We start from the raw sequence: 57,671 nt of genomic DNA, 5'->3' as shown, positions 1-57,671 counted from the left end.
CGAAGAGGATGGCCGCGCTGGGGCTGGCCGCCTGAGCCTTCGCCCCCCGGGCCGGTTGTCGGATGTCTGCGGGTCCGTGGGGGCTGTTCGCGCAGTTCCCCGCGCCCCTGAAACGCCCTTCGGGCCTGTCGTGTTCGGCTGCGGGTTCGGTGGGGGCCGGTCGCGCCGTTCCCCGCGCCCCTCGGAGGCGGGGCTGCGCCCGCGCCTCCTCAGCTGTCGTGCGGGCTGTTGCTCAGACCGTCGCCCCGTGGTGGTGGCGGAGTCTTCCCGCGGGGCGCAGGAGCAGGGAGAGGGAGGCTGCGGCCACTGCCGCCGCGCCCAGCATCACCGGCAGGAAGCCGGCGGATCCCAGCGCGGTGTGGGTCAGGAAGGCTCCGAAGAGGCCGCCCGCGACGCCCGTCGGGAGGACGATCCTGCGGACCGGCAGGCGGTGCGGCAGGCGGTATGCCGCCGCCAGGGCCAGTGCCAGACCGAGGATGGCCGAGCCGAGCGCTTCCAAGAACATGAGGGGGGTCCCTTCCGCACGGCTGTGTGCACTTCGGTCGTAGCCCGTCATACCCGTGACCTGCGGAATGCAACCCTCCCGTGTGGATGAGTTGTGCTCCATCTGTGAAGCGCGGACAGCCGGCCCGGACAGGGAGAACGGCATGAAAAAAGGGGCCCGGCGGCCATCGGCCTCCGAGCCCCTCTTCCGCGTTCTGCGGCGTCCTGCGACCTACAGCGCGCTGAAGCCCACCTTGCGGGTCGTCGGCTCGCCGAGCTCCACGTAGGCGAGGCGGTCCGCCGGTACCAGGACCTTGCGGCCGTGGTCGTCCACGAGGCTGAGCAGCTGCGACTTGCCTGCCAGCGCCTCGGACACCGCGCGCTCGACCTCTTCCGGGGTCTGACCGCTCTCCAGAACGATCTCGCGGGGCGCGTGCTGCACGCCGATCTTGACCTCCACGGCTATGTCCCTCCGACGGTCACTGATGTGCGCGTGTCTCCGCGCCGTACGCAGCACACATTAGCCCGGTGAGGGGACGTACATGCTCCGCCCGAGAACGCCAGGAGCGAACACCTTGTGGGAACAAAGTGGCGGTCGGCGCCGACGCGCCGGGGCCCGTAGGCCCCGGTCAGTGGTGTTCGGTGCCGTGCAGGGGGAAACCCGCGATGCCCCGCCACGCCAGCGAGGTCAGCAGCTGCACCGCCTGCTCGCGCGGCACGCTGCGGTCGCTGTGCAGCCAGGAGCGGGCCACCACCTGGGCGAGTCCGCCCAGACCCGAGGCGAGCAGCATGGACTCGGCCTTCGACAGACCGGTGTCCTCCGCGATCACCTCGCAGATCGCCTCCGCGCACTCGAACGTGACCTTGTCGACCCGCTCGCGCACCGCGGGCTCGTTCGTCAGGTCCGACTCGAAGACCAGCCGGAAGGCGCCGCCCTCGTCCTCCACGTACGCGAAGTAGGCGTCCATGGTGGCCCGTACGCGCAGGCTGTTGTCCGAGGTGGACGCCAGCGCGGTCCGTACGGAGACCAGCAGTGACTCGCAGTGCTGGTCGAGCAGCGCGAGGTACAGATCGAGCTTGCCGGGGAAGTGCTGGTAGAGAACCGGCTTGCTGACGCCCGCGCGTTCGGCGATGTCGTCCATCGCGGCCGAGTGATATCCCTGCGCAACGAACACTTCCTGGGCGGCGCCGAGGAGCTGGTTGCGTCGGGCACGGCGCGGCAGGCGTGTGCCCCGCGGGCGTGCCGCCTCTGTCTGCTCGATGGCTGTCACGCCGCCTCCCAAAATCGTCCACATGCGGTGAGCGCCGCGCGGCCATCGTACTTTTCGGTAACCGTGGTGTGCGCGGTGCGAGCGGAGAATTTCACGGACCGGACGTCGGTGAAACCGTGCAGATCGCGCCATAGGGGGTCATGGCGGGCTCATGGGGTTCCCGGTGCCGGGCTCGCGACCGGGTGCTCGTGGGTCCTGGCGCGCCGGTCAGGATGCCGTGGTCCGAGGTCCGAGGTCCGAGGTACGGGGTCCGGGTCCGAGGTCCGGGCGGTCGCCGGGAGCGCCCGGGGCCGGTTCACCGATAGTCGTCCTCGTCGAGTTCGACGACTCTCGCCTGCTCGGCGAGGTCTCCCTCGCTGGCGCTGCCCGGGTCCGCGCCGGTCAGCGGATCGTCCCGCCGGGGTGCCAGATCCGTGTGCTGCTCGGCGGCGTCGGCCTCGGGGGCCTCCACGCCGATCTCGGCGGCGCCGGTGTCGTCGTCCGTGTCCTCGAATGCCTCGGGGTCGGTGGGGTCGACAGTCATGAGTCCTCTTCCCGAGCGGTGCGAGTGCGCTCTTGCGCTGGTACGAGTGCCCTCGTTCACGAAGCCTAAGAGACCTGGGTGGGGGGCGCTACGCGATCCGGCCGGGCCGGGGCCTGTTCCTGTGACGGCGAACACACGATCCAGCGCGTGATCGTCTCGTAACATTGCTGCATGTCTTCGACCGAACTGCCGTCAGTGCTGGCCACCTCCGTCGCGCCGAAGGTCAGTTCCGTCCGGGTGGCGGCGGGGGAGCGGCTGCGCACGGTCGGGCTCCCCGGGGTCACGCTGACGGTCCGTTCGAGGCCGCCGGCCAGGGAGGGCCTGCCCCCCGCGCTGTACGTGCACGGGCTGGGCGGCTCCTCGCAGAACTGGTCGGCGCTGATGCCGCTCCTGGACGGCCTCGTGGACAGCGAGGCCCTCGACCTGCCGGGCTTCGGCGACTCGCCGCCGCCGGACGACGGCGACTACTCGGTGACGGGACACGCCCGCGCGGTCATCCGATATCTCGACGCGGCCGAGCGCGGGCCCGTGCACCTCTTCGGGAACTCGCTGGGCGGCGCCGTCTCGACGCGCGTGGCCGCCGTACGCCCCGATCTCGTGCGCACGCTCACGCTCGTCTCGCCCGCGCTTCCCGAACTGCGGGTGCAGCGCAGCGCGGTGCCCACCGCGCTGCTCGCCCTGCCGGGTGTGGCGGCCCTGTTCACCAGTTTCACCAAGGGCTGGACCGCCGAGCAGCGGGTGCGGGGGGTCACCGCGCTCTGTTACGGGGACCCCGGCATGGTGACGCCGGAAGGATTCCGCAACGCGGTCGAGGAGATGGAGCGGCGGCTCGCCCTTCCCTACTTCTGGGACGTCATGGCACGCTCGGCGCGCGGCATCGTGAACGCGTACACGCTGGGCGGCCAGCACGGACTGTGGCGCCAGGCCGAGCGGGTGCTCGCCCCTACACTGCTCGTCTACGGAGGCCGCGATCAGCTCGTCTCGTACCGTATGGCCCAGCGCGCGGCGCGTGCGTTCAGGGACTCGCGGTTGCTGACATTGCCTGACGCGGGCCATGTGGCGATGATGGAGTACCCGGAGACCGTGGCCACGGCCTTCCGCGAACTCCTCGCGGACACAGGTGAGTTGACCGACACCGGCGCTACCGGCGCGAGGAGCTGAAGCGGGACGTGGGACGTCACAGCCGGCGCGGGCCCGCCCCCAAGGGCGAGACCGCCGACCCTCCCGCCGCTCCGGCTGCCCGGCCGCAGACGGGGACCACCGCGGAGACGGCGGGGCGCCGACGGCCCCCCGGCGGGCCGCAGTCCGCGGCGCCGCAAACTTCGTCGGCCTACGGGACACCCGCTCGGGGGGTGCCCCGTCTGCCCGACGGCTGGGTTCCGCAAGGGCCCGGCGGCTCGCCCGGACAGGGTGGTCTGCCCGGACAGGGCGGCCCGTCAGGGCCGGGAAGCATGCCCGGACAGGGAGGCCCGTCCGCGCAGGGGGGTCTGCCCGGGCAGGGCGGCCCGTCCGGACCGGGTGTTCCGCGATCCGCCGGCCGGCCGGCCGCGGGCGGAGACCCCCGGTACGCCGGTGGGGCTCCCGGGTACGCGGACCAGCACCGGGGCGGGACACGGCCGGGCGGAGGGCCACGCCTTCCCGACGGCACCCCCGCGCACGGATTCCCGCGGTTGCAGGACGGCACTCCGGCCCATGGATTTCCGCGTCTCCCCGACGGGACGCCGGCCCACGGATTCCCCCGGCTGCCGGACGGCACCCCCGCGCACGGGTTCCCGCGCCTTCAGGACGGGACCCCGGCCCATGGGTTTCCGCGGCTGCCCGGCAGCGGCGGTGGCGGTGGCGGTCCGGCGCAGGGTGCGCCGCGCAGCGCCGACGGCACTTTGGCCCACGGCATGCCCCCGGTCCGCGGCGGTCACCCCGAGCAGCGTGAGGCGGGCGGCGGCTGGGGCACGGCGAGGACGGCCACCGGGTACGGAGCCGGCGTCGGCGTGACGCAGGTGTCTCCGCAAGGGCCCGCGCGGGGGCCGGGCCAAGGCGCGCCGCGTGAGCGGCCCGGAGTGCCGATCCCCGGGCAGCGGTACGCACCGGGCGCGGCGGGAGCCCCTGGCCCGCGCCAGGCCTACGTCGACGCGTTCGCTACGGACGGGGGGAGTGGCCAGGGCGGCGACGACCAGTTCGCACCGCGTGCCGCCACGCCCGCGGCGGCGGCGCTGCGCGCGGACCCCTTCGCCCCGCTCACCGACCGGGACGAGGAGGTCGAGCACAAGACCCCGCCGCCCCGGGGGCCGAAGACACCGGGCACCGCGCCGGACAAGGCCAAGGGCGGCAAGGGCCGGGCCTTCACCGGCATCGCGGCCGCGGCCGTCACCACCGTGCTCGCCGTCGTCGTGGCGGGCCAGGTCGCCGACGGCGGCAAGGACGACTCCGCGGGCACGCAGGCGGCCGGCGGCGCCGACCGGGAGGCCAAGGACTCCGCGTCGCGCACCGACAAGCGGCCCGCGCCCTCCACGACACCGCGCGCGGTGACCCTGTCGTACGCCCAGCAGATGGCGGCGAAATACCCCCTGGACGCCGAACTCAAGGGCGGCGGCACATTCGACGCGGTCACCGGATTCGACAAGGCGCCGGGAACCGGCCAGAAATTCACCTACCGCGTCGACGTGGAGAAATCCCTCGGACTCGACGGAAAGCTCTTCGCGCAGGCCGTACAGAAAACCCTGAACGACAAGCGGAGTTGGGCGCACGGCGGCGGTCGTACCTTCGAGCGGATTTCTTCCGGAAAGCCCGACTTCGTCATCACGCTCGCCAGTCCCGGCACCACCGCTTTCTGGTGCGCCAAGTCGGGTCTCGACACCACCGAGGACAACGTCTCCTGCGACTCGGCCGCCACCGACCGCGTGATGATCAACGCATACCGCTGGGCGCAGGGCTCGGAGACATACGGGGACAAGATGTACTCGTACCGGCAGATGCTGATCAATCACGAGGTGGGGCACCGGCTCGGGTACGGGCATGTGAGCTGCAGTGTCGACGGCGGGCTCGCCCCCGTCATGCAGCAGCAGACCAAGTTCCTGAACCACGACGGGATCAAGTGTCTGCCCAACCCCTGGCCCTTCCCGTCGAGTTGAGCGAACGCGTCGCGGGGGCGGCCGGGGGCCGGACGGCTCACATTGACAGGCGGGGAAAGTTCGTTCATATTTTCTCGCATGTCGCCTCGTCACATCTCCGCACGCGCAGCCCTTGAGCTGGCGCTGTTCGGCGTGACCGCGCTCTGCGTGGCCGACATTCACTGTCGCTGACCCTCGCCCCTGGCGCGCGTCGGCTTTCTCTCGTTTTCCACCGCCACCGTCTTCTCGGTGCCGGGTGTTTTCCGGAGTGCCCTCGTGCTCTCCTGCCAGCGTGCCCTCGGGGCGATTTCCGCGATTACTTCCTCACGCCGTGCCCTGTTCGCGCGCGGTGTTCGCCGAATTCTCCGAGGGGTTTCCTCCCATGCGTCAATCGTCCGTCACAGCGCGCCGTCTGGCCGCCGTATCCGTCAGCCTCGCCGTGGCAGCGGGTGCAGTCGCCTGCGGGCCGGAGGACAACGATGCCAAGGCCACGTCCGGCGGCGCGGACGCCAAGCCGGCCAAGGGCGGCACCCTCACGGTCCTGAACTCCAACCCGCAGCAGGACTTCGACCCCGCCCGGCTCTACACCTCCGGCGGCGGCAACGTCCCCTCGCTCGTCTTCCGTACGCTCACCACGCGCAACCGCGAGGACGGGGCCGAGGGCGCCAAGGTCGTCCCCGACCTCGCCACGGACACCGGCAGACCCAGTAAGAACGCGACCGTGTGGACGTACACGCTGAAGAAGGGCCTCACGTACGAGGACGGCAGCGCGATCACCTCGGCCGACATCAAGTACGGCATCGAGCGGTCCTTCGCGGCCGAACTCTCCGGCGGCGCGCCCTATCTGCGGGACTGGCTGATCGGCGGGGCCGACTACCAGGGGCCCTACAAGGACAAGAAGGGCCTCGACTCCATCGAGACGCCCGACGAGCAGACCATCGTGTTCCATCTCAACAAGCCCGAGGGCGAGTTCCCCTACCTCGCCACGCAGACGCAGTTCGCGCCCGTCCCGAAGGCCAAGGACACCGGCACGAAGTACGAGGAGCACCCGGTCTCGTCCGGCCCGTACAAGGTCGTCAAGAACGAGAACGACGGCGAGCGGCTGACCCTGGAGCGCAATACGCACTGGTCCGCGTCGACGGACGCCGAGCGCAAGGCCTACCCCGACAAGATCGACGTACGCTCCGGGCTCGACTCGTCCGTCATCAACCAGCGGCTGTCCTCCTCGCAGGGCGCGGACGCCGCCGCCGTGACCACCGACACGAATCTCGGGCCCGCCGAACTCGCCAAGGTCAGCGGTGACAAGGAGCTGGCCGCACGGGTCGGCACCGGGCACTTCGGCTACACGAACTACATCGCCTTCAACCCGAAGGTGAAGCCGTTCGACGACCCGAAGGTGCGCCAGGCGATCTCGTACGCCATCGACCGCAGCTCCGTGATCAACGCGGCGGGCGGGTCCTCGCTGGCCGAGGCCGCGACGACGTACCTGCCGAACCAGAAGTCCTTCGGCTACACCGCGTACGACCACTTCCCGGCCGGAAAGTCCGGCAACGCGGCCAAGGCCAAGGAGCTGCTGAAGGAGGCCGGGCACGCGAAGGGCCTGACCGTCACGCTCACCCATTCCAACGCCAAGGACTTCGAGACCAGCCCCGAGATAGCGACCGCGATCCAGGACGCCCTGAAGAAGGCCGGGATCACCGTCAAGCTCCAGGGCCTGGAGGACAACGACTACAGCGACAAGATCCACAGCGCGAAGACCGAGCCCGGCTTCTTCCTCGCGCACTGGGGTGCCGACTGGCCCTCGGGCGGTCCCTTCCTCGCCCCGATCTTCGACGGCCGCCAGATCGTCAAGGACGGCGCCAACTTCAACACCGGCTTCCTCGACGACAAGTCCGTCAACGCCGAGATCGACGCGATCAACAAGCTGACCGACCTCGACGAGGCCGCCACCCGCTGGGGCGCCCTCGACAAGAAGATCGGCGAGCAGGCACTGACCGTGCCGCTGTTCCACCCCGTCTACAAGCGCCTGTACGGCAAGGACATCAAGAACATCGTGATCAGCGACTGGACCGGGGTGCTGGACATCTCGCAGGTCTCGGTGAAGTAGCGCCGTGAGCGACGTACTCGTCGCCTCCCAGGCCCCCGGCGCAGCGGACCTCTCCGTTGCGCCGGGGGCCTCGGGGGCTCGTCAGTTCTGGCGGCGGCTGCGCGCACAGCGCGCCGCCCTCGTCGCGGCGGCCGTCGTCGCCCTGCTCGTCCTGGTCGCGCTCGCCGCACCGCTGCTCACCGCGATCGAGGGTCAGGATCCGACCACGTACCACCCGGATCTGATCGATTCCGCACGCGGCGGTGTGCCGGTCGGATCGTTCGGTGGCATGAGCGGTGACCACTGGCTCGGCGTCGAGCCGCAGACCGGCCGCGACCTGTTCGCACGCCTCGTGTACGGGGCCCGGGTCTCGCTGGGTGTCGCGCTGGCCGCGACCGTCGTACAGATCGTCATCGGAGTGGTGGTCGGGGTCGCGGCCGCGCTCGGCACCCGCTGGGTCGACCAGCTGCTGAGCCGGTTCACCGACATCATCGTCGCCCTGCCGCTGATGATCATGTCCCTCGCGCTGCTCGCGATCGTGCCGTCGGGATTCCCGCGGCCCGTCCTGGTCGCGGGCGTCATCGGCCTGATCGCCTGGGGCAACATCGCGAAGATCGTCCGCGCCCAGACGCTCACCCTCAAGGGGCTGGACTACGTCTCCGCCGCCCGGCTCAGCGGCTGGGGCACCTGGCGGATCGCCCGGCGCGAGCTGCTGCCCGGGCTCGCGGCGCCCGTCATCACGTACGCCGCGATCCTCATCCCGCAGAACATCACCGTCGAGGCGGCCCTGTCCTTCCTCGGAGTCGGCGTGAAGCCGCCGACCCCGTCGTGGGGGCAGATGCTCACCGCCGCCGACGTCTGGTACCAGGCCGCGCCGCAGTACCTGCTGCTGCCGGCCGGCGCGCTCTTCGTGACCGTCCTCGCGCTGACCGTCCTCGGCGACGGGGTCCGCACGGCCCTCGACCCGCGCGCGGCCTCGCGGCTGCGGGTCGGGACGGGACGGAAGCGGGAGGGCAAGGCGGCGCAGCCGCTTGCGGGCGCTGGAACTGCCGAAGGGGCCGCGGCCGGTGGGGTGGCGAAGGCGGCCGGTGGATCCGGTGGCCCGAGGGGTCCGAGGGGTCCGAGGGGTCCGAGTGGCCCCGGTGAGTCCGGTGGCCCCAGTGGCCCCAGTGGGTCCAGTGGGTCCGGTGGGTCGGGGCCGGGAGGTGTCTCATGAGTGGGTTCACGGGATTCGTCCTGCGCCGGGTCGTCGGCGTCCTGATCACCCTCTTCGCCCTCTCCGTGATCATCTACGTCGTCTTCTACGTCACCCCCGGCAACGTCGCCCAGATCACCTGCGGGCCGCGCTGCTCGCCCGCCCAGGTCCAGCAGGTCGCCGAACAACTGCGCCTCGACGACCCGCTGTACGTGCGCTACTGGCACTTCCTCGAAGGGCTCGTCGCCGGCCAGGACTACTCGACCGGCACCGCGGTGCAGCACTGCCCGGCGCCCTGCCTCGGGCTGTCGTACCAGAGCGACCAGCAGGTCACCGAACTGATCCTCACGAAGCTGCCGGTCAGCCTGTCGCTCGTGTTCGGGGCGATGGTGATCTGGCTGATCCTCGGCGTCGGCAGCGGCGTGCTCTCGGCGTGGCGGCGCGGACGGCTCACCGAGCGGGTGCTGACCGGCATCACGCTCGTGGGCGTGGCCACCCCCGTCTTCGTCATCGGCCTGGTCCTGATGATCGTCGTCTGCGGCGAACTGGAACTGCTGCCCTTCCCGCAGTACGTGAAGCTCACCGAGGACCCCGAACAGTGGGCGTGGAACCTGCTGCTGCCCTGGCTCTCCCTCGCGCTCATCGAGGCCGCCGCGTTCGCCCGGCTGACCAGGTCGTCGATGCTGGAGACACTGGCCGAGGACCACATCCGGACCTTCCGCGCGTACGGCGTCGGCGAGCGCTCGGTCATCTGGCGGCACGCGTTGCGCGGAGCGTTCGCCCCGGTCATCGCGCTGAACGCCAACAACGTCGGATCGGCCGTCGGCGGCGCGGTCCTCACCGAGACGCTCTTCGGACTGCCCGGCATCGGAAGGGAACTGGTCCACGCCGTCGATGTCGTCGACCTCCCCGTCGTGGTCGGGATGGTCCTGGTCGTCGGCTTCTTCGTCGTCATCGCCAACGCCCTCGCGGACGTGCTCTACGCGGTGGCGGACCGACGGGTGGTATTGGCATGAGTGCCGGTGGTGGTGCACGTGGTGCGGTTTGTGCGAGTGATGCAGACAGTGCAGGTGGCACTGGTGGTACGGGTGGTACGGGTGGTACGGGCATGAGTCTGGTCGAAGTAGCCGATCTCACCGTCGGGTTCGGCGAACTGCGGGCCGTGGACGGGCTCTCGTTCCGGCTTGAGCGGGGCGCCGCGCTCGCGCTGGTCGGCGAGTCCGGTTCCGGCAAGTCCACGGTCGCCTCGGCCCTGCTGGGCCTGCACCGGGGCACCGGCGCGTACGTCGGCGGCTCGGTCCAGGTCGCCGGGATCGACGTACAGGAGGCGTCGGACGACGAACTGCGGCGGCTGCGCGGCGCGCGGGCCGCGATGGTCTTCCAGGACCCGTTGTCGTCCCTCGACCCGTACTACGCGATCGGGGACCAGATCGCCGAGGTGTACCGCGTGCACACGCGTGCCTCGCGGCGGGCGGCACGCGCGCGTGCCGTGGAGGTGCTGGACCGGGTCGGGATCCCGGACGCGGCCCGGCGCTCCCGTTCGCGCCCGCACGAGTTCAGCGGCGGGATGCGTCAGCGTGCCCTCATCGCGATGGCGCTGGCCTGCGAGCCCGGCCTGCTGATCGCCGACGAGCCGACCACCGCGCTCGACGTGACCGTCCAGGCGCAGATCCTCGATCTGCTCCACACGCTGCGGGAGGAGACCGGCATGGGTCTCCTGCTCGTCACGCACGACGTGGGCGTCGCCGCGGGAAGCGTCGACGAGATCCTCGTCATGCGGCACGGGCGCGTGGTCGAGCACGGCCCCGTCGCCACGGTCCTCGGAGCGCCCGCGCATCCCTATACGCGCGAACTGCTGGGCGCGGTGCCGAGGGTGGACGCGCCGCGGGCGGACGTGCCGGGCGCGGCGGCTGCCGCGAGTGCGTCATCGGTCAGTGTGTCCGGCGCCCTGCCGCTCATGACCAAGGACACACCGCCGGTCGCCGCGACCGGCGAGGTCGTGCTGGAAGCGGTCGGGCTGCGGCGCGAGTTCGGGCGCGGGAAGCGGGCGTTCGCGGCCGTCGACGACGTGTCGCTCACGGTCCGCCGGGGCGAGACGCTCGGCATCGTGGGCGAGAGCGGCAGCGGCAAGACGACGCTCGGCCGCATGCTGGTCGGCCTGCTCGAACCGACGGCGGGGCGCATCAGCCCGGGCGGCGGGGTACGCCCCGACGTGCAGATGGTCTTCCAGGACCCCGTCTCCTCCCTCAACCCCCGCCGCAGCGTGGGCGAGTCGATCGCCGACCCTCTCCGGGCGCGGGGCGAGCGGGACGAAGGGAGCGTGCGGGGGCGTGTACGGGAGCTGTTGGAGCGCGTGGGGCTCGAAGGGGCGCACTACGACCGCTACCCGCACGAGTTCAGCGGAGGCCAGCACCAACGCGTCGGCATCGCGCGGGCCCTGGCGGCCGACCCGCGGGTCATCGTGTGCGACGAACCGGTCTCCGCGCTGGACGTCACCACCCAGGCCCAGGTGGTCGCCCTGCTCGGCGAACTGCGGCGCGAACTCGGCCTCGCCCTGGTCTTCGTGGCCCACGACCTCGCCGTCGTACGCCAGGTCAGCGACCGGGTGGCGGTGATGCGCGGCGGCCGGATCGTCGAGTACGGACCCGTCGACGAGGTCTACGAGTCGCCGCGGAACCCGTACACGCGGCAGCTCCTCGCCGCCGTTCCCGCGCTCGATCCGGCGGTCGCCGCCGCCCGTCGCGCGACCCGTCGAGCCGCCCGCCAACAACTGGCCGCCGTATGACGAAACGTGTTCGGTTGATCTCTTAGCGCGACGGAACGCGACCCGCACGGGAAAGTTACGACCGTTCACCCCTTTTGGTGGTGCGATGGACAACCGTCCATCGCGCCACCGCCATGTCCGCATACGTTCGTCCCGCTGCGAGCCGCCGGGTCAACGGCGGCTCCCCACATGGGAGATCGGGAGTGCGGTCGTGCGCATAGGACTGCTTACGGAGGGTGGCTATCCGTATGTGAGCGGTGAGGCCAGGCTCTGGTGCGACCGGCTCGTGCGCGGGCTCGGACAGCACGAGTTCGACATCTACGCGCTGAGCCGCAGTGAGCAGCAGGAGGACGAGGGCTGGATCCAGCTCCCCTCCCAGGTGAGCCGGGTGCGCACCGCCCCGCTCTGGACGGCGAACGAGGACGGCGTCATCTACGGGCGACGGGCCCGGCGCCGATTCGCCGAGTGCTACGGGGAGTTGGCGGCGGCCGTGTGCGCGCCCGACGCGCTCGGCGCCGCCGCGCCCGATGCGGTGTCCGGGGCGGCGTCGGACGCGATGTCCGGGGTGGCGTCCGGTGCGGCGTCCGGAGCTCTCGGCGGAGTCGGCGGGCACGCCGAGGGCCGGGATGGCGGTCGGGGCGAGGGTCGGGGTGACGGTCGGGGCGAGGGTGCCGCGGCCGGTGCGGCGGACCGTTTCGGCAGCGCGCTGTACGGGCTCGCCGAACTGGCCCGCGACGAGGGCGGCCTCGTCGGCGCCCTGCGTTCCGAAGCGGCCGTGCGCGCCCTCGAACGCGCCTGCCGCGCGCCCGGCGCACTGCGCGCCGCGCGCACCGCCCGCGTGCCGGATCTGCTCACCGTCGCCGCCCAGGTGGAGCGCGCGCTGCGCCCCCTCTCCCTCGACTGGTACGGCGACGACGGACTCGGCTCGGTCGACCTGTGCCACGCCACGTCCGGCGGCGCCGCGGCCCTGCCGGGACTGCTCGCCCGCCACTTCTCGGGCGTACCACTGCTGGTCACGGAGTACGGCGTACAGCTGCGGGCGCACTACCTGGGCCCGCGCGAGGATCTTCGGGGGCACGCGGTGTCGGCGCCGGCGCGGGCCCTGCTCGCGGCGTTCCACGGCCGGCTCGCCGCGGAGGCCTACCGGCAGGCCGCGGTCATCACGCCCGGCAACACGCACGCCCGCCGCTGGCAGGAGCGCTGCGGCGCCGACCGGACCAGGATCCGTACCGTCTACCCCGGCATGGAGGCGTCCCGCTTCTCGGAGGTGGGCGAGAGCTCCGAAAGCGCCGACCCGTACACCCTCGTGTGGGTCGGGCGCATCGAGCCCGCCAAGGACCTGGTCTCGCTGCTGCACGCCTTCGCGGAGATCCGTAAGGAGGAGCCGAAGGCGCGGCTGCGGATCGTCGGCGCGCCCGCCGACGGGCCGGAGGGCGCGACCTACCTGGCGCAGTGCCGGGCCCTGGCCGCCCGGCTCTTCCCCGACGAGGCCGCCGGTGTGCACGCCGTCGGCGACCACCCGGTCTCCTTCGAGGAGATCGGCGGACCGGACGTACCCACCCTTCCCGAGGCCTACGCGGCGGGCGCCCTCGTCGTCCTGTCCAGCGTCGTTGAGGGCTTCCCCATCAGCCTCGTCGAAGCGATGTTCGCCGGCCGCGCGACGGTGTCCACGGACGTCGGTGCGGTCGTCGAGGTCATCGGCGGTACGGGGCTCGTGGTCCCGCCGCGCAATCCGCGGGCGCTCGCCGAGGCCTGCGTCGCCCTGCTGCGTGATCCGGAACGCCGGTCGCGCCTCGGTGCCGCGGCCCGCGCCCGGGCCCTCGAACTGTTCACCGTCGAGCAGAACATCATGGCATTTCACAGCATTTACCTCGATATCGTCTCGCGCTGTCCGGTCCGTCGGGACGTGGTCGACGCGTCCGGCGAGCCCCTGCCGTTCGCCATACCCGTCGAGGCCCAGGTGCCGGGCCGGTGGCCTGACCCGGGGACGCGTCCGGCGGCCGGAAGACCCGGCCCTGGCTGGGCGGCAGGACCGCCTGTACAGGGCGTCCCGCTGGGACTCGCCCCGGGCGAGCCGGTGCCCGCGGGGGAGGGGGCGTGGTGAGCGCGCGACGGAGCGGAGCGGGGGACCGGGCCATCGGCGCCACCGATGACACCGAGGTCGGGCGGTCCGGAGACCTCGGGGACGGGCGGGGCATGAACGCCGAGGTGGGCGAGATCAAGGTGGTGGACATCCAGCCCGGCGAGACCCGCGTGGTCGACGTCCAGCTGGGCGAGTCCCGCATCGCGGACGCACACCCACGCACGGGCGAACCGGGATCGGCGGCTTCGCGGCCCAGCTGGGCGAAGAACGCCGCCACCGGCCCTGACGGGACACGCGTCGCACCTGCGCGGCAGGGGTCCCTGCCGGGGCCTCAGCCCGAGTCCCAGCAGGGGTTGCAGCCGCCGGGTTCCTCCACGGCGACGTACGCCCGGCTGGCGTGGGACGCCGTGACGGTCACGGCGGAGGCTTCCCTTGCGGCCGCGGACCAACAGGCTTCCGACCAGCCGGTTCCCGAGCGGGCGGCTGCCGGGCGGCACGTCCCCGAGCAGGTGGCCGCCGAGCGGCAGGTTCCCGAGCGGCAGGTTCCCGAGCGGCAGGTTCCCGAGCGGGCGGAGGCTGCGGGGCAGCAGGCATTCGACCGGCAGATTTCCGACCGTCAGGCTTCTGACCGGCGGGCTTCTGACCGGCAGGCTGCCGGTCCGGTGGATACGGTCGCGGCTCCCGGGCCCGGTCCCGGTCCCGTTCATGACCCGGCCGGCGGACAGCTCGGCGACCCGGTCGCCGACGACCGCGCGCCGTCCGCTCCTCGCGGCGCCGCCGACCCGGTGAAGGCCCTGATGCACCGCCACCGGGAGCTGTGCGAGCGCGCGGTGGACCCACTGGAGATCGCGGCGGCCCTGGAGGCACACGGGGTGACCGACCGGACCGCCACCCACTTCCGGCACCGGGACGTCTTCTCCCTCGCGGAGGAGATGTACGCGCGAGTGCCCTGCGCCGGCGACACGGCACCGCGGCCCGAGACACCCGACACCCCCAGGGCGCACGCCGACTGGGCGCTGCTCACCCTGCTGCCGGGCGCCCTGTGCGCGGTGGTCATCACCGGCCTGCGGTACACCGAGGGCCGGCCGCGCCTCGCGGTGACCCTCGTCGGCGTACTCGCCGTGGCCCTCGCCGTGCGCGCGGCCCGCAGCCGCGGCCCCCTGCACGCCACGCGGCCCTGGTCCCCGACACCGCCCACGCGCGCGTGGACCTACTGGCTCGTCGCCTACGCCCTCCTCGGCGACGGGCTGCTCGCCGCCGCCATCGAGGGCGGCCCCGACGGACCGCCCACCGGCAGCGCCGGCAGCTCCTGGCCGATCGCCCTCGCGTCCGTCCTGGCCCTGAGCGCGGCCTGCGCCCCGGCGGCCTGGTGCGCGCACCTCTTCACGGTGCGTGCCCGCCGCCGACTCGCCACCAGCCGCGCCCTGGAGGAGTTCGCATCCTCCGTGAAACCCCTGCTCCTGGGCGTGTTCGCACTGTTCCTCTGCGTCCTCGGCGGCCTGCTCGCCCTGAGCGGAGCGGTACTGGACGAGCAGCCCGCTTACGCCGGGGCCGGCACCCTCGGCGCGCTCCTCCTGCTTGCCCGGCTTCTCACCGTGCACGGCTTCAGGCACGCCCCCGCCGTCATGCTCGCCGCCGCGGGCGTGACGGAGGCGGTGGCCGTCCTGAGCGTCTTCGCGAGCCGCCTCCCCGGCTGCGAGGCGCTGGCCGTGCCCGTCGAGACCGTGGCCGACGCCTGGGGAGCGGGCGCGATCCCGGCTCTCGTGTGCGGGGCCGCGGCGCTCGTCCTCCTGCTCCACGCGACCAGGACCCTCACCCGCGCCTCCGCCCACGCGGCACACGGAGACACGCCGTGACCCGCCACCGGCCCTCGGCCCCTGGAGGTTCGTGATGGATCTCCGCGCCGAGCACACCCCTTCCCGCGGGGCCGACACCGCGGGCCTTCCGTACGACCCATGGCACCACCCTGAAGGAGAACGCAAGATGATCACCCTCCGCATCGGAGAGTCCGCCCCGGGAGCCGCCCGATGAGGGTGCTGCTGATCGGAGCCAACGGATACCTGGGCCGCTTCGTCGCCGACCGTCTCCTCGCCGACCCGGCCGTGCAGCTCACCGCGCTCGGCCGCGGCGACGACGCGGACGTACGCTTCGACCTCGCCAGCGGCAGCCCGGGAGCGCTCACCCGCTTCCTCGACGCGGTGCACCCGGGGGTCGTCGTCAACTGCGCCGGGGCCACCCGCGGCGGCGCCCGCGAGCTCACCCGGCACAACACCGTCGCCGTCGCCACCGTCTGCGAGGCACTGCGCCGCAGCGGCTGCGGGGCACGCCTCGTACAGATCGGCTGCGGCGCGGAGTACGGACCCAGCCAGCCCGGCTCCTCCACGGCCGAGGACGCCGTGCCCCGCCCCGGTGGCCCCTACGGCGTGAGCAAGCTCGCCGCCACCGAACTGGTCCTCGGCTCCGGCCTGGACGCCGTCGTCCTGCGGGTGTTCTCGCCGTGCGGGCCCGGCACCCCGGCCGGCTCCCCGCTCGGGCGCCTCGCCGAAGCCATGCGCCGCGCCATGCAGTCCGGCGACGGCGACCTCAAACTCGCCGGCCTCGGTGTCCAGCGCGACTTCATCGACGTACGCGACGTCGCCCGTGCCGTCCATGCCGCCTCCCTCTCCGCCGCACAGGGCGTCATCAACATCGGATCCGGTCGTGCCGTACGTCTGCGCGACGCCGCCTCCGTCCTCGCGCGCGTCGCCGGCTACGGGGGAGCCCTCCACGAACTCGACGGCATTCCCGGCCCCGCCCGGCCATCCATCGGCCACCCCCGCTCCGAAACAGAGCACACGGCCCCCGCCGCGTACCCCTACCCGGACGGCTGCGGCAGCTGGCAGCAGGCCGACGTGCGCACCGCCCGCGACCGGCTCGGCTGGCGGCCCCGGATCAACCTTGAGGAATCCCTCGCCGACATCTGGATGGAGGCCGCATGCCGTATCTGACCAGCACACCGACGGGCACCGCGAGCACGGACCTGAGGATCGGCTTCGGCGTCCCCGGCTATGCGCACCCCCTGGTGGCCCCGGTCGAATGGGGCGGCCTCACCCGCCCCGGAACCCCCTTGCACTGGGTCGTCCTGAACGTCTCCGACGGTCCCGGCGCCCGGCCCGACCCTCACTGCCTTGAGGCCGCCGGACGCCTGCGCAACGCCGGTGTCCGCGTGCTCGGCCACCTGGACGTGACCTACGGCGCCCGTGCCTTCGGCGAACTCGTCTCCGAGGCCCACCGCTATCTCGACTGGTACCAGGTCGACGGCTTCCTCCTGGACCGCTGTCCCACGGAGCGGACAGCGCTCCCGGAGATCCGGCGCACCACCGGCACCCTGCGGGCGCTCCTCGGCGACGGCCACATCGTCCTCGGCCACGGCACCCACCCGTATCCCGGCTACGCCGAGACCGCCGACCAGCTGGTGACCTTCTCCGGGCCCTGGAGCGACTACCGCTGGTCGCAGGTGGCGGAGTGGACCGCCGAATACCCGCCGGAGCGCTTCTGCCACTTCGTCCACGGCATGCCCCGAGGACATCTCGACGAGGCTCTGCGCATCGCCCGCTGGCAGGGAGCCTCGACGATCTACTTCACCGACCGCACGGACCGCGGAGGTTCGGCCGACCCCTGGGAGAGCCTGCCCGGCTACTGGGACGAACTCGTCTCGCGGATCGGAACGGGTGTCTCGGAATGAAGAAGGGCGTGGCAGTGTTACGGGGAGAACAACTGTAGTGATTGACCGACCAACGGAGTCCCCGTGTCGCTGCCACCCCTGGTCGAGCCAGCTGCTGAGCTCACCGTAGACGAGGTCCGCAGGTACTCCCGCCACCTGATCATCCCCGACGTGGGGATGGACGGGCAGAAGCGGCTGAAGAACGCCAAGGTGCTCTGTGTGGGCGCCGGCGGCCTGGGCTCGCCGGCGCTGATGTACCTGGCCGCCGCGGGCGTGGGCACGCTCGGCATCGTGGAGTTCGACGAGGTCGACGAGTCGAACCTGCAGCGCCAGATCATCCACAGCCAGGCGGACATCGGCCGCTCCAAGGCGGCGTCGGCCCGCGACAGCGTGCTCGGCATCAACCCCTACGTGAACGTGGTCCTGCACGAAGAGCGGCTCGAAGCCGAGAACGTGATGGACATCTTCAGCCAGTACGACCTCATCGTCGACGGCACGGACAACTTCGCGACCCGCTACCTGGTCAACGACGCGTGCGTGCTGCTCAACAAGCCGTACGTCTGGGGCTCGATCTACCGCTTCGACGGCCAGGCCTCCGTCTTCTGGTCCGAGCACGGGCCCTGCTACCGCTGCCTCTACCCGGAGCCCCCGCCCCCCGGCATGGTTCCCTCCTGCGCCGAGGGCGGCGTCCTGGGCGTGCTGTGCGCGTCCATCGGCTCCATCCAGGTCAACGAGGCCATCAAGCTCCTCGCGGGCATCGGCGAGCCGCTCCTCGGCCGCCTGATGATCTACGACGCCCTGGAGATGCAGTACCGCCAGGTCAAGGTCCGCAAGGACCCGAACTGCGCGGTTTGCGGCGAGAACCCGACCGTCACCGAGCTCATCGACTACGAGGCCTTCTGCGGCGTCGTCTCCGAAGAGGCCCAGGAGGCGGCCGCCGGCTCGACGATCACTCCCAAGCAGCTCAAGGAGTGGATCGACGACGGCGAGAACATCGAGATCATCGACGTCCGCGAGATCAACGAGTACGAGATCGTCTCGATCCCCGGCGCCAAGCTGATCCCGAAGAACGAGTTCCTCATGGGCACCGCCCTGGCGACCCTCCCGCAGGACAAGAAGATCGTCCTGCACTGCAAGACCGGTGTCCGCAGCGCGGAGGTCCTCGCGGTCCTCAAGTCGGCCGGATTCTCCGACGCCGTGCACGTGGGCGGCGGCGTGATCGGCTGGGTCAACCAGATCGAGCCGGAGAAGCCGATCTACTAGCGGTACCCCGCAGGGACAGAACCCGCAGGGACAGAGCCCGTAGGGACAGACCCTGTAGGGAAAGGGGCTCGGCACCGCGTGTGCCGGGCCCCTTCCCGCTGTCCGGGCGGGGGTGGCCGGTGCCGCTACGAACCGCAGACCTTGCCGTCGTCCGGCACCGATCCGTCCAGCAAATAGTCGTCCACCGTGCTGTCGACGCAGTCGCTCCCGTTCCCGTACGCCCCATGCCCCTCGCCCTTCCAGGTCAGCTGCACGCCGACGCCCTTGCCCAGCTCGTCCGCCATCCTGCGCGCCCCCTCGTACGGCGTTGCCGGGTCGCCGGTGTTGCCCACCACCAGGACGGGCTCCGCGCCGGGCGCGCTCACCTCCGGCGTCTCGTACTGCCCGGCCACCGGCCAGTCGTGGCACCAGCCGGCCGTGTCCCAGCCCATCGAGTCCCCGAACACGGGCGAGATCTTCCGGAACTCGGGGAGCCGCTTCTTCGCCTCCTCGGGCGTCGGCCGCTCCTTGTCGTCCAAGCACGATATGACCCGTTGTGAATGCGTGGTCGTGCCGTAGTGGCCCGAGGCGTCACGGTCGTTGTAGCCGTCGGCCTGCGCGAGCAGTTCCGTTCCGTCGCCGTCCTCGGCCGCTTCGAGCGCGCTGGTGAGCGCCGGCCAGGACGACTTGCTGTACAGCGGGTAGATGATGCCGGTGAGGGCGAGCTGCTGGGTCAGCTCGCGGCCGCTCGTGGTCGCCAGCGGCTTCGAGTCGATCCGCTTGAGCAGGTCCGCGATCTCCTGAGTGCCTTCCTTCGGGTCCCGGCCCGTGGATTCCAGGTAGTCCTCCAGAGCGCGCTGGAAACCCCTGGTCTGGTTCTCCGCGTGGCCCACCGTGCCGGCGCTCGGGTCGACGACCGCGTCCAGGACCAGCCGCCCCGCGTTCTTGGGGAACAAGTGGGCGTACACGCCGCCCAGTTCGGTGCCGTACGAGATGCCGAAGTAGTGCATCTTCCGGTCGCCGAGGACATGCCGCATCAGGTCCATGTCCCGGGCCGTGTCGGTCGTCGAGACATGCCCCAGGAGCTTGCCCGCGGACTTCTGGCAGCCCTTGCCGAAGTCCGCGGCGTCCTTGAGGAACGCGGTCTCCTCGGCGGAGGTGTCCGGGGTGGTGTCGACCGCCTCGGCCGCCTGGACCTTCTTGTCGCTGCGGCAGCGCACGCCCTCACTGGCGGCCACCCCGCGCGGGTCCCAGCTGACCAGGTCGTACCGCTCATGGAGCTTCGCGAACGTCGGCCCGTACGGCGGCAGATAGTCGACGCCCGAGCCGCCGGGGCCGCCGAAGTTGAACAGCAGTGAGCCGATGCGGTCGTCCGCGGATCCGCTCGACTCGCTGCGGATCAGGGCCAGTCCGATGGTCTCGCCCGTCGGCTTCGCCCAGTCCAGCGGCACCTTGAGCGTCGTACACCGCCAGTCCCCGCCCGGTGCGGGACCGGTCTCGGTGGCCTTGCACCTGCCCCAGTCGAGCTTCTGCGAGGTGAGTGAGGCGGGCAGCCCCGGCATGACGTCGGAGGAGGTCGCCGGGCCCGGCGACCTGCCCGCGTCGTCGTTCTTGTCGTTCCCCCCATCGCCCCCGGACGAGCCGCTGCAGCCGGCCACCAGCAACGCGGCGGCGGCCAGTGCCGTCCACCGTGCGATACGCGCCATGAACTTCCCCCCTCGCATCGTCGTCCGCCGATGTCGCGGATGACAGTCAGGCCATAGTAGGCAGATCTCCGCGAGCACAGCCGAGCCCTGTGGATAACCTTCTGACCTGCCACTTTGTGAGGTTCGTCAGGAGCAGACCGTTCCGGCCCGCGGGACCTTTCCGTTCAGCAGATAGCCGTTCACCGCGTCACGCACGCACTTGTTCCCGCTGTCGTACGCGCCGTGCCCCTGACCTTTGTACGTCAGCTCGACACCGACCCCCTTGCCCAGGGACTCCACCATCTTGCGCGCGCCCTCGTACGGGGTCGCCGGGTCGCCGGTGTTCCCGACCACGAGGATCGGAGCCGCACCGGGCGCGCTCACATCGGGGTGGTCGGCGTCGCCCGCCACCGCCCAGTCGGTGCAGCCGACCATGCCCCACGCCAGATAGTCGCCGAAGACGGACGAGGCCTCGCGGAACTCGGGGAGTTTCGCCGTCACGTCGGCGGCGGTGTAACGGGGCTTGTCGTCCGCGCAGTTGATGGAGACGTTGGCGGCGCTGATGTTGCTGTACTCGCCGTCCTGGTTGCGTCCGTTCATCGAGTCGGACAGCAGCATCAGCACCTTGCCGTCACCGTCGTACGCCTGCTGGAGCCCTTCGGTGAGGTACTCCCAGAACTCCTTGGAGTACAGGGACTGCGCGATGCCGCTCGTGGCCGCGGTCTGGGTGAGCTGACGAGGGAAGATGCCCGGGATCGGTTTGCGGTCAAGGTCCTTGAGCAGGGTGGCGATCCGGTCCTTGACGTCCTGCGCGCTGTCGCCGAGCGGGCACTCCTCGGCCTTGGAGGCGCAGTCCTCGGCGAAGTTGTCCAGCGCCAGCTGGAAGCCCTTGGCCTGCCCGAGGGAGCCCTGTTCGGAGTTCTGGGTCGGGTCGACGACCGCGTCGAAGACGGCCCGCCCGACCTTCTCGGGGAACAGATGCGCGTACACGCCGCCCAGTTCGGTGCCGTACGAGATGCCGAAGTAGTGCAGCTTGTCGTCGCCGAGGACCTGGCGCATCAGGTCCATGTCGCGGGCCGCGTCGGTGGTGCGTACGTGAGGGAGGAGCTTCCCGGAGTTCTTCTCGCAGGCCTTGTTGAAGTCCTTCGTGCTGTTCAGCAGGGTCCGCTGTTCGGCTTCGTCGTCCGGGGTGGCGTCCTGCTGGAAGTACTCGTCGAGCTGTTCGCTGTCCTCGCACTTCACGCCGGCGCTGCGGCCGACACCGCGCGGGTCGAAACTGACCAGGTCGTAGCGTGCGCGCAGCCCGTCGTAGTCCTTGCCGAACGCGGGGAGCGTGGTGACGCCCGAGCCGCCGGGCCCGCCGAAGTTGAAGAGCAGCGAACCGATGCGCTGGTCCTTGGCGCCGCTCGCCTGCGCGCGGATCAGCGCGATACCGATGGTGTCCCCCTTGGGCTTGTCCCAGTCCAGGGGCGCCTTCAGGGTCGCGCACTTCCAGTCGTCGCCGTCCGGCAGGGGCGACGGGGCGTCCCCGCCGCCCTCGGACTCGGACGGTTCGGGGCAGTCCTTCCAGCTGAGCTTCTGGGCCGACAGATCCTCGTCCGCGGAGCCGCCGTCGCCGCCGCATCCGGCGAGGGCCGCCAGCAGCAGGAGGGCGGTGGCGGTCAGAGCGGCGGCACGCGGCGGGGAAGGGTTCGGCATAAACCCATCCTGAGGTCGTACGGGACAGGCCGCTCGGGGCGCGGGCCGTGCGGGTGAGAATTTCGCGCCCGCCCCTGTGGCCTGCTGTGACGACAGAGCCTAGAGCGCGCCCTTGCGCGTCAGGTGGTTGAAGAACAGCCAGCCCGGCAGCACGGGCAGCCACAGCGTGAGAAGGCGGTACAGGAGCACGGCGGGCGCCGCGACCTCCTTGGGGAGCCCGACGGCGATCAGACCGACCGTCAAGGTGGCCTCGACCGCGCCCACGCCGCCCGGGGTGGGCGCCGCGGAGCCGAGCGCGTTTCCGGCGAGGAAGACGACGGCCACGCTGGCGATGCTGATCGCGGGCATGTCCTCGCTGCCGAACGCCCGGATCGACGCGTCGAGACACATCACGAAGCAGGCGGTGAGCAGCAGCATGCCGCCGATGCCGGTGATCAGCTTCTGCGGGCGCTGGAGCACGTCCAGCATGCGCGGGATGACACCCGCGAAAAGTGACCGCACGCGCGTGACGACGAATTTCCTCAGGAACGGCACCGAGGTCACGACGAGGACGAGGACCGCGACGGTCAGCAGACCCGCGATGACCGTCCGGGACGGCGACAAGGAGGGCGTCTTCTCGGTACCGGTCAGATAGCCGAACGACAGCAGCATCAGGATGTGGCAGCCGAGCCCGAACAGCTGCGACGCGCCGACGCTCGCCACCGCGAGCCCCGGCCGTACCCCCGCCCGCTGCAGGAACCGCGTGTTGAGCGCGACACCACCCACCGCCGCGGGCGCCACGATCTTCACGAAGGACCCGGCGACCTGCGCCGCCACGGCCCGCATGAACGGCACCCGCTCGGGCACGAAGCCCAGCAGGCTCATGGCCGCGGCGAAGTAGCTCAGCATCGAGAAGAGCGCCGCCGCGGCGACCCAGCCCCACTGGGCGCTTTCGAAGAGCGTGCCGAACTCGATGTGCGTGAGCTGCGTCAGCAGGAAGTACGCGCCGAACGCGCCCGCGATGAAACTGATCAGCGTGCGCGGACGGATGCGCTCCAGACGGGCCGGCTCGACCGGTGCCTGCGGCCTGATCAGCAGCACCTGGTGCCGGATCTGGGTGAGCAGGTCCTCCTCACGGGCCTCGTCCAGCGCCTCGTCGATCGCCCGCTTCTCGGCCCGCTGCTCGGCCCGTACGGTTTTCTTGTCGGGCTTCTCCAGGACGGGCCTGGTCTCCTCCGGCGTGGCCTCGTGCTCCTCGGCGCGGGCCAGTTTGGCCTGTCGGGAGGCCTCCAGGACCGCCTCGCGCTCGCGTTCCGCGCGTTCCCGGGCCAGTTTGCGCAGGGTGGCCCGGTGGGAGCGGGTGAGTGCGATGGGCTGCAGCATGGGCAGGCAGTCGGCGACCGCGTCCGGGCCGAGGACGCCGACGGCGGAAGCCACCGCGCGCTCCGCGCCGACGCGCAGGCCGAGCGTGGTCACCAACTGGGCGACGTCCATGCGCAGCATCAGCTCGCCGGCCGCGATCTCGCCGTTGCGCAGGTCCGTGAGGATCACCGTGCCGGAACGATCCACCAGAATGGCGTCACCGGCCAGCCTGCGGTGCGCGATGCGCCGCGACTGCAGCGCCTGCACCTGGTGCCAGGTCTCGCGCAGCAGGTCGTCGGTGATCTCCTCGTCCGTCAGCGCGTCGAGGGTGCGCCCGCCGATGTGCTCGTAGACCAGCATCACGGCGTCCGGACCCAGCTCGGAGGTCGCGATCAGCTTCGGCGCGTTGGCCCCCGCGGCGATGGCCGCGTACGCGAGGAGCGCCTCCTGTTCCAGGGCCTGGCGCAGTGACTGGAGACTGCGGCGCGTGGTGATGCCCCGCAGGGTCAGCCGACGCCACACGCGGTAGAAGAAGCCCTGCGCCTGCTGTTCCCGGTCCACCACCGTCACGTCCAGTGGGGCGCCGTCCTGGAGCGTCACGAAGTACCGGCGGCCCCGGTCGCCGTCCGCGGCCTCCGGGGTCTCGTCGCGCGCCGCGCTCACCGGGTGGAAGCCGACGTGCCGCAGGCCGGCCATCAGGGTCCGGCCCGTGGGCCGGACGTTCGGTGAGCCGACCGCGTACAGCGTCCCGTAGGCCACGCTCCAGCCGATCAGCACCGTGAGGATGATCGAGAAGGGGGTCGTGTAGCCGGTGACCAGCATGGAGAAGGCGTCGAGCATCAGCACGACCCACAGGACCGCACGCCAGCGCGGCCGTCGCGACATGCCGACGGCCGTCATGTAGGCGATGACCGGCGCGAGGTAACCGTGCACCGGGTCGGTCAGGGCGTGGATGTCTCCGGGGGAGGGCTGGGTGAGGGCTTTCTGGATCGAGTCCGGAGCGCCTTTGGCGACCCACAGGTCAGTGGCGAGCGTCACACCGTGGGCGAGGACCGCTGCCAGCACACCGTCGGCGATCCGCAGTCCGTCCCGCTTGATCAGCCGCTCGATGGCGAAGGCGACCGGCACCAGGAGGATCGCGATGCTCGACGCGAGCCCGGCGATCTTGATCAACAGGTCGGGCGCCTCGTCGGTGCCCTTGTTGATGTCCTGAGCCAGCCCCGACGTCGTGCCGTGCGCGAAGGCGGCGATCGACAGCAGCACGACGATCGCGAGAACGCCCACCAGCAGGCGCATCAGGTCGGAGGGCCGGTGCACGCGCGCGGGGAGCAGCGGTTCGTCGCCCTCGACCGCTTCGGCCGGGGCTTCGTCGCAGGCCACGCCGTCCGTGTCCGCGGCTCCGCTCTCCTTGCGCATGTCCTTCTTCTGGGACGTGTCCGGACTCCCGGACGTCACGCCTGACTCGGGCGTGGCGTCCGTCACCGGTGTCACGGGCGCCTCTGTCTTCTCCGGAACGCTCTCGTCCGTATCGTCGCCGGAATCCGGGCGCGACGAAACCTCAGAGGTGCCCTCCGCGTCTTCGGGGTGCACACCCTGCTGTTTCATCGTCTCTTCTTGGTCTCGTATCACCAGTAACCGCCCGCACGATGGTGGCATGTCCCGCTGACACAGGGGGGCATCAGGGTGCAATGCGGGGGCGCACAGTCTGCCCGAAGCGCTGTTCCGGGGCGAGGGATACACACGGTCGCCGCCACGTCACGTTGTCGGAGGGGTGGTGCAGGATGGACCGGATGAGCGAGCAGAGCCTCCCGGCGGACGCCTTGCCGGAGTACGCGGAGCGGGTCCTCGACGCCGCCGAGCAGATTCCGCCCGGGCGCGTCATGACGTACGGAGATGTCGCGGAATGGCTGGAGGAGGGCGGTCCGCGACAGGTCGGCCGCGTGATGGCCCTCTACGGAGGAGCCGTCCCGTGGTGGCGGGTCGTCCGCGCGGACGGGACGTTGCTTCCCGGCCACGAACTGGAGGCACTGGAGAACTACCGGGCCGAAGGCACGCCCCTGAAGGGCGCGAGCCGGGCCTCCGAAGGCCACCTTCCGCGCATCGACATGAAACAGGCCAGATGGGACGGCGGTGATCGCGCGGAGGGCCACACCCGACAGCTTCCGGCATCGAACCGTCAGGAGGGGGACGGGTGACCCGTACGGGGGAACGCGGGCACGCCCGGGACATGCCGTACGTTCGTGATGCGGGAGACACCGGTGCCGGGAGGGAACACGAGGAAGCACCGCTTCCACGGCATCCACCGGCGTAGCGTCGACGGCACGCGTCCCGTTCATCCCGCGGCCACCGCCCGCCCCGCGCCACCGATCTCCCACCCGTCGCCCGCGCACGATCCCTCACCGACGGCGTCCCGCGCCGACAGTGACAATCCCCAGCACACCCACCAGGACCGGCGAACCACGTGAGCTCCTCTTCCTCCACCAGGCGCCTGTCGTACCCCCAGGGTCGACAGGGGACCCGTGGCGCTTACCGGCTGGTGCGTACCCCGCCGGTACGGGTGGCTCCCCCTCTGCTGGACGCAGCCCAGCGCGCCGCGGTTGACCACGCGGGCGGCCCGCTGCTCGTTCTCGCAGGTCCGGGTACCGGCAAGACGACCACGCTCGTCGAGTCCGTGGCGGCCCGGATCGCCCGTGGCACGGACCCCGAGCGCATCCTGGTGCTGACGTTCAGCCGCAAGGCCGCCGTCGAACTGCGCGACCGCATGGCGCTGCGCATAGGAGCGGCCCGCGCACCGCAGGCGACGACCTTCCACTCCTTCTGCTACGCCCTGGTCCGGGCCCACCAGGACACCGACCTGTTCGTGGAGCCGCTGCGGCTGCTCTCCGGCCCCGAACAGGACGTGGCGGTACGGGAACTGCTCGCGGGCCAGCCCGGCCTGGAGCGGCTCGGCCTCGCCCATGTGCGCTGGCCGGACGAACTGCGCGCGTGCCTGACGACACGCGGCTTCGCCGACGAGGTCCGCGCGGTCCTCGCCCGCAGCCGTGAGCTGGGCCTCGGCCCCGACGCCCTGCAGACCTTCGCCAGGCGCATCGGCCGCCCCGACTGGCAGGCCGCCTCGGCCTTCCTCGCCGAGTACCTGGACGTGCTCGACATGCAGGGAGTGCTCGACTACGCGGAACTGGTGCACCGCGCGGTGCTGCTCGCCCGGCGCCCCGACGTGGCCGAACGGCTCGCCCAGCGGTACGACGCCGTCTTCGTCGACGAGTACCAGGACACCGATCCGGCACAGCTGCGACTCCTGGACGCGCTCGCGGGCGGCGGCCGCACCCTGGTGGCCTTCGGCGACCCCGACCAGTCGATCTACGCGTTCCGGGGCGCCGACGTGAACGGCATCCTGGACTTCCCCGACGTCTTCCCGCGCGTGGACGGCACCCCGGCGCCGGTCGAGGTCCTGCGAACGTCCCGCAGGTCGGGCGCGGGCCTGCTGGCCGCCACCCGCCTGCTGACCCAGCGCATGCCCCTGACCCGCCTCCCGGCGGAGAAGGTACGCGCCCACAGGGACCTGGCCCCCGTACGGGACGGCGGCCGGGTGGAGGTCTACACGTACCCGACGCCGGGCACGGAACTGGACAACATCGCGGACATCCTGCGCCGCGCCCACCTGGAGGACGGCGTTCCGTGGAAGGACATGGCCGTCCTGGTACGAGCCGGTTCCCGCACCATCCCGACGATCCGCCGCACGCTCACCGCGGCCGGCGTCCCCCTCGACATCGACGGCGACGACCTGCCGCTGCGCCACGAACCGGCGGTGACGCCCTTGCTGACGGCCCTCAAGGCGGTTGCCGTGGCGGAACTGGGGGAGCCCGCCTCGGGCGGCACGCCTCCGGAGGGGCCCGCCTCGCAGGAGGGGTCCGTCCAGGAGGAGCCGCCCCTTCAGGAGGACCCGTCCGTCCAGGAGGACCCCCTTCAGGAGGATCCGTCGGTCCAGGAAGAGCAGGCCGTCCCGGAGAAGCCGTGGCTCGACGTCGAGACCGCGCTCACCCTCCTCGCGTCCCCGCTGGCCGGTATGGACGCGGCGGACCTGCGCCGCCTGGGCCGTGCCCTGCGCGAGGAGGAGCGCGCCGCGGGCAACCACGTGCCGCCGCCCTCCGACGAGTTGCTGGCGCGGGCCCTGGCCGAGCCGGAGCGGCTGGTCGCCCACGACCCCTCGTACGCGCGCGGGGCGCAGCGCCTGGGCGCCCTCCTGCGCAAGGCGCGGGAGCGCCTGGCAGGGGGCGGCACGGCCGAGGAGGCGCTGTGGGAGCTGTGGGACGGCACACCCTGGCCCCAGCGTCTGGAGCGGGCCGCGCGGCGCGGCGGCGCGGCCGGCCGCAACGCGGACCGCGACCTCGACGCCGTGTGCGCGCTGTTCGCGACCGCCGCCCGCGCCGAGGAACGCACCGGAGGCCGTGGCGCCCTCAACTTCCTGGAGGAGGTCGACGCCCAGGACATCGCCGCCGACACACTCACCCGAAGGGCCGTGCGCCCCGACGCCGTACGCCTGATGACCGCACACCGCTCCAAGGGGCTGGAGTGGCGCCTGGTCGTCGTCGCGGGCGTCCAGGAGGGCCTGTGGCCCGACCTGCGCCGTCGCGGCTCCCTCCTGGAGGCCGACCGCATCGGACGGGACGGTCTCGCGGAGCCGCTCACCCCCGGAGCGCTCCTCTCCGAGGAGCGCCGCCTGTTCTACGTGGCCGCCACACGCGCGCGTGAACGGCTCGTCGTCACCGCCGTGAAGGCCCCCGCGGACGACGGCGACCAGCCGTCCCGCTTCCTCACCGAACTCGGCACGGAGCCCAAGGACATAACGGGCCGCCCCCGCCGCCCCCTGTCCGTCGCCGCGCTCGTCGCGGAACTGCGGTCCACCACGGTCGACCCCCGCGTCTCGGCCACCCTCAGGGAGGCGGCGGCCCGCCGCCTGGGCAGACTCGCCGCGCTCGGCGACGAGGACGGCCGCCCTCTGGTGCCGTCCGCGCACCCCTACCGCTGGTGGGGCATGTACGAGCCCACCGAGAGCAAGGTGCCGCTGCGCGACCGCGACCATCCCGTCGTGCTCTCCGGCAGTGCCCTCGACCAGCTCGCCAACACCTGCGCCCTGCAGTGGTTCCTGGGCCGTGAGGTGAAGGCGGACGCCCCCGCGACCGCCGCCCAGGGCTTCGGCAACGTGGTGCACGTCCTGGCGGACGAGGTCGCCTCCGGCCGTACGCCCGCCGACCTCGCCGTCCTCATGGAGCGCCTGGACTCCGTGTGGGAGGCGCTCGCCTTCGACGCGCCCTGGAAGTCGGCGCAGGAGAAGGAGCACGCGCGCGTGGCGCTCGAACGCTTCCTGAAGTGGCATGTCATGGACCGCGCCGAACGCACGCCGGTGGCCAGCGAGCACGACTTCGACGTCACCCTCGAAGCGGGCTCCTACGAAGTCCGCATCCGCGGCTCCATGGACCGTGTCGAGCGGGACGCCGAGGGCCGCGCCTACGTGGTCGACTTCAAGACCGGCAAGCAGGCACCGAGCGCCGCCGACGTGGCCCGTCACCCGCAGCTCGCCGTCTACCAGCTCGCGGTCAACGAGGGCGCCGTGGACGAGGCCTTCGACGGCGAACGCCCCGAGCCCGGCGGCGCCGAACTCGTCCAGCTGCGCCAGGGCGCCCCCAAGAAGGACGGCGGCGAGACCCTGCCCAAGGTGCAGGCCCAGGAGCCGCTGGAGGGCGAGTGGGTCGGCGACCTCCTCGCCACCGCCGCGGGCAAGGTCCTCGACGAACGGTTCACGCCGACGACCGGCCAGCACTGCACACACTGCGCGTTCCGGGCCTCGTGCAGTGCCCGCCCGGAGGGACGCCACGTCGTCGAATGACCGGGCACGACGAACAGCCGGGCACCGGCCCGGGCAGCCGCCCGCCAGGTGTCCGTCGCACGTCCACCGCGTGTGCGGCGATGCGGGCCAAAAGATGTCTGCCGGGTATGAAGCGACGCGAAGTGACATACAGCACCACGTGTGCTGACCTGCGCATCCTTCGACCCTGCCGCCGAATCGGCACCGACTGTCAGTGGGCGCGACTAGCCTTTCCGACGTGCCAGCCCGTATCTCCGATCCCGAGCAGCTCAAGGAGCTCCTCGGTATCCCGTTCACCCCGGAGCAGACGGCCTGCATCGTCGCCCCGCCCGCCCCGCAGGTGATCGTGGCCGGAGCCGGCTCCGGCAAGACCACGGTGATGGCCGCGCGCGTGGTGTGGCTGGTCGGCACCGGACAGGTGGCCCCCGAGCAGGTCCTGGGTCTGACGTTCACCAACAAGGCGGCGGGCGAACTCGCCGAGCGCGTACGGAAGGCACTGATCAAGGCCGGCGTCACCGACCCGGACGTGATCGACCCGGACAACCCGCCGGGCGAACCGGTGATCTCCACCTACCACGCCTTCGCCGGCCGGCTCCTGACCGACCACGGGCTGCGCATCGGACTCGAACCCACCGCGCGCCTCCTCGCCGACGCCACCCGCTACCAGCTCGCCGCCCGGGTCCTGCGCGAGGCACCGGGCCCCTACCCCGCGCTCACCCGCTCCTTCCCCGACCTGGTCGGCGACCTCCTCACCCTCGACTCCGAGCTGGCCGAACACCTCGTACAGCCGGAGGAACTGCGCGCGTACGACGCCCGGCTGCTGCACGACCTCCAAGGCGCCAAGCTCAGCAACGCCGACCTGCGCAAGGTCCCGGAAACGGCCGCCGCCCGGCGTGAACTGACCGAGCTGGTGAGCCGCTACCGGAAGGCCAAGCGCGAGCGCGACCTCCTCGACTTCGGCGACCAGATCGCCCTCTCGGCGACCCTCGCACGCACCCGCTCCGAGGTCGGCGGCATCCTGCGGGACGAGTTCCGGGTGGTCCTCCTGGACGAGTACCAGGACACGTCCGTGGCCCAGCGCATCCTCCTGGCCGGCCTGTTCGGCGGCGGCACGGGCCACCCGGTCACCGCCGTCGGCGACCCCTGCCAGGCCATCTACGGCTGGCGCGGCGCCTCCGTGGCCAACCTCGACGACTTCCCCGAGCACTTCGCGCACGCCGACGGCCGGCCGGCGACCCGCCAGTCGCTCAGCGAGAACCGCCGCAGCGGCGGCCGTCTCCTCGACCTCGCCAACGGGCTCGCGGAGCCCCTGCGCGCCATGCACGCGGGCGTGGAGGCCCTGCGCCCCGCCCCCGGCGCCGAGCGCGACGGCATGGTGCGCTGCGCCCTGCTGCGGACCCACGCCGAGGAGATGGACTGGCTCGCCGACTCCGTCGCCCATCTCGTACGCACCGGCAAGGCCCCCGGTGAGATCGCCGTCCTGTGCCGTACCGCGACCGACTTCGCCCAGATCCAGGGCGCGCTCGTGGCCCGCGACATCCCGGTGGAGGTCGTCGGGCTCTCCGGGCTGCTGCACCTGCCCGAGGTCGCCGACCTGGTCGCCGTCTGCGAGGTCCTCCAGGACCCCGGGGCCAACGCCTCACTGGTCCGCCTGCTCACCGGACCGCGCTGGCGCATCGGCCCCCGCGACCTCGCCCTCCTGGGCCGCCGGGCCCGGCTGCTCGTGTCCCACGCGCGCGTGGGCGCCGACGACGACCCCGACCTGCGGCTCGCCGCAGCCGTCGAAGGCGTCGACCCGGCCGAGGTGATCTCCCTCGCGGACGCCCTCGACACCTTCCTGGAGACGCCCCTCGGCGACGACGGGGACGACGACGGGCTGCCGTTCTCGGCAGACGCCCGCGTACGGTTCGCGCGGCTCGCCACCGAACTGCGCGATCTGCGCCGCTCGCTCGCCGACCCGCTCATGGACGTCCTGCACCGCGTCCTTGCCACCACCGGCCTTGAGGTGGAGCTCTCCGCGTCCCCGCACGCGCTGGCCGCCCGCCGTCGCGAGACCCTGTCCAACTTCCTGGACGTCGCCGCCTCCTTCGCCGCGAACGAGGGCGAGGCCAGCCTGCTCGCCTTCCTGGGCTTCCTGCGCACCGCGGCCCAGTACGAGAAGGGCCTCGACAACGCCCTGCCGGGCGGCGAGAACACCGTCAAGGTGCTCACCGCGCACAAGTCCAAGGGCCTCGAATGGGACGTCGTCGTGGTCCCGGGGCTCGTCACCGGCACGTTCCCCAGCAGTCAGGGCCGCGAGAAATGGACCGCCCAGGGCAAGGTCCTGCCGCACGAACTGCGCGGCGACGCCGACACCCTGCCCGACATCGACGCCTGGGACTCCCGCAGCATGAAGGCCTTCCACGAGGCCATGAAGGAGCACCAGCACACCGAGGAACTCCGCCTCGGCTACGTCACCTTCACCCGCCCCCGCTCCCTGCTGCTCGGCTCCGGCCACTGGTGGGGCCCCTCCCAGAAGAAGCCCCGCGGCCCCTCCGACTTCCTGCACGCCCTGTACGAGCACTGCGCGGCCGGGCACGGCGAGATCGAGGCCTGGGAGGACGAACCCGAGGAGGACGAGGAGAACCCCGCGCTGCTGGCGGCCGGTGGCGATCACGCCTGGCCGCTCCCGCTCGACGACCTGGCGATGGCCCGCCGCCGCGAGGCCGCCCGGACGGTGCTGGCCCACCTGGAGTCCGGCCACTCCCACGAGACGGCCCACCCCGCGGCCCCCGACGAGCTGGGCCCGTACGACGACCCGGACTGGCCGCCGCCGGAGGAGGACGAGCCTCCTTACGAGGAGGCCGATTTCACGGACGCGACCCCGGACGAATGGGACTCGTGGACGCCGGACCGGCCGGCCACCTCCGAGCGCCCGGTCCCGCACCCCCCGACGGTCCCGCACCCCAGCCCCGCCCCGGACGCCCGCCCGCACCCTCCCGAAGCCACGCGCCTCACCCCCGAGGAAGCCCGCACCATCGCCTCCTGGGACCGCGACCTGGACGCCCTCACCGGGGAACTCCTGCGCGCCCGTGAGAGCGTCACGGACGTCCCCCTGCCGGCCTCCCTGACCGCGTCGCAGCTGCTGCGTCTGGCCGCGGACCCGGAAGGGTTCGCCCAGGAACTGGCGCGCCCCATGCCGCGCCCGCCCCAGCCCGCCGCCCGCCGGGGCACCCGCTTCCACGCCTGGGTCGAAGCCCGCTTCGAAGAGCTGCGCCTCCCGTTGCTGGAGCCGGACGACCTGCCCGGCAGCGAGGCCGAGATCGCCGACGAACGCGACCTGGAAGCCCTCAAGGACGCCTTCGAACGCACCCCTTACGCCCACCGCACGCCCTACCGGGTCGAGGCCCCCTTCCAGCTCGCCATCGCCGGCCGCGTCGTACGGGGCCGGATCGACGCGGTCTACAAGGAAGAGGTCCATCAGGAAGGGGTCCCCGAGGAAGGGGCCGACGAGCACGGGGACGGCCGGGCGACGACGACGTACGAGATCGTCGACTGGAAGACCAGCCGCACCCGCACCGCCGACCCCCTCCAGCTCGCCCTCTACCGGCTCGCCTGGGCCGAGCAGCACGGCATCCCCCTGGAATCCGTACGGGCCGCCTTCCTGTACGTGCGCAGCGGCGAGGTCGTACGCCCCGTGACCCTGCCGGACCGGGCCGCGCTGGAACGTCTCCTCCTGGAAGAACCACCCGAAGGGGTTCCCGGCGAACCGCCGGACCGGCACGCGCGCGTGGACGGATAGGCTCGTGACCATGAGCAAGACTCCGGACAGCGCCGTCCGCGCGTACATCCAGCAGCACCGCACACCCTTCCTCGACGACCTCGCCGAGTGGCTGCGCATCCCGTCCGTCTCGGCCCAGCCCGAGCACGCCGCGGACGTACGGCGCAGCGCCGACTGGCTCGCCGCGAAACTGCGGGAGACGGGCTTCCCGACCTGCGAGGTCTGGTCGACCCCCGGCGCACCTGCGGTCTTCGCCGAATGGCCCTCGGACGATCCGCGGGCGCCCACGGTCCTCGTCTACGGCCACCACGACGTGCAGCCCGCCGCCCGCGAGGACGGCTGGGACACCGACCCCTTCGAGCCCGTCGTCCGGGGGAACCGACTCCACGCGCGCGGGGCCGCCGACGACAAGGGGCAGGTGTTCTTCCACACACTCGGCGTCCGGGCCCACCTCGCCGCCACGGGCCGCACGACCCCCGCGGTCCACCTGAAGCTGCTGATCGAGGGCGAGGAGGAGTCCGGCTCCCCGCACTTCCGCGACCTCGTCGAAGCCCGCAAGGACCGGCTGACGGCCGACGCGGTGATCGTCTCCGACACCGGCATGTGGTCCGAGGACACCCCCACGGTGTGCACCGGGATGCGCGGCCTCGCCGAATGCGAGATCCAGCTCCACGGGCCCGACCAGGACATCCACTCCGGCTCCTTCGGCGGCGCCGTGCCCAACCCGGCCACCGCCGTCGCCCGACTCGTCGCCGCCCTGCACGACGAGCACGCGCGCGTGGCGATCCCCGGGTTCTACGAAGGCATCACCGAACTCACCGACCGGGAGCGTGAACTCTTCGCGGAACTGCCCTTCGACGAGGAGCGGTGGCTGCACACCGCCCGGTCGACGGCCACCTACGGAGAGAGCGGCCACACCACCCTGGAGCGGGTCTGGGCCCGCCCGACCGCCGAGGTCAACGGCATCGGCGGTGGCTACCAGGGCCCCGGCAACAAGACGATCGTGCCGTCCTCGGCGATGGTCAAACTGTCCTTCCGGCTCGTCGCAGGACAGGACCCCGACCACATCGAGAAGGCCGTGCGCACCTGGACCTCCGAGCAGCTGCCCGCCGGAATCCGCCACGAGATCACCTTCGGCGCCGCCACGCGCCCGTGCCTGACGCCGCTCGACCACCCCGCCCTGCAGTCCGTCGTACGCGCCATGGGCCGCGCCTTCGAGAAGGAGATCCGCTTCACCCGCGAGGGCGGATCGGGGCCCGCCGCGGACCTCCAGGACGTCCTCGCCGCCCCGGTGCTGTTCCTCGGCATCTCGGTCCCGTCCGACGGCTGGCACGCGCCGAACGAGAAGGTCGAACTCGACCTCCTCCTCAAAGGCGTCGAGACCTCCGCCCACCTGTGGGGCGATCTGGCCCGGAACTGGCGGGATGCACACTGAAGAAGCCCCGCCGCACACGTCCTGCCGTACAACCGGACATCCGGCTGAACAGCCCGCCGAACCAACCGTTTCACCGGGGGAGTTGGAAGCACCCGTGACCACCTGGACCGACCGCACCGCCGACCGTCCCATCTCGCTCACCGCCCCGAGCGGCATCGACCGGGCCGCCCACCACCGGCTCGACGAGGCCTGGCTCGCCGCCGCGTGGAGCCACCCCACCACCCGCGCCTTCGTGGTCTCCGGCGGTCAGGTCCTCATCGACGAGACGCCCGACGGCACCACCGAACTCGTCATGACCCCGTCCTTCGAGGCGCCCCTCACCGAGGCGCACCGCTACTTCCTCGGTACCGACGACGACGGCGTGAGCTACTTCGCCCTGCAGAAGGACAGCCTGCCCGGCCGTATGGACCAGTCCGCGCGCGCCGCGGGTCTGCGTGAGGCCGGCCTGCTCCTGTCACCCCGCGACGCGGGCCTCATGGTGCACGCGGTCGCCCTGGAGAACTGGCAGCGCCTGCACCGCTTCTGCTCGCGCTGCGGTGAACGCACGGTGATCGCCGCGGCCGGTCACATCCGCCGCTGCCCCGCCTGCGGCGCCGAGCACTACCCCCGTACCGACCCGGCCGTGATCATGGCGGTGACGGACAACGAGGACCGCATCCTGCTCGGCCGTCAGGTGCACTGGCCCGAGGGCCGCTTCTCCACCCTGGCGGGCTTCGTCGAGCCCGGCGAGTCCATCGAGCAGTCGGTCCGCCGCGAGGTGTTCGAGGAGGCCGGCATCACCGTCGGCGAGGTCGAGTACGTCGCCAGCCAGCCCTGGCCGTTCCCCTCCAGCCTCATGCTGGGCTTCATGGCCCGCGCGACCTCGGCGGAGATCAACGTCGACGGCGAGGAGATCGAGGAAGCGCGCTGGTTCTCCCGCGAAGACCTGCGGGCCGCCTTCGAGTCCGGGGAGGTCCTGCCTCCGTACGGCATCTCGATTGCGGCCCGTCTGATCGAGCTCTGGTACGGCAAGCCCCTGCCGACGCGCTCAGCGGCTGCCTGAGACAGCCCGCGCCTGGGACCGGGGGCCGGTCCTAGGCGCCGATCTTCTGCTTGACCTGGGCCAGCGAAGGGTTCGTCAGCGTCGAACCGTCCGGGAAGAGGACGGTGGGAACTGTCTGGTTTCCGCCGTTCGCCTTCTCCACGAACGCCGCGGACGCCGGGTCGTGCTCGATGTTGATCTCGTCGTACGTGATGCCCTCGCGGTCCATCTGGCTCTTGAGCCGGCGGCAGTAGCCGCACCACGTGGTGCTGTACATCGTCACAGTGCCCGGCATGTCTCTCATGCTCCTTCGCTGCAGGGAGGTGCGTGTTCGCAGTCAGGGGAACGTACGCGGCCGGGCTGCCATTCCCGTGCACGGGAGGGCGGGGGCCACGCAGGCACGGGCGGCGCCTGCCGCATTAGTACGACTGCAAGCGGCTGCCTGTGGACAACCGGCGCATCCGTCCCGGCCGACCTGGCAGCATGGCGGGGTGACAGCAGCATCGCATTCCACCCTTTTCCCGCAGGGCACCCACGGCTCTCAGTACCCGGCACCGCCGAGTGGGGCCGACGCGGTGCTCGAAGGGCTCGACCCCGAGCAGCGCGAGGTCGCCACCGCCCTGCACGGTCCGGTCTGCGTGCTCGCGGGAGCCGGTACGGGCAAGACCCGTGCCATCACCCATCGCATCGCCTACGGAGTGCGGGCGGGGATCCTCCAGCCCTCCAGCGTGCTCGCCGTCACCTTCACCGCACGGGCCGCGGGCGAGATGCGCGGCCGTCTCCGCCAGCTCGGCGCCTCCGGGGTCCAGGCCCGCACCTTCCACTCCGCCGCCCTGCGCCAGCTCCAGTACTTCTGGCCGAAAGCGGTCGGTGGCGGTCTGCCCCGCATCGTCGACCGCAAGATCCAGCTCGTCGCCGACGCCGCGGCGGCCTCCCGCATCCGGCTCGACCGCGGCGAGCTGAGGGACGTCACCGCCGAGATCGAATGGTCCAAGGTCACCCAGACCATCCCCGCCGACTACGCGGCGGCGGCCGTGAAGGCCGGACGCGAGGCCCCCCGCGACCGCGCCGAGATCGCACAGCTCTACGCGGCCTACGAGGACATCAAACGAGGCCGCGGCGTCATCGACTTCGAGGACGTCCTGCTGCTGACCGTCGGCATCCTTCAGGACCAGCACCACATCGCGGAAGCGGTCCGTGCCCAGTACCAGCACTTCGTCGTCGACGAGTACCAGGACGTCAGCCCCCTCCAGCAGCGCCTGCTGGAGCTGTGGCTCGGCGAGCGCGACAGCCTCTGCGTCGTCGGCGACGCCAGCCAGACCATCTACTCCTTCACCGGCGCGACCCCCGACCACCTCCTCGACTTCCGCACCCGCCACCCCGGCGCCACGGTCGTCAAACTCGTCCGCGACTACCGCTCCACCCCCCAGGTGGTCCACCTCGCCAACGGCCTGCTCGCCCAGGCCCGCGGCCGCGCCGCGGACCACCGCCTTGAGCTGATCTCCCAGCGCCCCGCAGGCCCCGAGCCCGGTTACGCGGAGTACGCCGACGAGCCCGCCGAGGCCGAGGGCGCCGCCCGCCGCATCCGTGACCTCATGGCCTCCGGGACACCCGCGAGCGAGATCGCGATCCTCTTCCGTACGAACTCGCAGTCCGAGATCTACGAACAGGCCCTCGCCGATGTCGCCGTGCCCTACCAGCTGCGCGGAGCCGAGCGCTTCTTCGACCGCCCCGAGGTCAAGCGGGCGATCCACGCCCTGCGCGGCGCGGCCCGCTTCGGGGGCAACGACTCACTCCTCGACGACGCCCCCGACCTGCCCTCACAGGTGCGGGCGGTGCTGTCCGGGGACGGCTGGACCCACCAGCCACCGGCGGGCTCCGGCGCCGTCAGGGAGCGCTGGGAATCCCTCGCCGCCCTCGTGAACCTCGCCCAGGACTTCGCCGCCGCCAGGGCCGACGCCACCCTCGGGGACCTCGTCGCCGAACTCGAAGAGCGCGCCGGCGCCCAGCACGCCCCGACCGTCCAGGGCGTCACCCTCGCCTCCCTCCACTCCGCCAAGGGCCTGGAGTGGGACGTCGTCTTCCTGGTCGGCGTCGCCGAGGGCATGATGCCGATCTCCTACGCCAAGACCGACGACCAGATCGAGGAGGAGCGCCGCCTCCTCTACGTCGGTGTCACCCGCGCCAGACAGCACCTGAGCGTCTCCTGGTCGCAGTCCCGCTCGCCCGGTGGCCGTCCCAACCGGCGGCCCAGCCGCTTCCTCGACGGCCTGCGACCCGGCTCCGTCGCCACCGCGGGCCGCAGGGGCGCCGCCGGCCCCGGCGGGCCCGGCGGCATCGAGCGCGGGGCCGTGGGCAGCGCCCCCGACGCACCCCGGCGGACCAGCCGCACCCCCGCCCGCTGCCGCGTCTGCGGTCGCACCCTGAGCGAGGCCGGCGAGATGAAGCTGATGCGCTGCGAGGACTGCCCCTCCGACATGGACGAAGGGCTCTACGAACGGCTGCGCGACTGGCGTGCGGTCCAGGCCCGGGGGAGCGGGCAGCCGGATTTCTGCATCTTCACGGACAAGACGCTGATGGCCATCGCGGAAGCGGTGCCGTCCACTCCGGTTGAGCTGGCCCGCATCCCGGGCGTCCGCGCCCGCAAGCTCAACCGCTACGGAACCGACGTACTCGCCATCTGCGCAGGTCAGGAGCCTGATATCGGTGAGGACGAGGAATGATTCAAACTCGTCGAGAAAATAGTTTGCGCATGCCCCAGCAATCCCCATAAGTTCTAGAGCACGGAAACGGCGGCCTTCTCGAAGGCCCAGGTTTCGTGCTGTACTTAACAACCGACGGACCGGCTCGCCCGGTCCCAGAGACGCCGAGAGGAGGCGATTCCAGTGATCAGCATCACCACCAGCTCCGCCAGCACCGCCAAAATGACCGATCGCTCGGTCGTCTCCACCTGCCTGCTCGGCTTCTCGAACCTGGGCACCGGTCTGTCCGGCATCGCTGCCATTCGGCCGGCGTCCCCCGTGTCTCTCGCGGCTCTTTCTGTCCGCGAGCGCAATGAGCGACCGATGAAGGCACTGGAAGCAGTAGAGGCACAGGCGAAGGCCTATGCCTTTGAGGCGGCCGGTGCCGGAGTCAACAAGCAGACGCATCACACGATGTGGGCCTTCCGTGGGCCTGACCCCTGGAGTGATCCAGCCTGATCCGATGATCAGGCCGGCGCCTTCAGGGCCGCGGAACCCCACCCGGGATCCGCGGCCCTTCTGTTTGTCCCCGACCGGGGACGGCGGAGCGAAGGGGCCTCGGGACAAGACAAAACCCCGGTACCAGCCGCCAACCGGCCGACCCGGCCGGCACGACCAGACGAGGAAGACCAACCGTGCAACTCGAAGCGCACGCCCCGTCCGTACCGCCTTCCGAAACGATCACCCCGCCCGGCTCCACGGAGGACTCCACCTTGACCCCGCTCACTGCGCTGACCGCGCTCGACGACGCCATCGAGAACCTCGGCGTACCCGTCCCCTGCCGTTCGTACGACCCGGAGGTCTTCTTCGCCGAGTCGCCGGCCGATGTCGAGTACGCCAAGTCCCTCTGCCGCACCTGCCCGCTGATCGAGGCCTGCCTCGCCGGCGCCAAGGAGCGGCGTGAGCCCTGGGGCGTCTGGGGCGGCGAGCTCTTCGTCCAGGGTGTCGTTGTCGCCCGGAAGCGGCCGCGTGGCCGCCCGCGCAAGAACCCGGTTGCGGCATGAACATCACAGGAACGATCGATCGCCCCCTGACGCACGACCCCAAGAAACAGGCCCCGATGAAGCCGTCCACCGGCGAGCCCACCGGCTCCGCGATTCCAGACTTCACTGCCACCGGCGCGAACGACTCGCGTCAGAACAGGACCCGAGAGATGCAACTCATTCCAGAAGCCCTCGCCCGTGCGCATATGCACGAGCGAATCCAGGAGGCGGAGAGGGAACGCCGGGCCATGCGCCTGATGGTCGCCCGCCGTATGCAGCGCCGGGCCGAGCGCGCGTCGCTGCGTGCCCGCCGCGCCCTGGCCATGGCGGTCATGCAGTAGGACCCATTGGTCGAGGCAGCACGAACAACCGCTGATCGCGGGGGTCGGTCCGAGTGGACCGGCCCCCGCGGTGCGTTGTGCCTCCCGCCGCTTCGTCCCGCGAACGGGCGGCGGAAGGTCTCACGCCCCGGCTGCCGAGTCCTCCTCCTCGTCCAGACCCGGATCCGTATCCGTCTCCAGATCCGGCTCCGTGTCCGGCAGGAAGCCGGGAAGCCATTCTTCGAGCTCCTGCCGTAGCCGGACGGTCGCTCCCAGCTGGCACAGCACACCGATCGTGCTCAGGGTCACCCGGTGGATCAGCAGATACGCCGGCGGCAGATTGAGCTGCTTGCCCAGTTGGTGTGCGGGGGAGCGGGGGTCGGCGACCCGGGCCGCCTGGTTCCGCATCCAGCCCCGGCTGAAGGTGAACTCGTCGAGCTGCGCCGGTTCGATGATGGGGAGCAGGTAGTCGAGGACGGCGTCAGGGTCCAGCTCTATGGACTCCCTGACGAAGCCCTCCTCGCGGAGCAGTTCGTAGACGGCCTCCGCCTCGCCGTCGAGGGTCATGCGGAGAGATTCGCCGATCGTCGGCGGCAATCCGTCCGGGAGACGGTCCACCGTGCCGAAGTCCAGGACCCCCAGCCGCCAGCCGCTCCTGTCGGCGGAGCCGGCGGAACCGTCGTCCGGCACGAGACGGAAGTTCCCCGGATGCGGGTCGGCGTGCAGCAGGCCGGTGCGGGAGGGGCCGGAGAAGAGGAAGCGGGCGAGGAGCTGACCGGCCCGGTCCCGCTCCTGCGGAGTGCCGTCGGTGATCACCTCGGACAGCGGAGTTCCGTCGATCCACTCCGTCACCAGCACCTGCTCGCGCTGGTGGACCACCGCCGGCACCAGCACATCCGGGTCGTCCGCGAACTCCTCCGCGTGCGCCTGCTGCGCCTGTGCCTCCAGGCCGTAGTCGAGCTCCTCGGACACCCGGTCGCGCAGCTCCGCGATGAGCGGCTTGATGTCCATGCCCGGGATCAGCGGTCCCAGCAGCCGGGCGAAACGGCTCAGCTGGTTCAGATCGGACAGCAGGGCCTCGCCCGCCCCCGGGTACTGGACCTTGACCGCGACCTGCCGGCCGTCGTGCCAGACCGCCCGGTGCACCTGACCGATCGAGGCCGCCGCGGCGGGTTTGTCCTCGAACTCCAGGAACAGGTCCTGCCAGTCCTCGCCGAGCCGCTCGGCCAGCACGGTGTGCACCGTGCGCGTCGGCATCGGCGGGGCCGCTTCCTGGAGCTTCGTGAGCGCCGCGCGATAGGGGCCCGCGACCTCCTCGGGCAGAGCCGACTCGAAGACGGACATGGCCTGCCCGAACTTCATGGCGCCGCCCTTGAGCTCGCCGAGCACCTTGAACAGCTGCTCGGCCGTGCGCTGCTGCAGCTCGCGGCCCACGAGCTCCGCGGACTTGCCGCCGATCCGTTTGCCGAGTCCCCAGGTGGCGCGCCCGGCGAAGCCGAGCGGTAGCGCGGCGAGCTTGGCGGTCCGGGTGACCGCCTTCCGGGGAAGATCAGACATGCGCCCTCCAAGTACCGGACAGCCGTGCCGCGTGCGGCTGTTGCCCAGCCATTGTCTCGTGCGGCCCTTCGTCTTCCGAGGTCTGCTCCCCCTTACCTTTCTCCCCGGGCCCGCAGGGGCATGCGGGATGCTGCCACACCGGGCGGGCGTGCCAGTCGAAACCGGGGACCGAGACCTCCCAGCGGGTTCCCGCACTCGACGGTAGCCCCCCGTCCAGGAAGGCCAGCGCGTGCCCCGCGGCCAGCCCCGCGACCGTGGCCGCCAGAGTGAGATCGCACGCCGGAACCTGGCGGGGCCGCCCGGAGCGCCACTGTGCGAGAAGGCGGGGCCAGGCCGGGTCACGGTCGGTGCGCCCGAGGTCCAGACAGCCCACGCAGGCCGTGTCTCCGGGCAGGACCAGCGGGCCGACGACGCCCGTCCCCTCCACGACCCCGGCGAAGAGATGCGGCGTACCGGAGTGGATCAGTGGCTCGAAGGCCGCCGGGTCGGGGGCGTGGACGGCCAGGCCGTCCCGGGGCGCGACGATCACCAGGGAGAACCCCGGGTCGTCCTGCCCGGGAGCGGACCGGGTGCCTCCCTGGCGGGGTGGCCGGCCGGGCGCCGCTCTGCGTACCGCGCGCCGTGCGGCCTCGTCCCTGCGCTCGCCGACGGACTCCACGGGCAGTCCGCCAGGCGCCACGTCCCAGGGTTCGACGCAGCCGCCGTCCTGTACATCGACCCGGCCGACGCCCGCGCCCGCCAAGGCCGCGGCCAGGACGGCCCCGACCCTGCCCACGCCCCGGACCTGAACGCGCAGGGAGCGGCGGGCCGCCAGGCGGCGCATGGCTTCGCCCGGATCGGGAGCGACGAGGGAGAGCGAGGCGGCGTCGGGCCGGAGCCGGTCGAGGACGGCCGGTTTTCCGCGCAGGGCGTCGGCGGCCGGGCCGCCGCCCGTCGCATCGTCCAGCAACCCGGCCCGGGACAGCCGCTCCACCAGACCGTCGACATGGCCGTCGGGCAGACCCATCCGGCGTCCCTCGTCGCGCAGCAGGGGCAGCCCGCGTGTTCCGTCGAACAAGGTCAGGAGGCTGCCCGTCGCCGTGTCCACCGGGCCGAGCACCATCGCGTGCGCGGGAGCCATCCCGAACTGCACGGTGTTCAGATCCCGCCAGCCGCGCCGCAGCGCGGGTTTCACCATCGGATGCATGCAGCGCCCCCCGTACGTCCCCGTTGTCGTCCCGGTGTGCCGGCGGAGTTCGTCCTGCTCCGTCGGCCGAATGCCAGGATGCCCGCATTGCCCGGCGCGTGCCGAAAGTTGTCCACAGGCGGTGGATGTTCGTCATACAAATCGAGCGCGTCGGGTGCGGTTCGGCATCGATGCGTACCGGAGACGGGACTTCCACCATGTGCAACGGGTAACGTCGGGGCGTGCCCGCCGACCCACTGCACCGTGCCGGAAACCCACAGCGCAGCACGACGAGCCAGCCGCCGAGCGGCTCGGGGGCGAGCGCGATCGAGGTCCGCAGGAGCGCGCGACGGCGCAGAACGGTCTCCGCGTACCGTGAGGGCGATCGCACCGTCGTGCTCATTCCCGCCCGGATGTCCGAGGCGGAGGAGCAGCGCTGGGTCACCGTCATGCTCGACAAGCTGGCCGCCCAGGAGAACAAGCGGGTGCTCGGCGACACGGAACTGTCCGAGCGGGCCGCGCGGCTCTCCGAGCTGTACTTCGACGGCCGGGCCCGGCCCACGTCGGTGCGCTGGGTCACCAATCAGAACACGCGCTGGGGCTCGTGCACCCCCGCCGAGGGCAGTATCCGACTCTCGCACCGTCTGCAGGGCATGCCCGAGTACGTCGTCGACTACGTCCTCGTCCATGAGCTGGCGCATCTGCTCGTACCGGGCCACGGAGCCGATTTCTGGCGGCTCCTGGAGGCCTACCCGCGCACCGAGCGGGCCCGTGGCTACCTCGAAGGGGTGGTGGCCGCCGACCGGCTGCCCCATCTGCCCGCGGCGCGCGGTGAGTGAGGCACGGCTGACGGCCTGACGCCGAACGCCCTGCCCGGACCACCGGAAGCGGGTTTGTGTACCGGGTCTGTACCGGCTTCCGCCACGGCTGGATTTTGCCGTTAGCCTGACGCGACGCACTTGTATTCGGGATGGGGGACGGTCGTTACGCATGGCCAGGGAATTCCAACGCGGCCACAAGGCCAGGATCAGTGACCTCACCGCGGGCACCGATCTGTACGTGGGTGTGCAGATCACCGGCCCGGGGCTGACCTTCGACATCAGCTGCTTCGGTCTGGACGCCGACGAACGGCTTTCGGACGACCGGTACTTCATCTTCTTCAACCAGCCGAAGTCGCCGGAGGAGTCCATCCAGCTCCTCGGCGCGCAGGCGGGTGACACGGAGTCCTTCCGCGTCACCCTCGACAGGATCCCGCCGCGGATCCAGAAACTGTCGTTCACGGCGACCGTCGACGGCGCGGGGCAGATGTCCCAGGTCGCGCCGGGGTACATCCGGATCGTGGCGGGCGGCGAGGAGGTGGCCCGGTACTCGTTCACCGGCGCCGAGTTCTCCACCGAGCGTGCCGTGATGCTGGGCGACTTCTATCTGAAGGACGTCTGGCGGTTCGCCGCAGTCGGGCAGGGCTTCGACGGCGGCCTCGACGCGCTGCTGAAGAACTTCGGCGGCGAGGTCGCCGAGGAGGAGCCGGCCGCCGAGCCCGCGCCGCAGGCCGGTGCCCCGTCGTTCGCGCCGCCGGCCCAGGCCGCCGCGCCGCCCGCGTTCGGGGCCCCCGCAGGCCACGCCGCGCCCGCCGCCCCTCCTGCGCCGCAGCCCGCGCAGGGTTTCGCGCCGCCTCCGGGCCAGACGCCGCCACCGGCGCCCGCGCCTCCGGTGCACGCCGCGCCGACCATCATCGCGCCCATGACCCCGCCCGGTGGCGCCCCCGTACCGCCGCCGGCGCCCGCTCCGGCGCCGTACGGACAGCCCGGCCAGCAGCCCTCGTACGGCCAGGCCCCCGGCCAGACCGCACCCCTGCCGCCCGGTTACGGACAGCCCCAGGCACCCCAGGCGCCCGCCCCGCCGCCCGGCTACGGCGGCCAGCCGGGCCCGCCTCCGGGCTACGGACAGCAGCCGCCGTTCGGCCAGGTGCCGGGTCCGCCCGGCGCACCGGGCGCGCCCGCCGGATACGGAGTGCCGCAGGGCGCCCCCCAGGGCGGCGCCGGTGTCACCGCGGCGCTGCAGGCCTACAAGGAGACTCCCACCGGGCAGCGCTGGACCCAGCAGAACAAGAAGATGGTCCGTGTCGACCTCGGCATGGGCGGCGACCAGGCCGTACTGGCCCGCCAGGGCAGCATGGTGCTCTACCAGGGCAAGGTCGACTTCAGCTACAAGGGTGCCGGGTTCGCCGGCCGGCTCGTGGGCAACGCGACCGGCCAGGAGATGCAGCTCATGCGCTGTTCGGGCCGTGGCCAGGTCTTCCTCGCGGAGAACGGCGCCATGCTGCACCCCATCGAGCTGCAGGGGGACGCCGTCTGCGTCTCCGCGGAGAACGTCCTGGCCTTCGACGAGACGCTGCAGTACGAGGTCCGTCGCGTCGAGGGGCACGGCATCCCCGGAGGCGCCCTGTTCACGATGCAGTTCCAGGGGACCGGCACGATCGTCGTCAAGACGCGTGGCGTGCCCGTCGTCCTGCCCGTGACACCGACGACGTTCGCCGACTGCAACGCCGTCGTCGCCTGGTCCGCCGCTTCCCAGGTGATCGTCTCCAGCCAGGTGCGCATGCGCCGCAACGCCTATCCGGGCGACACGGGGGAGAGCGTGAACCTCCAGTTCCGCGGCGCGCCCGGCAATTTCATCGTCGTCCAGCCGTACGAGGTCTGAGGGAGCCCGTTTCATGATCCAGCAACTCGCGGGCTTCGCCCCGGCACCCGTTGCCGCGCGCATGGAGAACCACGGCAATCACATGCTCAAGGTCGCCATGCAGACCGGAAACGACCTCCTCGCGCGCGTGGGGTCGATGGTCGCCTACGAAGGCTTCGTCCAGTACGAGCCCAATCCGCCGGCCGTGCGCCAGATCGCCAAGGACTGGATGACCGGCGAGGGCGCACCTTTGATGAAGTGCTCCGGAGACGGTCTGCTCTACCTCTCCGACTACGGGGCGAACGTCGTCGTCATCAACCTCAACGGAGACGCGATCTCCGTCAACGCCACCAACCTGCTCGCCTTCGACGCCCATCTGACGTGGGGCGTCGAGCGGGTCAAGGGGCTGGCGAAGTTCGCCGGCCAGGGCCTGTGGAACACCAAGATCTCCGGACAGGGCTGGGTCGCGCTGACCTCCCGGGGCAAGCCCATCGTCGTCGACTGCGGCGGCGGCGAGGACGAGACGTACGTCGACCCGGACGCGCTCGTGGCCTGGTCCCCGAACCTCAAGGTGAAGGGCAAGCGCAGCTTCAAGGCGCAGTCGCTGATAGGGCGCGGCAGCGGCGAGGCCTTCCAGATGGCCTTCTCCGGACAGGGCATCGTCGTCGTCCAGCCCAGCGAGGACAGCACCGACCGCCTCCGGGTACGGGGCTGAGGGGGGACACACACCATGCAGAGTTCGCTTTTCGCCTACAACGACCAGCAGTCCCAGGACCGCTACAGCCTGCAGAACAAGCAGATGCTGCGCGTGCTCCTGGAGGGCCACGACGACGTGCTCGCCCGCAAGGGCACCATGGTCGCCTACCAGGGCCTCGTGGAGTTCGACGCCGAGTACCAGAACAGCGGCCAGCAGCGGTCGCGCGCGTACACCGGTGAGGGTCTCGACCTGATGCGCTGCCACGGGCAGGGCACCGTCTTCCTGGCCAACCTCGCCCAGCACATCCATGTGGTGGACGTCGACCAGGACGGCCTCACCGTGGACAGCAGTTACGTCCTGGCGATGGACTCCGCGCTGCACCACGAGGTGATCGCCGTGGACAGCCAGTACGGGATCTCCGGCTCCGGAAAGTACCAGCTCAACATCACCGGGCGCGGCAAGGTCGCCCTGATGACGTCGGGCATGCCCCTGATGCTGCAGGTCACGCCGGACAAGTACGTCAACTGCGACGCGGACGCGATCGTCGCCTGGTCCACGAGTCTGCGCGTACAGATGCAGGCCCAGACGCATTCCTCCGGAGTGTTCCGCCGCCGTGGCAACACGGGGGAGGGGTGGGAGCTCAGCTTCATGGGGCAGGGGTACGCGCTCGTGCAGCCCAGCGAGATGCTGCCGCCGCAGAACGCCGTCATCGGGTCCGGGATCGGGGCCCAGTACGGCGTGGGGCAGCAGGGGGCCCGGGGGCAGAACCAGGGGAATGTCTGGAGCTAGGCCCTCCGGGCGGGCGCGGGGAGGGGCCGGTGGACGGGTGCCGGTCCGGTGGGGGCTTGTCGCGCAGTTCCCCGCGCCCCTGAGGAGCGCCCCTGGCGGGGCGCATCCCAGAAGCCTGTGTGTAAGGGGCGACAGCCACTGCTGTCGCCCCTTACACGTGCCTCTTCAGAGTCTTGCCCGTGTTGCTTCCAGGAGGCGGACGACCGAGTCGTCCGCCACCTGTGCCACCTCGTCGTAGGCGAACCAGCGCAGGTCCAGGGACTCGTCGCTGATCTCCTGGACGGCGCCCGGCTCGGCCACGACCGCGTACTGGACGTCGAAGTGCCAGTGGCAGGGCGCCGGGATGGGGTGCCGGTCCAGCCGTACGGGGCCGCCCGGGAGCAGTGTCAGACCCGCGATGCCCGACTCCTCCGTGGCCTCACGCAGGGCCGCCGCCTCCAGAGTGGTGTCCCCGGGCTCGCAGTGACCGCCCATCTGGAGCCACATCCGCAGCTTCCTGTGGAGCGTCAGCAGCACCCTGCCTTGCTCCGGGTCGATCACCAAGGCGCTCGCCGTGACGTGTCCCGCCGTGCAGGCCTTCCACATGCCGTCCGGATGGGCCTGGAGATGGTCGAGGTAGGCCTGGCGCAGTTCCTCCTGGCCCTCGATGTCCTTCAGGACCAGGACGGCGTCGTCGTACAGGCTCACTTGTCGTTGTCGCCCTTGTCGTCGTTCTCGTCCTTCGTGAGGTTGGGCTTTTCGGGTGAACCGCCCGCCGCCTCGCCGAGCATCTTGTCGAGCTCGGAGAAGTCCAGCTGCTCGCGGTGCACGAAACCGTCCGGGTCGTCCAGGTCGGAGGCGGTCGGCAGCATGTCCGGGTGCTCCCACAGGTTGTCCCGGCCGTCGACCCCGCGCGCGTCCGTGAGCGAGGCCCACAGGCGCGAGGCGTCCCGCAGCCGGCGCGGACGCAGCTCCAGGCCGATCAGCGTGGCGAACGTCTGCTCGGCCGGGCCGCCCGTGGCGCGACGGCGGCGCAGCGTCTCGCGCAGCGCGTCGGCGGACGACAGACGGGGCTTGGCGGCCGAGTGGACCACCGCGTCGACCCAGCCCTCGACGAGCGCCAGAGCCGTCTCCAGACGGGCCAGCGCCGCCTTCTGCTCCGGCGTGTCCTCCGGCTGGAACATGCCCTGCTGGAGGGCCTGCTGCAGCTCCTCGGGGTTCTGCGGGTCGAACTGGCCGACCACGTCCTCCAGCTTCGCCGTGTCGACCTTGATCCCGCGCGCGTACCCCTCGACCGCGCCGAACAGGTGCGAGCGCAGCCACGGCACGTGGGCGAAGAGCCGCTGATGGGCGGCCTCGCGCAGGGCGATGTAGAGGCGCACCTCGTCCTGGGCGATCCCCAGGTCCTTGCCGAAGGCCTCGATGTTCAGCGGGAGCAGCGCGGCCTTGCCTGCCGGGCCGAGCGGCAGGCCGACGTCGGACGAGCCGACGACCTCGCCCGCGAGCACGCCGACGGCCTGGCCGATCTGCGTACCGAACATGGCGCCGCCCATGGAGCGCATCATGCCGAGCAGCGGGCCCGCCATGGCCTGCATCTCCTCGGGCAGGACGTCGCCCATGGCCGCGCCGACGCGCTCGGCGACGGGGTCGACGAGCTCCTTCCACACCGGCAGGGTCGCCTCGACCCATTCCGCGCGGCTCCAGGCCACGGCGGAAGTGGCGCCGGACGGCAGGGACGTCGCGTCGTCCAGCCACAGGTCGGCCAGCCGCACCGCGTCCAGGACCGCGGCGCGCTCGGAGGGGCCGACGCTCGCGTCCTTCGTGCCGTCGGAGGTGCCCTGGGAGACCGTCTGGCGGGCGATCTGCTTGGCCATGTCCCAGTTCACCGGGCCGCCCTCGTACGAGAGCATCTGGCCCAGCTGCTGGAACGCGGCGCCCAGGTCGTTGGGGTTCAGCGAACCGAACATGGCTGCGAGCGGGTTGTCGCCTCCAGGTCCGCCGGGCCCGAAACCGAACGGGTTGGCAGGTCCCTGACCACCACCGCTCTGCTGGTCCTTCTTCTTGCCCTCGTCGCCGTTCTCCGGCTCCTCCGGCGGAAGGCCGAATCCGAATGGGGTGTTACTCACGGGATTCCTCGGCTGTTAAGGCCGCCGGTTCGCTCCGACGGCGGCTGCCCTGCATCACCACCCAGCGTAGACACCACAACCGGTTCGGGCCTCGGTGCGTCGCCGACTCGGCGGCTGCGGCAGGATGGATGCCACCTGGTACGTACGCGTCACTCGCGTTCTTACTGAAGACAACCGCTGGAGACGCCTGGTGAGTTCCCCAGATCCACAGGTTCGCGCAGCGCGAAACCTCTCAACCCACCCGTCACCCGAACATCGGCCCGCACCTGCGGCGCAGCGCGCCGAGCGGACCTCGGCCGTGCGCGGCCCCGTCGTCGCGATCACCGGTGCCGCGGCCGGGATCGGCGCGATGCTCACCGAGCGGCTCGTCGCCAGCGACGAGATCAAGCAGGTCATCGCGATCGACGAGCGGCGCGGCGAGTGCGCGGGCGCGCAGTGGCACATCCTCGACGTCCGGGACCCGGCCATCGCCGAGAAACTGCGCGGGGCGGACGTCGTGGTGCACCTGGCCCTCGACCTCGATCTTGAGACGGATCCGGCGGCGCGTACCGCGTACAACGTGCGGGGTACCCAGACCGTGCTCACGGCCGCCGCCGCTGCCGGGGTCCACCGCGTCGTGCTGTGCACGTCGGCGATGGTCTACGGAGCGCTGCCCGACAACGAACTGCCGCTCTCCGAAGACGCCGAACTGCGGGCCACCGCCGAGGCCACGGGGGTCGGGGACCTGCTGGAGGTCGAGCGGCTCGCGCGCCGGGCGCCCCGCGCGCACCCCGGGCTCAACGTCACCGTCGTACGCCCCGCCGTGCTCGTCGGAGGCACCGACACCGCGCTGACCAGGTACTTCGAGTCGCCCCGCCTTCTGGTCGTCGCCGGTTCCCGGCCCGTGTGGCAGTTCTGCCATGTCGAGGACCTGTGTGCCGCTCTGGAGTACGCGGCCCTGGAGAAGGTCGACGGAGAACTCGCCGTCGGATGCGACGGATGGCTGGAGCAGGAGGAGGTCGAGGAGCTCAGCGGGATCCGGCGCATGGAACTGCCGTCCGCCGTCGCCCTGGGCGCGGCGGCCCGGCTCCACCGCATCGGGCTCACCCCGTCGCCGGCCGGGGACCTCGCCTACACGATGTATCCCTGGGTGGTCAGCGGAAGCCGGCTGCACGATGCCGGATGGCGCCCCCGGTGGACCAACGAGGAGGTGCTCGCCGAGCTCCTGGGCGAGGTCGCCGGACGGCACACCCTCGCCGGACGGCGGCTCGGCCGCAAGGACGCCACGGCGGCGGGAGCCGCGGGAGCGACGGTCGCCCTGCTCGGCACGGCCGCGCTGGTACGGCGGGCGCGGAAGGCCCGGCGGCGGATCTGAGCCGGCGCCGGAACGGGCGGGCTCCGCGGGCCGGAGCCTGGGCGCGGTCCTGTAGAAGGCTCCAACCGCCTGCGCGCGCGTGCGTGTGAAAGGGCCGTTTCACGGAGCCGACGGGGTGGGGCACGATGGGGGGATGGCACCCAAGAGCGACCATCCCGGTGAGCGGGCGGCACAGGACCCCATCAAGCTTCTGGCGATCCGGGAGACCGACCTCTCCCTGGACGAGGTCTTCCGGGCCGTCGGTGACGACGCCTCCGGAGGGACCGCGCTGTTCGTGGGGACCGTGCGCAACCACGACGGGGGAGCGGACGTCGACGCCCTCGGATACTCCAGCCACCCCAGTGCCGAGGCCGAGCTGCGCCGGGTCGCGGAGAAGGTCGTGGCGGAGTACCCCGTACGGGCGCTCGCCGCGGTGCACCGGGTCGGTGACCTGCGGGTGGGCGACCTCGCGGTGGTCGTCGCCGTCTCCTGCCCGCACCGCGGGGAGGCCTTCGAGGCCTGCCGGAAGCTGATCGACGACCTGAAGCACGAGGTCCCGATCTGGAAGCACCAGAAGTTCTCCGACGGCACGGAGGAATGGGTCGGGGCCTGCTGACCGCTCCGGTTGCGTAACCCGACCCCTGCCGCGAGCGTTGGACAAGCGGATGGTTAATCTGCTGATCAGTCAGTTGCGGTGGTTCATGGGGTTGGGAGGTCGGCATGGCAGCGCTCGCCTGGTTGCTGATTCCGCTTTTCGCCGCGATCGGGGCCGGAGCCTGGGGCAGTTGGGCGGGACGGAACCGCAAGACCATCGGTGACGGCCACGAACTCGCCGGCTACACCCGCTTCCGCGAGGCCATGGAGAAGTCGCACTCGGACGCCTGACCGGCCGTCGGACCCCCGGACGGGCGGCCCCGACGGTCCGTTGACAGTGCTGTCCCGTACTGTCGTTCCATGCCACGCCGCACCGCGACGATGCTCGCCTCCACCCTGATGCTGATCGCGCTCCTGTGCGCGGGAGTCTTCATCAATGTGCCGTATTCGGAGATGTCACCGGGTCCGACGGTGAACACGCTCGGCGAGCACGACGGCGAGCCCGTGCTCCGGATCACCGGTCGCAAGACGTATCCGACGAGCGGTCATCTGAACATGACCACCGTCCGGGTCACGAGCGCCGACTACAACATGAACCTCGTCGAAGCCGTGTACGGCTGGCTGGCACACGACAACAAGGTCGTTCCGCACGACACGCTCTACCCCGACGGCAAGACGGAGGAGCAGTCGACGCAGGAGAACGCCGAGGAGTTCAGCCAGTCCCAGGAGAGCGCCAAGGTCGCCGCGCTCAAGGAGATCGGCGTCCCGGTGAAGTCCTGGGTGATCGTCTCCACCGTCGTCAAGGACACCCCCGCGGAGGGCAGGCTGCACGCCGGTGACGTGATCAAGGCCGTCGACGGCACTCCGGTGAAGGCGTACGAGGACGTCGCGAAGCTGGTCACCAAGCACAAGGCCGGTGAGAAGGTCGTCTTCACGATCGTGCCCGCCAAGGAACAGGCCGCCGCCGAGAAGGAGAAGAAGACGGCGACCAGGACCGAGGAGATCACGCTCACGACCGCCCAGTCGCGCGACAGCGGCGAGGACCGCGCGATCGTCGGCATCGAGGCGGGGGTCGACCACAGCTTCCCGTTCACCATCGACATCAAGCTCGCCGACGTCGGCGGCCCCAGCGCCGGTCTGATGTTCGCCCTCGGCATCGTCGACAAACTGACCCCGGGGAGCCTCACCGGCGGCAAGTTCGTCGCCGGCACCGGCACGATCACCGACGACGGCAAGGTGGGCCCGATCGGCGGTATCGAGATGAAGACGGTCGGCGCCCGGGCCAAGGGCGCCCAGTACTTCCTGACGCCGAAGGACAACTGCGAGGCCGCCGCCCGTGACGTCCCCGACGGGCTCACGCTCGTCAAGGTCGACACCATCGACGACGCCGTGAGCGCCCTCAAGGACATCCGTGGCGGCACCACGGACGACCTGCCGAAATGCGCCTAGGACACCAAGGTCCGGGCGCACCGGCAGGCCGCGTCCGCCCGGACTACTCCGCGAACGTCGCCGTGAGCGCGTCGGCCAGCCCCGGCACCAGGTCGGAGCCGGTGAGCACGTCGTTCGCCGAGTCCTTCTCGCGCAGCCGCAGCGCCGAGTCGCGCTTCCCGCCGCGCAGCACCGCGACGGTCATCCGGACCTCCTGGCGCTCCGGGTGCTCGGCGACCCACTTCGCCAGCCGCTTCTCGTCGAGGCCGTCCGGTACGGACGCCTCCGCGGACGGCGGCAGCATCAAGCGCTCCACGGACAGCGCGCAGCCGACCACGGAGTCCGGCCAGGCGATGGTGCCCAGGAACTCGTCCAGCGGGCTGCCCGCGGGAATTTCCTCCTGCTCGATAGGGGTGAGGGTGCCGTCGGGCACGTCTTCGGTCAGACCCAGCCGCTCGGCGAGACCGGGTTCCTGAGAACGCAGTCGGCCGGTGTCGACCAGGGCGAAGAGCCGGGCGGGCTGATCCCAGCCGAGGCCCGCGACGTACTCGTCGATTTCGAGTGCGGCGCGGGTGAGCGGCCCGGCCGCCATGGGGGTGCCTGAGGAGGCGGTGTTGGACATGGTCACAATCCTGCCTCGTTCGGCCCCGGAACCGGGAACCGAGTAAAGCATCAGTAAGTTGCATAGATGTGGCCCGGCGTTTGCGGGGCCCCCAGATTCCAACAGCGAACTTCGAGGTGCGCACCTTGGCTTTCCAGATGCCGGACCGCGGCGGAGGCCCGACAGGGCCGCGGATGAGAGTGGGCCGACCGTCCCGGCGCGTCCGGACCCTGCTCATGACACTGGGCGTACTGGCCGTGCTGGCCATGGCCTTCGTCATGTTCGCGGGGTTCTGGACGGACTGGCTCTGGTACCGGTCGGTGAAGTACTCGTCGGTCTTCACGACCACGCTGTGGACCAAGATCGGTCTGTTCTTCGTCTTCGGACTGCTGATGGCCGTGGCCGTCGGAGTGAACATCTGGCTGGCCCACCGTCTGAGGCCGCCGCTCAGCGCCATGTCGATGGAGCAGCAGAGCCTCGACCGGTACCGGATGAGCGTGGCCCCGTACAAGAAGTGGATTCTTCTCGGGATCACCTCGCTGGTCGGGCTGATCGCGGGAGCCTCCGCGGCCGGCCAATGGCGTACGTGGCTCATGTGGGTGAACGGAGTGCCCTTCAACCAGAAGGACCCCCAGTTCCACCTCGACGTGTCCTTCTACGCCTTCGACCTGCCCTGGTACCGCTTCATGCTGGGCTTCGGCTTCGCGGCCGCGATCCTCTCGCTGATCGCCGCGGCGCTGACGCACTACCTGTACGGCGGACTGCGCGTCACCAGCCCCGGGGCACGCGCCACGGCGGCGGCCACCGGCCATCTCTCGGTGCTGCTGGGCATCTTCGTCGCGCTGAAGGCGGTGGCGTACTGGCTCGACCGGTACGGCCTCGCGGTGAAGTCCAGTGACTTCAAGGCGACCGGCAACTGGACGGGCCTGAGGTACGTCGACGCCAACGCCTACCTGCCGGCCAAGACGATCCTGTTCTGCATCGCGGTCATCTGCGCCCTGCTGTTCTTCGCCACCCTGTGGCGGCGCACCTGGCAGCTGCCCGTCATCGGCTTCGGCCTCATGGTGCTCTCCGCGATCCTCATCGGCGGTCTGTACCCGGCGATCGTGCAGAAGTTCCAGGTCCAGCCGAACGAGCAGGCCAAGGAAGCGCCGTACGTCGAGAAGAACCTCAAGGCGACCCGTGACGCGTACGGCATCACGGGCACCGAGGTCACGGAGTACGCGGGCACGAGCACGACCAAGGACAAGACCAAGCTGCGCGACGACGCCGATGGCGCCGCGAGCATCAGGCTCCTGGACCCGAACGTCGTCTCGCCCACGTTCCAGCAGCTCCAGCAGGTCCGTAATTACTACGCGTTCCCGTCGAACCTCGACGTCGACCGCTACAGCAAGGACGGCAAGGACCAGGACACCGTCATCGGTCTGCGCGAGCTGAACCTGCAGGGCATCCCGAAGAGCAACTGGATCAACAACCACTTCCGCTACACGCACGGCTTCGGAGTGGTCGCGGCCAAGGGCACCAACGCCGACGCCGAGGGACGCCCCGAGTTCACCGAGTACGACCTGCCGTCCAAGGGCGACCTCGGCGAGTACCAGCAGCGGATCTACTACGGCGAGAAGACCAGCCAGTACTCGATCGTCGGCGGTCCGCAGAAGGAGATCGACTACTCCGACGACACCGGCGAGAAGACGACCAGCTACAAGGGCAAGAGCGGGGTCAACCTCTCGAACCCGGTCAACCGGGCGGCGTACGCGGTGGCGTTCAGCGAGCCGCAGATCCTCTACTCCGGCGCGATCGGTGAGGGCTCGCGGATCCTCTACAACCGCACGCCCAAGGAGCGCGTCGAGGCGGTGGCGCCCTGGCTGACCATCGACGGCGACGCCTATCCCGCGGTCGTCGGCGACAAGATCGAGTGGATCGTCGACGCCTACACGACGACGAACGGCTACCCGTACGCCTCGCGCACCACGCTCGGCGACACGACGGCCGACTCGCTGACCGCCGCCAACAACCAGCGGGCGGTGGTGGCCCAGCAGAACCAGGTCAACTACATCCGCAACTCGGTGAAGGCGACCGTCGACGCGTACACCGGCAAGGTCACGCTCTACGAGTGGGACACCAAGGACCCGGTCCTGAAGACCTGGAAGAAGGCCTTCCCCGGGACGGTGAAGCCGAAGGGCGACATCCCCCAGGCCCTCATGGACCATCTGCGGTACCCGCAGGACCTGTTCAAGGTCCAGCGCGAGCTGCTGACCCGCTACCACGTGAAGGACGCCGAGACGTTCCTCAGCGGCAGTGAGGTGTGGCAGGTGCCGGACGACCCGACGAACAAGTCGGGCAACGCGGTGCCGCCGTACTACCTCAGCATGAAGATGCCGGGTGAGCAGTCGCAGGCGTTCTCCCTGACGACGACGCTCACTCCGAACGGCCGCGACAACCTGAGCGCCTTCATGTCGGTCAACGCCGAAGCCGGCACGAGCGACTACGGCAAGATCAACATCCTGAAGCTGCCGACCGGCAGAACGGTCGACGGGCCGAAACGGGTGCAGAGCCAGTTCAACTCCGAGCCGTCCATCGCCGAATCCATCAGGCTCCTCAGAGGTGGTGACTCGGAAGTCGAGTACGGCAACCTGCTGACGGTGCCGCTCGACGGCGGACTGCTCTATGTGGAGCCCGTCTACGTACGCGGTGGTGGACTGAAGTACCCCCTGCTGCGGAAGGTGCTCGTGACCTACGGAGGCGCAACGGCCTTCGAGGACACGCTGGGTGAGGCGCTCGACAAGGTCTTCGGAGCGGAGGGTTCGACCGCCGAACCGCCGGACGAGGACGAGACGAAGCCGCCGCCGGCATCCAGCGACCCGACGGTCCAGGAAGCGCTCGACGACGCCCAGAAGGCCTTCGACCAAGGCCAGGAAGCCCTCAAGAAGGGCGACTGGGAGGCGTACGGAACGGCGCAGAAGGACCTGGAGGACGCGCTGGAGCGGGCCGAGGCCGCCCAGGCCGCTGCCGACAAGAAGGCAGGCAGCAGCGACAAGGCCGGCGACTCGGGCGACAAGAAGACCGAGGAGAGCGCCAAGCCCAGCAGCAGTCCGAGCAGCAGCAAGAGCCCGGACAGCGGCTGAGCAGCGCTGAGTCAGGAGCTCCCCTCGCGCCGTGGTACGGTTGCAACACAACGGCGCGGGGTGGAGCAGCTCGGTAGCTCGCTGGGCTCATAACCCAGAGGTCGCAGGTTCAAATCCTGTCCCCGCTACTGATGTTGAAGGACCCGGATCCTCACAGGATCCGGGTCCTTCTGCGTGTGCGGCCTGTCAGCCGGGTGTGCGAGGACGTTCCTCGTTCATCAGTGCTGCCGCGGTGAAGGCCGCGCCGGACGGAGGGAGTTGGGCGAACTGTGTTTCACTTGTCTCTCTGTGGGCATGTCGACAAAACGCTGAAGTGACCTCACTGGCTGCGGTATACCAGGTGTACCCAGGTTGCAGGTGGTGCGACGATGGACGTTATGGGGGACAAGGCAACTCTGTTGGATACAGGGCGGTTTGTGCAGCCTTCCGACCGGGACGAGACCGGTGAGGCGGTGGAGGAGGCTCGTCAACGGCTCGCCGCGCAAGAGGGCGACGCCGAGGCCATGAGCGTCCTCGGAGCCATGCTGCTCCGCCGCGGTGATCTCGACGGAGCCGAGCCGCAGCTGCGCGCTGCCACCGCGGCCGGTGACCGGGCCGCCGCCAACAACCTCGGTGTCCTCCTGCACCAGCGCGGCTACGCGGAGGAGGCCGCCGGCTGGTGGCGGATCGCCGCCGTCGCCGGTTCCGCCGCCGCCGCGCACGCACTGGGCCGCCACCACCGTGAGCGCGGCGACGAGCCCGCCGCCGAGTACTGGCTGCGCCAGTCCGCCGAGCAGGGCCACTCGCTGGGCGCGTACGCGCTCGCCGATCTCCTGGAGCACCGCGGTGACCCCCGCGCCGAGGACTGGATGCGTGCCGCCGCCGAGCGAGGACACCGCGAGGCGGCCTACCGGCTCGCCCGCGCGCTCGACCGGACGGCCGCGCAGGCGGACGGGACCGACCTCGACGGCGGTGTCTCCGAGACCGCGGGGACCGCGGGCGAGGCGGCCGAGCAGTGGTACAGGCAGGCCGCCGCGCGCGGTCACCGCCGGGCCGCGCTGCACCTCGGGGCGATCCTGGAGCGGCGCGGGGAGCTCAAGGAGGCCGGGCGCTGGTACCTGACCTCCGCCAAGGACGGCGAGGCACGGGCCGCCTGCGCGCTGGGATTCCTGCTGCGGGACGCGGGCGACACCGAGAGCGCCGCCGTGTGGTGGCTGCGGGCCGCCCAGGACGGCGACGGGAACGCCGCCAACGCCCTGGGCGCGCTGCACGCCGAGCGGGGCGAGACGCAGACCGCCGAGCGGTGGTACCGGGCCGCGATGGACGCGGGCGACGTGAACGGCGCGTACAACCTCGGGCTGCTCTGCGCCGAGCAGTCACGGACCGCCCAGGCCGAACAGTGGTACCGGCGGGCGGCGTACGCGGGGCACCGCGAGGCGGCGAACGCGCTGGCCATCCTGCTGCTGCAGGTCGGTGACGCCGCCGGGGCCGAGCCGTGGTTCTCCAAGGCCGCCGAGGCGGGCAGTGTCGACGCCGCGTTCAACCTCGGCATCCTGCACGCGGGGCGCGGTGAGGACGCTGCGGCACTGCGGTGCTACGAGCGGGCCGCCGCGGCCGGGCACACCGAGGCCGCGCTCCAGGTCGGCATCGCCCGGCTGCGGGACGGCGACGAGCCGGCCGCCGAGCGGCACCTGCGGTGCGCCGCGGGAGGCGGCAGCGCGGAGGGGGCGTACCGGCTGGCCACCGTGCTCGACGCGCGGCGCCCGCCCGCGCCCGAACACGAGCTGGGCGAGCACGCCACCGAGAAGAGCGAGTGCGAGGAGTGGTACGAGCGGGCCGCGTCCCAGGGGCACCGGCGGGCCCAGGTGCGCGTGGGGATGCTCGCGTCCGCGCGCGGGGACGTCGTGGAGGCCGCCCGGTGGTACCGGGAGGCGGCGGAGGCGGGGTCGCGGAACGGGGCGTTCAACCTGGGGCTGCTGCTGGCCCGGGAGGGGAGCGAGCCCGAGGCCGCGCTGTGGTGGACCCGGGCCGCCGACGCGGGGCACGGGCGGGCGGCGTTGCGGCTCGCCCTGGTCTACGCGCGTCGGGGGGAGCTGGCGGAGGGGCAGCGGTGGGCCGATCGGGCGGTGTCCCTCGGGCCGGGGGAGGTTTCTGAGCGGGCTGCTCGGTTGCGGGACGCGTTGCGGCAGGAGTTGTCCGCGTGACCCCTACCGGGGGGTGGGGGGAAGGGGTGGCGGGGTGGGGTTTTCGCCCCCGCCGCCCCTTCCCGTTCCCGTCCACGTATGGGGGCTGCGCCCCCTCGGCGCCCCGGG

The 57,671-nt window shown here is 71.4% G+C and carries 45 protein-coding genes and 1 tRNA gene (1 of these 46 running past the window's edge); 33 read left to right on the top strand and 13 right to left on the bottom strand.

What is annotated here, in order from left to right; translation table 11 throughout:
* A protein-coding gene (locus ACFWGJ_RS02680) for a ferritin-like fold-containing protein (RefSeq protein ID WP_210880484.1) crosses the window boundary here: on the top strand, nt 1-35 show its final stretch. 703 nt of this gene lie to the left of the window's left edge; the window shows 35 of its 738 coding nt (coding positions 704-738); the start codon falls outside the window, past its left edge; the stop codon is at nt 33-35.
* Nucleotides 36-232: 197 nt separating this feature from the next.
* Here the strand turns inward: ACFWGJ_RS02680 and ACFWGJ_RS02675 are convergent, their stop codons facing one another.
* The 4 genes from ACFWGJ_RS02675 to ACFWGJ_RS02660 all read right to left on the bottom strand — a co-directional run bounded on the left by ACFWGJ_RS02675 (nt 233) and on the right by ACFWGJ_RS02660 (nt 2,277).
* Entirely contained in the window at nt 233-505 is a 273-nt protein-coding gene (locus ACFWGJ_RS02675; RefSeq protein WP_387320408.1) for a hypothetical protein, read from the bottom strand.
* Between the two features lie 210 nt (nt 506-715).
* Nucleotides 716-943 carry a DUF3107 domain-containing protein gene (locus ACFWGJ_RS02670; RefSeq protein WP_055610545.1) on the bottom strand — a complete coding sequence of 76 codons (228 nt, stop codon included), beginning with the start codon at nt 941-943 and terminating at the stop codon, nt 716-718.
* A 169-nt stretch (nt 944-1,112) separates the two neighbouring features.
* Nucleotides 1,113-1,754, bottom strand: coding sequence for a TetR/AcrR family transcriptional regulator (locus ACFWGJ_RS02665; RefSeq protein ID WP_387320406.1), 642 nt, complete (start codon nt 1,752-1,754; stop codon nt 1,113-1,115).
* A gap of 295 nt (nt 1,755-2,049) precedes the next feature.
* Nucleotides 2,050-2,277, bottom strand: a complete 228-nt coding sequence (locus ACFWGJ_RS02660; protein WP_387320403.1) for a hypothetical protein — start codon at nt 2,275-2,277, stop codon at nt 2,050-2,052.
* 171 nt (nt 2,278-2,448) lie between these two features.
* Here ACFWGJ_RS02660 and ACFWGJ_RS02655 point away from each other — a divergent pair, with 171 nt between their 5' ends.
* The 12 genes from ACFWGJ_RS02655 to moeZ all read left to right on the top strand — a co-directional run bounded on the left by ACFWGJ_RS02655 (nt 2,449) and on the right by moeZ (nt 18,478).
* Nucleotides 2,449-3,438, top strand: a complete 990-nt coding sequence (locus ACFWGJ_RS02655; RefSeq protein ID WP_387320401.1) for an alpha/beta fold hydrolase — start codon at nt 2,449-2,451, stop codon at nt 3,436-3,438.
* Between the two features lie 731 nt (nt 3,439-4,169).
* A complete protein-coding gene (locus ACFWGJ_RS02650; RefSeq protein ID WP_387320426.1) occupies nt 4,170-5,405 on the top strand; it encodes a DUF3152 domain-containing protein in 1,236 nt (411 codons plus the stop codon).
* A 78-nt stretch (nt 5,406-5,483) separates the two neighbouring features.
* Nucleotides 5,484-5,576, top strand: coding sequence for an Ms4533A family Cys-rich leader peptide (locus tag ACFWGJ_RS02645; protein WP_318658070.1), 93 nt, complete (start codon nt 5,484-5,486; stop codon nt 5,574-5,576).
* A 190-nt stretch (nt 5,577-5,766) separates the two neighbouring features.
* Complete coding sequence (locus tag ACFWGJ_RS02640) at nt 5,767-7,491, top strand: ABC transporter substrate-binding protein (RefSeq protein WP_387320400.1); 1,725 nt, start codon at nt 5,767-5,769, stop codon at nt 7,489-7,491.
* A gap of 4 nt (nt 7,492-7,495) precedes the next feature.
* Nucleotides 7,496-8,686, top strand: a complete 1,191-nt coding sequence (locus ACFWGJ_RS02635; protein WP_387320399.1) for an ABC transporter permease — start codon at nt 7,496-7,498, stop codon at nt 8,684-8,686.
* Complete coding sequence (locus tag ACFWGJ_RS02630) at nt 8,683-9,681, top strand: ABC transporter permease (RefSeq protein ID WP_387320398.1); 999 nt, start codon at nt 8,683-8,685, stop codon at nt 9,679-9,681. Before ACFWGJ_RS02635 ends, ACFWGJ_RS02630 begins: the two co-directional genes overlap by 4 nt.
* A 92-nt stretch (nt 9,682-9,773) precedes the next feature.
* Nucleotides 9,774-11,450, top strand: a complete 1,677-nt coding sequence (locus ACFWGJ_RS02625) for a dipeptide ABC transporter ATP-binding protein (RefSeq protein ID WP_387320397.1) — start codon at nt 9,774-9,776, stop codon at nt 11,448-11,450.
* Nucleotides 11,451-11,640: 190 nt separating this feature from the next.
* Nucleotides 11,641-13,533, top strand: a complete 1,893-nt coding sequence (locus ACFWGJ_RS02620; RefSeq protein WP_387320396.1) for a DUF3492 domain-containing protein — start codon at nt 11,641-11,643, stop codon at nt 13,531-13,533.
* Nucleotides 13,530-15,368 carry a hypothetical protein gene (locus tag ACFWGJ_RS02615; protein WP_387320395.1) on the top strand — a complete coding sequence of 613 codons (1,839 nt, stop codon included), beginning with the start codon at nt 13,530-13,532 and terminating at the stop codon, nt 15,366-15,368. The genes ACFWGJ_RS02620 and ACFWGJ_RS02615 overlap by 4 nt, the downstream gene beginning before the upstream one ends.
* 171 nt (nt 15,369-15,539) lie before the next feature.
* Nucleotides 15,540-16,499, top strand: coding sequence for an NAD-dependent epimerase/dehydratase family protein (locus ACFWGJ_RS02610; protein WP_387320394.1), 960 nt, complete (start codon nt 15,540-15,542; stop codon nt 16,497-16,499).
* On the top strand, nt 16,487-17,236 hold the full coding sequence (locus ACFWGJ_RS02605; protein ID WP_387320393.1) for a spherulation-specific family 4 protein: 750 nt from the start codon (nt 16,487-16,489) through the stop codon (nt 17,234-17,236). Before ACFWGJ_RS02610 ends, ACFWGJ_RS02605 begins: the two co-directional genes overlap by 13 nt.
* Nucleotides 17,237-17,299: 63 nt before the next feature.
* Complete coding sequence (moeZ, locus tag ACFWGJ_RS02600) at nt 17,300-18,478, top strand: adenylyltransferase/sulfurtransferase MoeZ (RefSeq protein WP_189769161.1); 1,179 nt, start codon at nt 17,300-17,302, stop codon at nt 18,476-18,478.
* A 125-nt stretch (nt 18,479-18,603) separates the two neighbouring features.
* Here the strand turns inward: moeZ and ACFWGJ_RS02595 are convergent, their stop codons facing one another.
* From ACFWGJ_RS02595 to ACFWGJ_RS02585, 3 genes are all read right to left on the bottom strand, one after another.
* Nucleotides 18,604-20,163, bottom strand: a complete 1,560-nt coding sequence (locus tag ACFWGJ_RS02595) for an alpha/beta hydrolase (RefSeq protein ID WP_387320392.1) — start codon at nt 20,161-20,163, stop codon at nt 18,604-18,606.
* A gap of 126 nt (nt 20,164-20,289) precedes the next feature.
* Nucleotides 20,290-21,840 carry an alpha/beta hydrolase gene (locus ACFWGJ_RS02590; protein ID WP_387320391.1) on the bottom strand — a complete coding sequence of 517 codons (1,551 nt, stop codon included), beginning with the start codon at nt 21,838-21,840 and terminating at the stop codon, nt 20,290-20,292.
* Between the two features lie 99 nt (nt 21,841-21,939).
* Nucleotides 21,940-24,786: a YbhN family protein gene (locus tag ACFWGJ_RS02585; RefSeq protein ID WP_387320390.1), complete on the bottom strand. Its 2,847-nt coding sequence runs from the start codon at nt 24,784-24,786 to the stop codon at nt 21,940-21,942.
* Nucleotides 24,787-24,971: 185 nt separating this feature from the next.
* Between ACFWGJ_RS02585 and ACFWGJ_RS02580 the strand changes: the two genes are divergently transcribed.
* From ACFWGJ_RS02580 to nudC, 5 genes are all read left to right on the top strand, one after another.
* Nucleotides 24,972-25,376, top strand: coding sequence for an MGMT family protein (locus tag ACFWGJ_RS02580; protein WP_381832538.1), 405 nt, complete (start codon nt 24,972-24,974; stop codon nt 25,374-25,376).
* A gap of 266 nt (nt 25,377-25,642) precedes the next feature.
* The gene (locus ACFWGJ_RS02575; RefSeq protein WP_387320389.1) at nt 25,643-29,068 is read left to right on the top strand and encodes an ATP-dependent helicase; all 3,426 of its coding nucleotides are present in this window, start codon (nt 25,643-25,645) and stop codon (nt 29,066-29,068) included.
* Between the two features lie 217 nt (nt 29,069-29,285).
* A complete protein-coding gene (locus tag ACFWGJ_RS02570) occupies nt 29,286-32,828 on the top strand; it encodes a UvrD-helicase domain-containing protein (protein ID WP_387320388.1) in 3,543 nt (1,180 codons plus the stop codon).
* Nucleotides 32,829-32,838: 10 nt separating this feature from the next.
* On the top strand, nt 32,839-34,242 hold the full coding sequence (locus ACFWGJ_RS02565; RefSeq protein ID WP_387320387.1) for a dipeptidase: 1,404 nt from the start codon (nt 32,839-32,841) through the stop codon (nt 34,240-34,242).
* 94 nt (nt 34,243-34,336) lie between these two features.
* Nucleotides 34,337-35,284, top strand: a complete 948-nt coding sequence (gene nudC / locus ACFWGJ_RS02560; RefSeq protein WP_387320386.1) for an NAD(+) diphosphatase — start codon at nt 34,337-34,339, stop codon at nt 35,282-35,284.
* Between the two features lie 31 nt (nt 35,285-35,315).
* Here the strand turns inward: nudC and ACFWGJ_RS02555 are convergent, their stop codons facing one another.
* A complete protein-coding gene (locus tag ACFWGJ_RS02555) occupies nt 35,316-35,558 on the bottom strand; it encodes a mycoredoxin (RefSeq protein ID WP_107020145.1) in 243 nt (80 codons plus the stop codon).
* A gap of 196 nt (nt 35,559-35,754) precedes the next feature.
* Between ACFWGJ_RS02555 and ACFWGJ_RS02550 the strand changes: the two genes are divergently transcribed.
* The 4 genes from ACFWGJ_RS02550 (at nt 35,755) to ACFWGJ_RS02535 (ending at nt 39,328) form a co-directional block, all read left to right on the top strand.
* A complete protein-coding gene (locus ACFWGJ_RS02550; RefSeq protein ID WP_387320385.1) occupies nt 35,755-37,986 on the top strand; it encodes an ATP-dependent DNA helicase UvrD2 in 2,232 nt (743 codons plus the stop codon).
* 162 nt (nt 37,987-38,148) lie between these two features.
* Nucleotides 38,149-38,463 (top strand): hypothetical protein, encoded by a 315-nt coding sequence (locus ACFWGJ_RS02545; RefSeq protein WP_387320384.1) that lies wholly within the window; start codon nt 38,149-38,151, stop codon nt 38,461-38,463.
* A gap of 176 nt (nt 38,464-38,639) precedes the next feature.
* Nucleotides 38,640-39,008 carry a WhiB family transcriptional regulator gene (locus tag ACFWGJ_RS02540; RefSeq protein ID WP_107020143.1) on the top strand — a complete coding sequence of 123 codons (369 nt, stop codon included), beginning with the start codon at nt 38,640-38,642 and terminating at the stop codon, nt 39,006-39,008.
* A complete protein-coding gene (locus ACFWGJ_RS02535; RefSeq protein ID WP_387320383.1) occupies nt 39,005-39,328 on the top strand; it encodes a hypothetical protein in 324 nt (107 codons plus the stop codon). Before ACFWGJ_RS02540 ends, ACFWGJ_RS02535 begins: the two co-directional genes overlap by 4 nt.
* 120 nt (nt 39,329-39,448) lie before the next feature.
* On the opposite strand, the gene ACFWGJ_RS02530 is transcribed toward ACFWGJ_RS02535, so the two are convergent.
* Together ACFWGJ_RS02530 and ACFWGJ_RS02525 are read right to left on the bottom strand one after the other, a co-directional pair.
* The gene (locus ACFWGJ_RS02530) at nt 39,449-40,864 is read right to left on the bottom strand and encodes an ABC1 kinase family protein (RefSeq protein ID WP_387320382.1); all 1,416 of its coding nucleotides are present in this window, start codon (nt 40,862-40,864) and stop codon (nt 39,449-39,451) included.
* Entirely contained in the window at nt 40,857-42,050 is a 1,194-nt protein-coding gene (locus ACFWGJ_RS02525; RefSeq protein ID WP_387320381.1) for a TOMM precursor leader peptide-binding protein, read from the bottom strand. Before ACFWGJ_RS02525 ends, ACFWGJ_RS02530 begins: the two co-directional genes overlap by 8 nt.
* A 221-nt stretch (nt 42,051-42,271) precedes the next feature.
* Between ACFWGJ_RS02525 and ACFWGJ_RS02520 the strand changes: the two genes are divergently transcribed.
* The 4 genes from ACFWGJ_RS02520 to ACFWGJ_RS02505 all read left to right on the top strand — a co-directional run bounded on the left by ACFWGJ_RS02520 (nt 42,272) and on the right by ACFWGJ_RS02505 (nt 46,194).
* The gene (locus ACFWGJ_RS02520) at nt 42,272-42,868 is read left to right on the top strand and encodes a M48 family metallopeptidase (RefSeq protein ID WP_248777468.1); all 597 of its coding nucleotides are present in this window, start codon (nt 42,272-42,274) and stop codon (nt 42,866-42,868) included.
* A gap of 151 nt (nt 42,869-43,019) precedes the next feature.
* Nucleotides 43,020-44,729, top strand: a complete 1,710-nt coding sequence (locus tag ACFWGJ_RS02515; RefSeq protein WP_387320380.1) for a TerD family protein — start codon at nt 43,020-43,022, stop codon at nt 44,727-44,729.
* A gap of 13 nt (nt 44,730-44,742) precedes the next feature.
* Nucleotides 44,743-45,423 carry an AIM24 family protein gene (locus ACFWGJ_RS02510; RefSeq protein WP_107020137.1) on the top strand — a complete coding sequence of 227 codons (681 nt, stop codon included), beginning with the start codon at nt 44,743-44,745 and terminating at the stop codon, nt 45,421-45,423.
* 15 nt (nt 45,424-45,438) lie between these two features.
* On the top strand, nt 45,439-46,194 hold the full coding sequence (locus tag ACFWGJ_RS02505) for an AIM24 family protein (RefSeq protein WP_387320379.1): 756 nt from the start codon (nt 45,439-45,441) through the stop codon (nt 46,192-46,194).
* A 165-nt stretch (nt 46,195-46,359) separates the two neighbouring features.
* Here the strand turns inward: ACFWGJ_RS02505 and ACFWGJ_RS02500 are convergent, their stop codons facing one another.
* Nucleotides 46,360-46,881 (bottom strand): NUDIX hydrolase, encoded by a 522-nt coding sequence (locus ACFWGJ_RS02500; RefSeq protein WP_381833102.1) that lies wholly within the window; start codon nt 46,879-46,881, stop codon nt 46,360-46,362.
* Entirely contained in the window at nt 46,878-48,299 is a 1,422-nt protein-coding gene (locus ACFWGJ_RS02495) for a zinc-dependent metalloprotease (RefSeq protein ID WP_387320378.1), read from the bottom strand. Before ACFWGJ_RS02495 ends, ACFWGJ_RS02500 begins: the two co-directional genes overlap by 4 nt.
* Before the next feature lie 190 nt (nt 48,300-48,489).
* Here ACFWGJ_RS02495 and ACFWGJ_RS02490 point away from each other — a divergent pair, with 190 nt between their 5' ends.
* From ACFWGJ_RS02490 to ACFWGJ_RS02475, 4 genes are all read left to right on the top strand, one after another.
* Nucleotides 48,490-49,653 (top strand): SDR family oxidoreductase, encoded by a 1,164-nt coding sequence (locus tag ACFWGJ_RS02490; protein WP_387320377.1) that lies wholly within the window; start codon nt 48,490-48,492, stop codon nt 49,651-49,653.
* Between the two features lie 133 nt (nt 49,654-49,786).
* On the top strand, nt 49,787-50,248 hold the full coding sequence (locus tag ACFWGJ_RS02485; RefSeq protein ID WP_387320376.1) for a molybdenum cofactor biosynthesis protein MoaE: 462 nt from the start codon (nt 49,787-49,789) through the stop codon (nt 50,246-50,248).
* Between the two features lie 104 nt (nt 50,249-50,352).
* Nucleotides 50,353-50,517: a hypothetical protein gene (locus tag ACFWGJ_RS02480; protein ID WP_189773698.1), complete on the top strand. Its 165-nt coding sequence runs from the start codon at nt 50,353-50,355 to the stop codon at nt 50,515-50,517.
* Between the two features lie 69 nt (nt 50,518-50,586).
* A complete protein-coding gene (locus tag ACFWGJ_RS02475) occupies nt 50,587-51,675 on the top strand; it encodes a PDZ domain-containing protein (RefSeq protein ID WP_387320374.1) in 1,089 nt (362 codons plus the stop codon).
* 43 nt (nt 51,676-51,718) lie between these two features.
* Here the strand turns inward: ACFWGJ_RS02475 and ACFWGJ_RS02470 are convergent, their stop codons facing one another.
* Entirely contained in the window at nt 51,719-52,276 is a 558-nt protein-coding gene (locus ACFWGJ_RS02470) for a PPA1309 family protein (protein ID WP_199854920.1), read from the bottom strand.
* Nucleotides 52,277-52,413: 137 nt separating this feature from the next.
* Here ACFWGJ_RS02470 and ACFWGJ_RS02465 point away from each other — a divergent pair, with 137 nt between their 5' ends.
* The 3 genes from ACFWGJ_RS02465 (at nt 52,414) to ACFWGJ_RS02455 (ending at nt 57,563) form a co-directional block, all read left to right on the top strand.
* Entirely contained in the window at nt 52,414-55,380 is a 2,967-nt protein-coding gene (locus tag ACFWGJ_RS02465) for a UPF0182 family protein (RefSeq protein WP_387320424.1), read from the top strand.
* 54 nt (nt 55,381-55,434) lie between these two features.
* Nucleotides 55,435-55,508 (top strand) — tRNA-Met (locus ACFWGJ_RS02460).
* A 240-nt stretch (nt 55,509-55,748) separates the two neighbouring features.
* On the top strand, nt 55,749-57,563 hold the full coding sequence (locus ACFWGJ_RS02455; RefSeq protein WP_387320373.1) for a sel1 repeat family protein: 1,815 nt from the start codon (nt 55,749-55,751) through the stop codon (nt 57,561-57,563).
* Nucleotides 57,564-57,671 lie beyond the last annotated feature (108 nt).

The sequence above is a fragment of the Streptomyces sp. NPDC060205 genome, assembly GCF_042728395.1.
Classification (GTDB): domain Bacteria; phylum Actinomycetota; class Actinomycetes; order Streptomycetales; family Streptomycetaceae; genus Streptomyces.
The sequence above is the reverse complement of the archived record's forward strand: the minus strand, read 5'-3'. Positions and strand labels throughout refer to the sequence as shown.

Coding starts and splice junctions, on each gene's coding strand:
- ACFWGJ_RS02675 (WP_387320408.1), bottom strand. CDS start 505: ATGTTCTTGGAAGCGCTCGGCTCGGCCATCCTCGGTCTGGCACTGGCC.
- ACFWGJ_RS02660 (WP_387320403.1), bottom strand. CDS start 2,277: ATGACTGTCGACCCCACCGACCCCGAGGCATTCGAGGACACGGACGAC.
- ACFWGJ_RS02655 (WP_387320401.1), top strand. CDS start 2,449: ATGTCTTCGACCGAACTGCCGTCAGTGCTGGCCACCTCCGTCGCGCCG.
- ACFWGJ_RS02650 (WP_387320426.1), top strand. CDS start 4,170: ATGCCCCCGGTCCGCGGCGGTCACCCCGAGCAGCGTGAGGCGGGCGGC.
- ACFWGJ_RS02645 (WP_318658070.1), top strand. CDS start 5,484: ATGTCGCCTCGTCACATCTCCGCACGCGCAGCCCTTGAGCTGGCGCTG.
- ACFWGJ_RS02640 (WP_387320400.1), top strand. CDS start 5,767: ATGCGTCAATCGTCCGTCACAGCGCGCCGTCTGGCCGCCGTATCCGTC.
- ACFWGJ_RS02630 (WP_387320398.1), top strand. CDS start 8,683: ATGAGTGGGTTCACGGGATTCGTCCTGCGCCGGGTCGTCGGCGTCCTG.
- ACFWGJ_RS02625 (WP_387320397.1), top strand. CDS start 9,774: ATGAGTCTGGTCGAAGTAGCCGATCTCACCGTCGGGTTCGGCGAACTG.
- ACFWGJ_RS02610 (WP_387320394.1), top strand. CDS start 15,540: ATGAGGGTGCTGCTGATCGGAGCCAACGGATACCTGGGCCGCTTCGTC.
- ACFWGJ_RS02605 (WP_387320393.1), top strand. CDS start 16,487: ATGCCGTATCTGACCAGCACACCGACGGGCACCGCGAGCACGGACCTG.
- ACFWGJ_RS02595 (WP_387320392.1), bottom strand. CDS start 20,163: ATGGCGCGTATCGCACGGTGGACGGCACTGGCCGCCGCCGCGTTGCTG.
- ACFWGJ_RS02590 (WP_387320391.1), bottom strand. CDS start 21,840: ATGCCGAACCCTTCCCCGCCGCGTGCCGCCGCTCTGACCGCCACCGCC.
- ACFWGJ_RS02585 (WP_387320390.1), bottom strand. CDS start 24,786: ATGAAACAGCAGGGTGTGCACCCCGAAGACGCGGAGGGCACCTCTGAG.
- ACFWGJ_RS02580 (WP_381832538.1), top strand. CDS start 24,972: ATGAGCGAGCAGAGCCTCCCGGCGGACGCCTTGCCGGAGTACGCGGAG.
- ACFWGJ_RS02565 (WP_387320387.1), top strand. CDS start 32,839: ATGAGCAAGACTCCGGACAGCGCCGTCCGCGCGTACATCCAGCAGCAC.
- ACFWGJ_RS02555 (WP_107020145.1), bottom strand. CDS start 35,558: ATGCCGGGCACTGTGACGATGTACAGCACCACGTGGTGCGGCTACTGC.
- ACFWGJ_RS02535 (WP_387320383.1), top strand. CDS start 39,005: ATGAACATCACAGGAACGATCGATCGCCCCCTGACGCACGACCCCAAG.
- ACFWGJ_RS02530 (WP_387320382.1), bottom strand. CDS start 40,864: ATGTCTGATCTTCCCCGGAAGGCGGTCACCCGGACCGCCAAGCTCGCC.
- ACFWGJ_RS02525 (WP_387320381.1), bottom strand. CDS start 42,050: ATGCATCCGATGGTGAAACCCGCGCTGCGGCGCGGCTGGCGGGATCTG.
- ACFWGJ_RS02515 (WP_387320380.1), top strand. CDS start 43,020: ATGGCCAGGGAATTCCAACGCGGCCACAAGGCCAGGATCAGTGACCTC.
- ACFWGJ_RS02510 (WP_107020137.1), top strand. CDS start 44,743: ATGATCCAGCAACTCGCGGGCTTCGCCCCGGCACCCGTTGCCGCGCGC.
- ACFWGJ_RS02505 (WP_387320379.1), top strand. CDS start 45,439: ATGCAGAGTTCGCTTTTCGCCTACAACGACCAGCAGTCCCAGGACCGC.
- ACFWGJ_RS02485 (WP_387320376.1), top strand. CDS start 49,787: ATGGCACCCAAGAGCGACCATCCCGGTGAGCGGGCGGCACAGGACCCC.
- ACFWGJ_RS02480 (WP_189773698.1), top strand. CDS start 50,353: ATGGCAGCGCTCGCCTGGTTGCTGATTCCGCTTTTCGCCGCGATCGGG.
- ACFWGJ_RS02475 (WP_387320374.1), top strand. CDS start 50,587: ATGCCACGCCGCACCGCGACGATGCTCGCCTCCACCCTGATGCTGATC.
- ACFWGJ_RS02470 (WP_199854920.1), bottom strand. CDS start 52,276: ATGTCCAACACCGCCTCCTCAGGCACCCCCATGGCGGCCGGGCCGCTC.
- ACFWGJ_RS02465 (WP_387320424.1), top strand. CDS start 52,414: ATGCCGGACCGCGGCGGAGGCCCGACAGGGCCGCGGATGAGAGTGGGC.
- ACFWGJ_RS02455 (WP_387320373.1), top strand. CDS start 55,749: ATGGACGTTATGGGGGACAAGGCAACTCTGTTGGATACAGGGCGGTTT.